Source organism: Sphingobium herbicidovorans, assembly GCF_002080435.1.
GTDB lineage: Bacteria > Pseudomonadota > Alphaproteobacteria > Sphingomonadales > Sphingomonadaceae > Sphingobium > Sphingobium herbicidovorans.
Window position 1 is genome coordinate 1,761,501 of sequence record NZ_CP020538.1, and the last position, 54,678, is coordinate 1,816,178.

Annotated in this window: 59 protein-coding genes and 2 pseudogenes (2 of these 61 running past the window's edge); 33 read left to right on the forward strand and 28 right to left on the reverse strand. The window is 63.6% G+C overall.

Annotated features, from left to right (window positions below; genetic code table 11):
- Nucleotides 1-153 carry the 5' end (the start) of an ABC transporter ATP-binding protein gene (locus B6S01_RS08495; protein WP_037469139.1) on the reverse strand. Its footprint begins 810 nt before the window's first position, so 153 of the gene's 963 nt are visible here — the first part of the coding sequence; it begins with the start codon at nucleotides 151-153; its stop codon lies off the left edge, out of view.
- Between the two features lie 22 nt (nucleotides 154-175).
- On the opposite strand from B6S01_RS08495, the gene queG reads away from it, so the two are divergent.
- Nucleotides 176-1,234, forward strand: coding sequence for a tRNA epoxyqueuosine(34) reductase QueG (gene queG, locus B6S01_RS08500; protein WP_037468805.1), 1,059 nt, complete (start codon nucleotides 176-178; stop codon nucleotides 1,232-1,234).
- Here the strand turns inward: queG and B6S01_RS08505 are convergent.
- Both B6S01_RS08505 and B6S01_RS08510 read right to left on the reverse strand, forming a co-directional pair.
- On the reverse strand, nucleotides 1,227-1,595 hold the full coding sequence (locus B6S01_RS08505; protein ID WP_037468807.1) for a hypothetical protein: 369 nt from the start codon (nucleotides 1,593-1,595) through the stop codon (nucleotides 1,227-1,229). The genes queG and B6S01_RS08505 overlap by 8 nt on opposite strands.
- Nucleotides 1,592-2,260, reverse strand: coding sequence for an EI24 domain-containing protein (locus B6S01_RS08510; RefSeq protein ID WP_037468809.1), 669 nt, complete (start codon nucleotides 2,258-2,260; stop codon nucleotides 1,592-1,594). The genes B6S01_RS08505 and B6S01_RS08510 overlap by 4 nt, the downstream gene beginning before the upstream one ends.
- 116 nt (nucleotides 2,261-2,376) lie before the next feature.
- Between B6S01_RS08510 and B6S01_RS08515 the strand changes: the two genes are divergently transcribed.
- Nucleotides 2,377-3,378, forward strand: coding sequence for an adenosine kinase (locus B6S01_RS08515; RefSeq protein ID WP_037468811.1), 1,002 nt, complete (start codon nucleotides 2,377-2,379; stop codon nucleotides 3,376-3,378).
- A 47-nt stretch (nucleotides 3,379-3,425) separates the two neighbouring features.
- Here the strand turns inward: B6S01_RS08515 and B6S01_RS08520 are convergent, their stop codons facing one another.
- The 3 genes from B6S01_RS08520 to tsaD are packed head-to-tail and all read right to left on the reverse strand — an operon-like array spanning nucleotide 3,426 to nucleotide 7,017.
- The gene (locus B6S01_RS08520) at nucleotides 3,426-4,949 is read right to left on the reverse strand and encodes a lipopolysaccharide biosynthesis protein (protein WP_051908589.1); all 1,524 of its coding nucleotides are present in this window, start codon (nucleotides 4,947-4,949) and stop codon (nucleotides 3,426-3,428) included.
- 48 nt (nucleotides 4,950-4,997) lie between these two features.
- Complete coding sequence (locus tag B6S01_RS08525) at nucleotides 4,998-5,969, reverse strand: NAD(P)H-dependent glycerol-3-phosphate dehydrogenase (RefSeq protein ID WP_037468814.1); 972 nt, start codon at nucleotides 5,967-5,969, stop codon at nucleotides 4,998-5,000.
- A gap of 13 nt (nucleotides 5,970-5,982) precedes the next feature.
- Nucleotides 5,983-7,017, reverse strand: coding sequence for a tRNA (adenosine(37)-N6)-threonylcarbamoyltransferase complex transferase subunit TsaD (gene tsaD / locus B6S01_RS08530; RefSeq protein ID WP_037469145.1), 1,035 nt, complete (start codon nucleotides 7,015-7,017; stop codon nucleotides 5,983-5,985).
- A gap of 125 nt (nucleotides 7,018-7,142) precedes the next feature.
- Here tsaD and hemC point away from each other — a divergent pair, with 125 nt between their 5' ends.
- The 4 genes from hemC to B6S01_RS08550 all read left to right on the forward strand — a co-directional run bounded on the left by hemC (nucleotide 7,143) and on the right by B6S01_RS08550 (nucleotide 10,426).
- Entirely contained in the window at nucleotides 7,143-8,000 is an 858-nt protein-coding gene (gene hemC / locus B6S01_RS08535; protein WP_231568083.1) for a hydroxymethylbilane synthase, read from the forward strand.
- Nucleotides 7,997-8,665 (forward strand): uroporphyrinogen-III synthase, encoded by a 669-nt coding sequence (locus B6S01_RS08540; RefSeq protein WP_037468816.1) that lies wholly within the window; start codon nucleotides 7,997-7,999, stop codon nucleotides 8,663-8,665. Before hemC ends, B6S01_RS08540 begins: the two co-directional genes overlap by 4 nt.
- 9 nt (nucleotides 8,666-8,674) lie before the next feature.
- Entirely contained in the window at nucleotides 8,675-9,562 is an 888-nt protein-coding gene (locus tag B6S01_RS08545; protein WP_037468818.1) for an MICOS complex subunit MIC60, read from the forward strand.
- Nucleotides 9,563-9,676: 114 nt separating this feature from the next.
- Nucleotides 9,677-10,426, forward strand: coding sequence for an esterase/lipase family protein (locus B6S01_RS08550; RefSeq protein WP_037468820.1), 750 nt, complete (start codon nucleotides 9,677-9,679; stop codon nucleotides 10,424-10,426).
- Nucleotides 10,427-10,461: 35 nt separating this feature from the next.
- On the opposite strand, the gene gltX is transcribed toward B6S01_RS08550, so the two are convergent.
- Both gltX and B6S01_RS08560 read right to left on the reverse strand, forming a co-directional pair.
- Nucleotides 10,462-11,787: a glutamate--tRNA ligase gene (gltX, locus tag B6S01_RS08555; RefSeq protein ID WP_037468821.1), complete on the reverse strand. Its 1,326-nt coding sequence runs from the start codon at nucleotides 11,785-11,787 to the stop codon at nucleotides 10,462-10,464.
- Nucleotide 11,788: 1 nt separating this feature from the next.
- Nucleotides 11,789-13,450 carry an NAD+ synthase gene (locus B6S01_RS08560; RefSeq protein ID WP_037468822.1) on the reverse strand — a complete coding sequence of 554 codons (1,662 nt, stop codon included), beginning with the start codon at nucleotides 13,448-13,450 and terminating at the stop codon, nucleotides 11,789-11,791.
- A 119-nt stretch (nucleotides 13,451-13,569) separates the two neighbouring features.
- Between B6S01_RS08560 and B6S01_RS08565 the strand changes: the two genes are divergently transcribed.
- Nucleotides 13,570-14,505, forward strand: a complete 936-nt coding sequence (locus tag B6S01_RS08565; protein ID WP_037468824.1) for a ribose-phosphate pyrophosphokinase — start codon at nucleotides 13,570-13,572, stop codon at nucleotides 14,503-14,505.
- A 25-nt stretch (nucleotides 14,506-14,530) separates the two neighbouring features.
- On the opposite strand, the gene B6S01_RS08570 is transcribed toward B6S01_RS08565, so the two are convergent.
- Complete coding sequence (locus B6S01_RS08570; protein WP_037468826.1) at nucleotides 14,531-14,764, reverse strand: hypothetical protein; 234 nt, start codon at nucleotides 14,762-14,764, stop codon at nucleotides 14,531-14,533.
- A 52-nt stretch (nucleotides 14,765-14,816) separates the two neighbouring features.
- A complete protein-coding gene (locus B6S01_RS08575; RefSeq protein WP_037468840.1) occupies nucleotides 14,817-15,245 on the reverse strand; it encodes a VOC family protein in 429 nt (142 codons plus the stop codon).
- Nucleotides 15,246-15,322: 77 nt separating this feature from the next.
- On the opposite strand from B6S01_RS08575, the gene hisN reads away from it, so the two are divergent.
- A complete protein-coding gene (gene hisN / locus B6S01_RS08580) occupies nucleotides 15,323-16,108 on the forward strand; it encodes a histidinol-phosphatase (RefSeq protein WP_037468843.1) in 786 nt (261 codons plus the stop codon).
- 18 nt (nucleotides 16,109-16,126) lie between these two features.
- Here the strand turns inward: hisN and B6S01_RS08585 are convergent, their stop codons facing one another.
- Nucleotides 16,127-18,307: an AsmA family protein gene (locus B6S01_RS08585; RefSeq protein WP_037468847.1), complete on the reverse strand. Its 2,181-nt coding sequence runs from the start codon at nucleotides 18,305-18,307 to the stop codon at nucleotides 16,127-16,129.
- A gap of 157 nt (nucleotides 18,308-18,464) precedes the next feature.
- Between B6S01_RS08585 and rpmI the strand changes: the two genes are divergently transcribed.
- From rpmI to B6S01_RS08625, 8 genes are all read left to right on the forward strand, one after another.
- On the forward strand, nucleotides 18,465-18,668 hold the full coding sequence (gene rpmI / locus B6S01_RS08590; protein WP_037468852.1) for a 50S ribosomal protein L35: 204 nt from the start codon (nucleotides 18,465-18,467) through the stop codon (nucleotides 18,666-18,668).
- Nucleotides 18,669-18,681: 13 nt separating this feature from the next.
- Complete coding sequence (gene rplT, locus B6S01_RS08595) at nucleotides 18,682-19,044, forward strand: 50S ribosomal protein L20 (protein WP_037468856.1); 363 nt, start codon at nucleotides 18,682-18,684, stop codon at nucleotides 19,042-19,044.
- Nucleotides 19,045-19,149: 105 nt separating this feature from the next.
- Nucleotides 19,150-19,770 carry a LysE family translocator gene (locus tag B6S01_RS08600; protein WP_037469150.1) on the forward strand — a complete coding sequence of 207 codons (621 nt, stop codon included), beginning with the start codon at nucleotides 19,150-19,152 and terminating at the stop codon, nucleotides 19,768-19,770.
- Nucleotides 19,771-19,840: 70 nt separating this feature from the next.
- Nucleotides 19,841-20,932 (forward strand): phenylalanine--tRNA ligase subunit alpha, encoded by a 1,092-nt coding sequence (gene pheS / locus B6S01_RS08605; RefSeq protein ID WP_037468860.1) that lies wholly within the window; start codon nucleotides 19,841-19,843, stop codon nucleotides 20,930-20,932.
- Nucleotides 20,929-23,343: a phenylalanine--tRNA ligase subunit beta gene (gene pheT / locus B6S01_RS08610; protein WP_037468864.1), complete on the forward strand. Its 2,415-nt coding sequence runs from the start codon at nucleotides 20,929-20,931 to the stop codon at nucleotides 23,341-23,343. The genes pheS and pheT overlap by 4 nt, the downstream gene beginning before the upstream one ends.
- A 30-nt stretch (nucleotides 23,344-23,373) precedes the next feature.
- Nucleotides 23,374-24,255 (forward strand): aldose 1-epimerase family protein, encoded by an 882-nt coding sequence (locus B6S01_RS08615; RefSeq protein ID WP_407695224.1) that lies wholly within the window; start codon nucleotides 23,374-23,376, stop codon nucleotides 24,253-24,255.
- 103 nt (nucleotides 24,256-24,358) lie between these two features.
- Nucleotides 24,359-25,924 (forward strand): peptide chain release factor 3, encoded by a 1,566-nt coding sequence (locus tag B6S01_RS08620; protein ID WP_037468874.1) that lies wholly within the window; start codon nucleotides 24,359-24,361, stop codon nucleotides 25,922-25,924.
- Nucleotides 25,925-25,942: 18 nt separating this feature from the next.
- The gene (locus B6S01_RS08625; RefSeq protein WP_037468877.1) at nucleotides 25,943-26,560 is read left to right on the forward strand and encodes a glutathione S-transferase; all 618 of its coding nucleotides are present in this window, start codon (nucleotides 25,943-25,945) and stop codon (nucleotides 26,558-26,560) included.
- Nucleotides 26,561-26,571: 11 nt separating this feature from the next.
- Here the strand turns inward: B6S01_RS08625 and metW are convergent, their stop codons facing one another.
- Entirely contained in the window at nucleotides 26,572-27,165 is a 594-nt protein-coding gene (gene metW, locus B6S01_RS08630) for a methionine biosynthesis protein MetW (RefSeq protein WP_037468879.1), read from the reverse strand.
- Entirely contained in the window at nucleotides 27,162-28,298 is a 1,137-nt protein-coding gene (metX, locus tag B6S01_RS08635) for a homoserine O-acetyltransferase MetX (RefSeq protein ID WP_037468881.1), read from the reverse strand. Before metX ends, metW begins: the two co-directional genes overlap by 4 nt.
- 201 nt (nucleotides 28,299-28,499) lie before the next feature.
- Between metX and hisC the strand changes: the two genes are divergently transcribed.
- Together hisC and B6S01_RS08645 are read left to right on the forward strand one after the other, a co-directional pair.
- Nucleotides 28,500-29,597, forward strand: coding sequence for a histidinol-phosphate transaminase (gene hisC, locus B6S01_RS08640; protein WP_062793026.1), 1,098 nt, complete (start codon nucleotides 28,500-28,502; stop codon nucleotides 29,595-29,597).
- Between the two features lie 3 nt (nucleotides 29,598-29,600).
- Nucleotides 29,601-30,505 (forward strand): annotated as a pseudogene (locus B6S01_RS08645) (prephenate/arogenate dehydrogenase family protein).
- 76 nt (nucleotides 30,506-30,581) lie between these two features.
- Here B6S01_RS08645 and B6S01_RS08650 read toward each other — a convergent pair.
- From B6S01_RS08650 to ftsE, 4 genes and pseudogenes are all read right to left on the reverse strand, one after another.
- On the reverse strand, nucleotides 30,582-31,319 hold the full coding sequence (locus B6S01_RS08650; protein WP_037469156.1) for a lysophospholipid acyltransferase family protein: 738 nt from the start codon (nucleotides 31,317-31,319) through the stop codon (nucleotides 30,582-30,584).
- A gap of 8 nt (nucleotides 31,320-31,327) precedes the next feature.
- A complete protein-coding gene (locus B6S01_RS08655; RefSeq protein ID WP_037468887.1) occupies nucleotides 31,328-31,858 on the reverse strand; it encodes a YdcF family protein in 531 nt (176 codons plus the stop codon).
- Nucleotides 31,855-32,757 (reverse strand): cell division protein FtsX, encoded by a 903-nt coding sequence (locus B6S01_RS08660; RefSeq protein ID WP_037468889.1) that lies wholly within the window; start codon nucleotides 32,755-32,757, stop codon nucleotides 31,855-31,857. The genes B6S01_RS08655 and B6S01_RS08660 overlap by 4 nt, the downstream gene beginning before the upstream one ends.
- A 22-nt stretch (nucleotides 32,758-32,779) precedes the next feature.
- A pseudogene (gene ftsE / locus B6S01_RS08665) lies at nucleotides 32,780-33,469 on the reverse strand (cell division ATP-binding protein FtsE); the annotation flags it as partial.
- A 170-nt stretch (nucleotides 33,470-33,639) separates the two neighbouring features.
- Between ftsE and B6S01_RS08670 the strand changes: the two are divergent.
- Nucleotides 33,640-34,485 (forward strand): MJ0042-type zinc finger domain-containing protein, encoded by an 846-nt coding sequence (locus B6S01_RS08670; protein ID WP_037468892.1) that lies wholly within the window; start codon nucleotides 33,640-33,642, stop codon nucleotides 34,483-34,485.
- A 104-nt stretch (nucleotides 34,486-34,589) separates the two neighbouring features.
- Here B6S01_RS08670 and B6S01_RS08675 read toward each other — a convergent pair whose 3' ends face one another.
- Both B6S01_RS08675 and B6S01_RS08680 read right to left on the reverse strand, forming a co-directional pair.
- Entirely contained in the window at nucleotides 34,590-35,495 is a 906-nt protein-coding gene (locus tag B6S01_RS08675) for a pirin family protein (protein ID WP_037469159.1), read from the reverse strand.
- An 11-nt stretch (nucleotides 35,496-35,506) separates the two neighbouring features.
- Nucleotides 35,507-35,791 carry a BolA family protein gene (locus tag B6S01_RS08680; protein ID WP_037468895.1) on the reverse strand — a complete coding sequence of 95 codons (285 nt, stop codon included), beginning with the start codon at nucleotides 35,789-35,791 and terminating at the stop codon, nucleotides 35,507-35,509.
- 44 nt (nucleotides 35,792-35,835) lie between these two features.
- On the opposite strand from B6S01_RS08680, the gene B6S01_RS08685 reads away from it, so the two are divergent.
- The 6 genes from B6S01_RS08685 (at nucleotide 35,836) to B6S01_RS08710 (ending at nucleotide 41,128) form a co-directional block, all read left to right on the forward strand.
- Nucleotides 35,836-36,453: a J domain-containing protein gene (locus B6S01_RS08685; RefSeq protein WP_037468898.1), complete on the forward strand. Its 618-nt coding sequence runs from the start codon at nucleotides 35,836-35,838 to the stop codon at nucleotides 36,451-36,453.
- A 118-nt stretch (nucleotides 36,454-36,571) separates the two neighbouring features.
- Nucleotides 36,572-37,579, forward strand: a complete 1,008-nt coding sequence (gene cobS / locus B6S01_RS08690) for a cobaltochelatase subunit CobS (protein WP_037468901.1) — start codon at nucleotides 36,572-36,574, stop codon at nucleotides 37,577-37,579.
- 5 nt (nucleotides 37,580-37,584) lie between these two features.
- Nucleotides 37,585-38,004 carry an OsmC family protein gene (locus B6S01_RS08695; protein ID WP_037469161.1) on the forward strand — a complete coding sequence of 140 codons (420 nt, stop codon included), beginning with the start codon at nucleotides 37,585-37,587 and terminating at the stop codon, nucleotides 38,002-38,004.
- On the forward strand, nucleotides 38,001-38,783 hold the full coding sequence (locus B6S01_RS08700) for a tyrosine-protein phosphatase (RefSeq protein WP_051908581.1): 783 nt from the start codon (nucleotides 38,001-38,003) through the stop codon (nucleotides 38,781-38,783). The genes B6S01_RS08695 and B6S01_RS08700 overlap by 4 nt, the downstream gene beginning before the upstream one ends.
- On the forward strand, nucleotides 38,783-40,606 hold the full coding sequence (cobT, locus tag B6S01_RS08705) for a cobaltochelatase subunit CobT (RefSeq protein WP_037468903.1): 1,824 nt from the start codon (nucleotides 38,783-38,785) through the stop codon (nucleotides 40,604-40,606). The genes B6S01_RS08700 and cobT overlap by 1 nt, the downstream gene beginning before the upstream one ends.
- Nucleotides 40,607-40,657: 51 nt before the next feature.
- Nucleotides 40,658-41,128: a GreA/GreB family elongation factor gene (locus B6S01_RS08710; protein WP_037468906.1), complete on the forward strand. Its 471-nt coding sequence runs from the start codon at nucleotides 40,658-40,660 to the stop codon at nucleotides 41,126-41,128.
- Between the two features lie 62 nt (nucleotides 41,129-41,190).
- On the opposite strand, the gene B6S01_RS08715 is transcribed toward B6S01_RS08710, so the two are convergent.
- The 3 genes from B6S01_RS08715 to B6S01_RS08725 all read right to left on the reverse strand — a co-directional run bounded on the left by B6S01_RS08715 (nucleotide 41,191) and on the right by B6S01_RS08725 (nucleotide 42,720).
- Nucleotides 41,191-41,682, reverse strand: coding sequence for a Dps family protein (locus tag B6S01_RS08715; protein ID WP_037469167.1), 492 nt, complete (start codon nucleotides 41,680-41,682; stop codon nucleotides 41,191-41,193).
- Between the two features lie 120 nt (nucleotides 41,683-41,802).
- Nucleotides 41,803-42,369: a TMEM165/GDT1 family protein gene (locus tag B6S01_RS08720; protein ID WP_037468909.1), complete on the reverse strand. Its 567-nt coding sequence runs from the start codon at nucleotides 42,367-42,369 to the stop codon at nucleotides 41,803-41,805.
- An 18-nt stretch (nucleotides 42,370-42,387) separates the two neighbouring features.
- Nucleotides 42,388-42,720: a hypothetical protein gene (locus tag B6S01_RS08725; protein WP_037468913.1), complete on the reverse strand. Its 333-nt coding sequence runs from the start codon at nucleotides 42,718-42,720 to the stop codon at nucleotides 42,388-42,390.
- A gap of 219 nt (nucleotides 42,721-42,939) precedes the next feature.
- Here B6S01_RS08725 and rpmG point away from each other — a divergent pair, with 219 nt between their 5' ends.
- Entirely contained in the window at nucleotides 42,940-43,107 is a 168-nt protein-coding gene (gene rpmG / locus B6S01_RS08730; protein ID WP_007687342.1) for a 50S ribosomal protein L33, read from the forward strand.
- A 176-nt stretch (nucleotides 43,108-43,283) separates the two neighbouring features.
- Here the strand turns inward: rpmG and B6S01_RS08735 are convergent, their stop codons facing one another.
- Nucleotides 43,284-45,152, reverse strand: a complete 1,869-nt coding sequence (locus B6S01_RS08735; RefSeq protein ID WP_037468921.1) for a PhoX family protein — start codon at nucleotides 45,150-45,152, stop codon at nucleotides 43,284-43,286.
- 148 nt (nucleotides 45,153-45,300) lie between these two features.
- Nucleotides 45,301-45,663, reverse strand: coding sequence for a response regulator (locus B6S01_RS08740; RefSeq protein WP_174525916.1), 363 nt, complete (start codon nucleotides 45,661-45,663; stop codon nucleotides 45,301-45,303).
- 70 nt (nucleotides 45,664-45,733) lie between these two features.
- Here B6S01_RS08740 and B6S01_RS08745 point away from each other — a divergent pair, with 70 nt between their 5' ends.
- From B6S01_RS08745 to B6S01_RS08765, 5 genes are all read left to right on the forward strand, one after another.
- Entirely contained in the window at nucleotides 45,734-46,030 is a 297-nt protein-coding gene (locus B6S01_RS08745; RefSeq protein WP_037468923.1) for a DUF3572 domain-containing protein, read from the forward strand.
- Nucleotides 46,027-46,659 (forward strand): hypothetical protein, encoded by a 633-nt coding sequence (locus tag B6S01_RS08750; RefSeq protein WP_037468924.1) that lies wholly within the window; start codon nucleotides 46,027-46,029, stop codon nucleotides 46,657-46,659. Before B6S01_RS08745 ends, B6S01_RS08750 begins: the two co-directional genes overlap by 4 nt.
- Nucleotides 46,660-46,680: 21 nt before the next feature.
- Entirely contained in the window at nucleotides 46,681-47,145 is a 465-nt protein-coding gene (locus B6S01_RS08755; protein ID WP_037468925.1) for a RidA family protein, read from the forward strand.
- Between the two features lie 70 nt (nucleotides 47,146-47,215).
- On the forward strand, nucleotides 47,216-47,851 hold the full coding sequence (locus B6S01_RS08760) for a glycerophosphodiester phosphodiesterase family protein (protein ID WP_081570449.1): 636 nt from the start codon (nucleotides 47,216-47,218) through the stop codon (nucleotides 47,849-47,851).
- A complete protein-coding gene (locus B6S01_RS08765; protein ID WP_037468927.1) occupies nucleotides 47,844-48,977 on the forward strand; it encodes a GNAT family N-acetyltransferase in 1,134 nt (377 codons plus the stop codon). Before B6S01_RS08760 ends, B6S01_RS08765 begins: the two co-directional genes overlap by 8 nt.
- Nucleotides 48,978-48,981: 4 nt before the next feature.
- Here B6S01_RS08765 and B6S01_RS08770 read toward each other — a convergent pair whose 3' ends face one another.
- Entirely contained in the window at nucleotides 48,982-49,278 is a 297-nt protein-coding gene (locus B6S01_RS08770) for an SEL1-like repeat protein (protein WP_037469171.1), read from the reverse strand.
- A gap of 198 nt (nucleotides 49,279-49,476) precedes the next feature.
- On the opposite strand from B6S01_RS08770, the gene B6S01_RS08775 reads away from it, so the two are divergent.
- Nucleotides 49,477-50,754 (forward strand): multidrug effflux MFS transporter, encoded by a 1,278-nt coding sequence (locus B6S01_RS08775; protein WP_037468928.1) that lies wholly within the window; start codon nucleotides 49,477-49,479, stop codon nucleotides 50,752-50,754.
- Nucleotides 50,755-50,793: 39 nt separating this feature from the next.
- On the opposite strand, the gene B6S01_RS08780 is transcribed toward B6S01_RS08775, so the two are convergent.
- On the reverse strand, nucleotides 50,794-52,410 hold the full coding sequence (locus B6S01_RS08780; RefSeq protein ID WP_037468933.1) for an amino acid permease: 1,617 nt from the start codon (nucleotides 52,408-52,410) through the stop codon (nucleotides 50,794-50,796).
- Nucleotides 52,411-52,555: 145 nt separating this feature from the next.
- On the opposite strand from B6S01_RS08780, the gene pgeF reads away from it, so the two are divergent.
- The gene (pgeF, locus tag B6S01_RS08785) at nucleotides 52,556-53,314 is read left to right on the forward strand and encodes a peptidoglycan editing factor PgeF (protein ID WP_037468934.1); all 759 of its coding nucleotides are present in this window, start codon (nucleotides 52,556-52,558) and stop codon (nucleotides 53,312-53,314) included.
- Nucleotides 53,315-53,377: 63 nt separating this feature from the next.
- Here pgeF and B6S01_RS08790 read toward each other — a convergent pair whose 3' ends face one another.
- Nucleotides 53,378-54,289 carry an oxidoreductase gene (locus B6S01_RS08790; protein ID WP_037469174.1) on the reverse strand — a complete coding sequence of 304 codons (912 nt, stop codon included), beginning with the start codon at nucleotides 54,287-54,289 and terminating at the stop codon, nucleotides 53,378-53,380.
- Nucleotides 54,290-54,599: 310 nt separating this feature from the next.
- Nucleotides 54,600-54,678: the end of a transposase gene (locus tag B6S01_RS21025; RefSeq protein ID WP_157704814.1), read on the reverse strand. The gene runs 92 nt beyond the window's last position; the window shows 79 of its 171 coding nt (coding positions 93-171); its start codon lies off the right edge, out of view; it ends in the stop codon at nucleotides 54,600-54,602.

The following is a 54,678-nucleotide window of genomic DNA, read 5'->3' on the forward strand; positions in this document are numbered from 1 at the left end:
GCCCGCGCCATTGGGACCCAGAATGCCATAGATCGACCCCGCAGGCACCGCGATATCGATACCATCGACCGCCCGGAAATTGCCGAATGTCTTGACAAGACCATGGCCTTCGACGGCATAGGTCGGGGAAGGAGCCGGAGCACTACCGATCATCCGCCCCTGATAGTCGCACACCATGCCAACGCAAACTGAAACCTTGGAACAACGCCTGAAGGCGCAGGCGCAGCGGCTGGGCTTTGCCGCTTGCGCCATTGCGCGCGCCGACGCGGCGCCAGAGGCGGGGCAAAGGCTGCGGCAGTGGCTGGATGCGGGCCGCCATGGCGACATGCTGTGGATGGAGGACCGAGCCGAACAGCGCGCTTCGCCCAGGGGGCTGTGGCCCGATGTGCGCAGCGTCATCATGCTGGGTATGAGCTATGCGCCCGGCCGCGATCCACTGAAGCTGGCGGATGTGAGCGATCGGGGGCGGATTTCGGTCTATGCGCAGGGGCGCGACTATCATGACGTCGTCAAGAAGGGCCTGAAGATTCTGGCGCGCTGGCTTGTGGAGCAGCAGGAAAGCGCACTCAAGGTTTTCGTCGATACAGCGCCAGTGATGGAAAAGCCGCTTGCCGCGGCGGCTGGCCTCGGCTGGCAGGGCAAGCATAGCAATCTGGTCAGCCGCGATCATGGCAGTTGGCTGTTTCTGGGGGCCATTTACAGCGAGATCGCGCTGGAGCCGGACGCGCCGGCAGTGGACCATTGCGGCAGTTGCAATGCCTGCCAGACGGCTTGCCCCACCGACGCCTTTCCCGCCCCCTATGTGGTCGATGCACGGCGGTGCATTTCCTACCTTACCATCGAGCATAAGGGGCCGATACCGGAGGAGTTTAGGGTAGGAATCGGCAACCGCATCTATGGCTGCGACGATTGCCTGGCGGTCTGCCCCTGGAACAAGTTTGCCGATGCGGCAGCAGCCAACAAGGCGTTCATTGGGCGGGCAGAGCTGGCCGCGCCGGAACTGGACGACCTGCTTGCGCTGGATGATGCGGGGTTTCGCGAGATTTTCTCAGGCTCTCCGATCAAGCGGATCGGACGGGACCGCATGGTGCGCAACGCGGCGATCGCTGCCGGAAATAGCGGGGAACCGAGGCTGATCGCGCGGTTGCAGCCCTTGCTGGCCGACGGCGACACGGTCGTCGCGGAAGCAGCGGCCTGGGCGATCGGAAAGCTGTCCGCTAAGGAAGCTATTTAGCGTGCAGATTAGCGGCGCAGGCGCCGGGATCCAGATCCGTTCCCGCAGGCGTGCGTGCATCGACATGAGTGACGACCGGTTCCTTGCCCCGGCCAGGCGCATACAGATAGGCGTCCAGCACGCAGCGGCCGTTGGCGAATTGAAGCTTGCGCATCGTACTTTCGCGAATGTCGAGACGCGGCGTGCCGAACTGCTGAATGAGATGGCGAGCATCCATGCCCATCAGCGGGCCGGAGCGCATGAAGGCGCTGGCGGGGGGACCGGCGGCGGGGCGGCCGATAGACGCGGGCGGCACGACCGAACCACAGGCTGCCAGCGGGCCTGCGAGGGCGATTCCGATGATCAGGCGGACAGGGTTCATCGTGACTTGCTTTTGGCGCCGTGCAGCATGTGCACCGCCATAGCCGCGCTCCAGATCGGCGCAAGCAGGTTGATGAAGGGTATCAGGAACAGAAACGTCGAGACGAGGCCCATGAGCCACCGGCGGAGGGGAGCTATCGGCGGCAGACCGGCATGGCGCGGCTCCACCATGTCGGCAAGGTCGCGGCCCAACAGATAGGCGTTAAGCGCCAGGAACAGCCCGATCGTGCCGACTCCGGTAACGAGCAGGAGCAGATAGGCTGGCAAGGCAAGCAGGTTCCAGCCAACCGTGCGGACGACCGATGCGAGCGCAAGCCGCACGCTGGCCCCCACGCCCAGGGAATGCGCGATTGCCGCTGCGTCGGGATAGCTGGCCCGTTCAACCGCGACGATGATGTCGTCGGCAAACAGGTTCATGGCCGCCATGGCGATGGTGCGAAAGAGCAGCCAGGCGAAGGCAACCACAGCGATAACCGTGGCCGCCGCTTCGGCGAAACCGCCTCCACCCCAGCCGAAATACAGGCGAACGCCATGCACGGCCGTCCAGACGCCAAGCCCCGCCATGGCGAAAACCAGCAGCGTCAGCAGCAATGTCTTGCCCAGCAGGCGCAGGGCTGCAGGATGGAAGATTGCTGGAAATGCGCGAAGGACGGCTGAGATCCCCATGGAGGTTGCTATCCCGCGCCCGGATGACTGCGTCAATCAGCGCCGTTGCGCGGGACGATCCGGATCGGTAGACACGGCGCGATTTCCTGGCCCTTTCTTCAATCGAAGGATATTGCGTGACCGCTGCTGCTCCCTCGTTAGATGTTGTCGCGATCGGCAACGCCATCGTCGATGTGCTCGCGCCGAGCGATGATGCGTTTCTGGCCGAACACGCGCTGACCAAGGGCGGCATGCAGTTGATCGACGCCGAAACCGCCGAGAGCCTTTATGCCGACATGGCCGCTGGCAAGGAAGTCAGCGGCGGATCGGCGGCCAATACCCTTGCCGGGCTGGCGGCATTTGGAAAGCGCTGCGGCTTCATCGGCCAGGTGTGCGACGATCAGTTGGGCGAGGTATTCGCCCATGATGTGCGGGCGCTGGGCATCCGCTATGACACGCCAGCGGCGAAGGGGGATATACCCACCGCACGCTGCCTGATCCTGGTGACGCCGGACGCGCAGCGGACGATGAACACGTTTCTTGGCGCGTCGCAGTTCCTTCCCGAAACCGCGCTGGACCTGGAGCTGATCCGGTCAGCTTCGATCCTCTATCTTGAAGGCTATCTGTGGGACCCCGAACAGCCGCGCGCGGCGATGCGCGCCGCTATCGACGCGGCACGCGGGGCTGGCCGCAAAGTCGCCTTCACCCTGTCGGATGGGTTTGTGATCGAACGGCATCGGGCCGATTTCGTCGAGCTGATCGAACAGGGACAGATCGACATCCTCTTTTCCAATGAGCATGAAATCCAGGCGCTGGCGCAGGTCGATGATTTTGATCGGGCAGTCGCAACCTTCTCGGGCAAGGTGCCGGTGCTGGTCTCGACGCGCAGCGAAAAGGGCGCGATCGCGGTGGTGGACGGCCTTCGCTACGAAGTAACCGCGGCCCCGGTCGCGCAGATCGTCGATACGACCGGTGCGGGAGACCTGTTCGCAGCCGGGTTCCTGGCCGGGCATCTCGAAGGGCTGGACGTGCATCATTGTCTGGAACTGGGGGCAGCCGCAGCGGCCGAAGTGATTTCCCACTGGGGCGCACGGCCTGAGCAGGATCTGCAGGCGCTTCGAGCCAAATTGTTCGGCTGATCCGTTGCCTTCGGTCGTCGTGAGCGAAGTTGCGGCAACAACTTCGTTCAGGCCACCGCCTTCTGTCGCCGGAATAGCGCGCGGTCTTCCGGCCCGAAGCCCCAGCGCCAGATGACAAAGCCATAAACGCCCAGGATCGTGGCGACGCCAAAGACCAGTTCGACCCATTCATATTCGCGGGGCAAGGCGACGAAGGCCGCTCCAACGATACAGGCGACGCCGCAGGCGCTGAGCAGCGGCCAGCGCCAGGCATTCACCTTCGCGCCCAGCAGATGGGAGAGAAGCCGCGCCTTGACCAGCGCGCCCGCGCCCAGCGCAATGCTGAGCGCCAGCGCGGGGGCCGCCGCAATCGCCATCGGCGACAGGCCGAAACGGCGCGCCAGCATGATAAGTCCGAAGCTGAGCGCCGCCTGCAGACCGATCATGCACAGAGAGATCATGAGATTGCGGTGGCGCGCGATGTAGACGAGCGCGGATTCGCTGACGACCGCCGTGGCCGCGACGACTTCAGCCAGCAAAAGGAAGGCCAGCGCTCCAGTGCCGCCGACAAAATGGGGGCCGACCAGACCCATGACCGCTTCGCCGGGGATGCCGAGCGCCAAGGCGATGCCGGCCTGCGCGGCGATGATCCAGAAGCCGACCTGGCTGACCTGCTTCGCAATCGCCGTCAGATTGCCTTCCGCAAGGTTGCGCGTGATGACCGGGCCAAGGATGGGGTCGAAACTGGTTTTGAGCTTTTGCGGCAGAGAGGCGACCTGCTGCGCAACATAATATATGCCCACCACCGCCGGGCTGACAAACAGGCCGAGTATCGCGAGATCAAGTCGGCGCGATCCCCATTCAACGCCATCGGCTGCTGCAAGCGGCAGGTTGCGGCGAGCAAGGCGCCAGAGCCTGCCGCCGTCGGGCCGCCAGCCATAGGGTATGCCATAGTGCCGGGTCATGGGGATGATCGAGGCGACCAGGGCCGCGACCATGGACAGGACATAGGACAGGATCAGCCCGTCTCGCGTCGAATAAAATGAAAAGGCAAAGGCGCCGATGCTGATGGCCCAAGGCTCTATGATCGACCGTGCACGGACCGTCGCGCCGATATCGAAACGGTAGGCGCAGGCAGCCAAGGCTACGTCGGAGCCCGCAACCGCAATGACGATCAGTGCGAGCAGCCGATCAAGGCCGTTGATGCCACTGTTGGGAAACATCGCCTGCGGAAAGGCGACCAGCAGGGCGCTACCGAAAAGCGCGGCTATCATGGTGACCAGCATCGCATCGGTTACGACATGGTTATGCGGCCGTTCCGTCTGCGCAAGCGCCCCGGCAAGGCCACGTTTCAGCCCTAATGTCGCCAGTTGCGCGACGAATTCGACCACCAGAACGGCATAGGCAAAGCGGCCCAGCGCGTCCGCCCCATACCAGCGGCCGGCGATGAACAGGAACGGCAATCGCGCGGCAAGGCGCAGGAGGAAACCAAACACATTGGTCCGCCCGCCCTTGGCCAGGGCGGCGATATCGTCCTGTTGCGAGGAGGAAGCCTGCTCAGCCGGCAAAGTATCTGGGTCCCCCTGTCGCATCATCTTTCCGCCGAATGGTAAACAATAAAGGATGCAAGGGCGACGGAATTATTCCGGCCGCAACGGGCGGGCGAGCAGAGCGTCGATGACATGGCCAAGCGGCGCTGCATCTTCGAGCAGGGCGCAGACAGCTTCAACCACGGGCATTTCGACCATGGCGGCGCGCGCCGCATCACGCAGGACCGGGGCGGTGAAAGCGCCTTCGGCCACGGTGCGGCGGTTGGCGAGCAGTTCGGCGGACGGACGCCCCTCCCCCAGCCCCTTGCCGAGCGAGAAGTTGCGCGAATTGGTCGAGGAACAGGTAAGAACGAGGTCGCCGAGGCCCGAAAGCCCCGACAGCGTTTCCGCGCGCGCGCCCCGCGCGAGACCAAAACGCGTCATTTCGGCAAAGCCCCGGCTGATGAGCGAGGCACGGGCGTTGAGGCCAAGGCCGGCCCCTTCCGCGACGCCGCAGGCGATCGCCAGGACATTCTTCACCGCGCCGCCAATTTCCGCGCCGACCACATCGTCGGACAGATAAGGACGAAAGGCGGGCCGGGCGATGCGCGCCGCGATCTGGCGTCCAAGGTCGGCGTCTGCACAGGCGAGGGTGATGGCGGTCGGCAGGCCCCTTGCCACTTCATGCGCGAAAGTGGGGCCTGACAGCACCGCGATGGGGGATTTGGGCTGCGCCTGCTGCGCCACTTCCGACATGAGCAGGCTTGTCCCGGCCTCTATCCCCTTGGAGCAGAGGATCAGCGGAAGGCCCGAGGGGAGTCCCGCCACGACAGCCCGCAAATGCTGGGCGGGGCTGACGATCAGCAGCAGGTCGCGGTCTTCCATTTCCGCCATGTCGCCGGTGGCGCGCACGGCAGGGCCTAGCGGGATGCCGGGAAGGTAAAGGGGGTTGAGGCGATCGCGATTGACCGCGTCCACCACTTCGGGCTCGAGCGCCCACAGGAGGACATCGTCGCCCTGCGACGAAAGGGTTTGCGCCAGCGCGGTTCCCCATGCGCCAGCACCGATCACGCCCGCCTTCATGCCTTTACACTCTTCATGCCTTGACCCCGGCGCCGCGCGCCTTTTCCGCGTCCGGATCGAGCGGCCAGCGTGGCCGGGCCGGAACCGTCAGATCGTCCACCAGTCCTGCCGCATATCGCTCCGCCCCCGCCCAGGCGATCATGGCCGCATTGTCGGTGCAAAGCCAGAGCGGCGGCGCGACGAAGGGCAGGTCATATCTGGCGGCCAGCGCCTGAAGCGCGGCGCGGATGGACTGGTTCGCGGCCACGCCGCCAGCGACGACCAGCGCCGTCACCCCATCATGGATGGCAAGCTGCTTTTCCGTGCGGTCGATCAGGCAGTCGATGACGGCCTGCTGAAAACTGGCGGCGATATCTTCGGCCGAATATTGGCCGGACTGCGCCGCACGCATGACGGCGCTCTTGAGCCCCGCGAAGGAAAAATGGGGTTCCGCCGTGCCGACCAGAGGCCGGGGCAAGGGCACCGCCTTCGCATCGCCCTTCGCCGCTGCCTGCTCCACGGCGGGCCCGCCGGGATAGCCCAGGCCGAGCAGCTTCGCCGTCTTATCGAACGCTTCGCCGGATGCATCGTCTATGGTGGTGGCGAGACGGGCGTAGTCGCCCGGGCCACGGACATGCAGCAACTGGCAATGACCGCCCGAAACCAGCAGCAGCAAATAGGGAAATTGCAGCGACGGATCTGCGAGGCGCGGCGAGAGCGCGTGGCCTTCAAGATGATTGACGGCAATCAGCGGCTTGTTGGCGGCATGGGCCAACGCCTTGCCGGTTACGAGGCCAACCATCACGCCGCCGATCAGCCCCGGACCCGCCGTGGCGGCGATCACATCGACCTGATCCAGCGTCAGATTGGCGTCGGCCAGCACCGCTTCGACCAGCGGAGCAAGCGCCTCCACATGGGCGCGGGCGGCGATTTCGGGAACGACGCCGCCGTAGGGGCGATGCGCTTCCTCCTGCGTGGCGAGGCGGTGCGCAAGGATCTTGCCCTCCGCCGTCACGAGCGCCGCTGCGGTTTCGTCGCAGCTCGATTCCAGGCCGAGGATGATCGTCATTGTTGCTTCCATCTAATGCCCACGGCCATTAGAGCAAGCGGCATATGATGACGCCTTCCTCCCTGCCCGGTCGCCCGCTCCGCCTAGGTACGCGGGGATCGCCCCTTGCCCTTGCCCAGGCGCGCATGACGGCGGACGCACTATGCGCGCGCCACGGATGGCATGCGGATGCGATCCAGACGGTGATCGTGCAGACCAGCGGCGACCGCATCCAGGACCGCGCGCTTGCCGAGATTGGCGGCAAGGCGCTGTGGACCAAGGAGCTTGATCGCGCATTGCTGGCTGGCGAAATCGACTTCGCCGTCCATAGCATGAAGGATGTGGAGACCATCAGGCCAAAGGAAATCCGGATCGCTGCGATGTTGCCGCGGGCGGATGTTCGGGACCGGCTGGTGGGCGCGGACAGCTTTGCTGCATTACCGGCCAGTCCGGTGGTGGGATCAAGCTCCCCGCGCCGCGCTGCGCAAGTGAAGCGATTGCGCCCAGACGCCCAGGTGGTGCTGTTCAGGGGCAATGTCGCGACTCGGCTGGCCAAGCTGGCGGCGGGGGAAGTCCATGCGACCTTGCTGGCGGCGGCGGGCCTCGACCGGCTGGGTCAGGGCGAGGTGGGGACCAGCATCCCGCTCGACGTCATGCTGCCGGCGCCCTCGCAAGGGGCCGTGGGGATCGAGGCGCTGGCGAGCAATGCGCCGATGCTGGCGACGCTGGCGGCAATCAATGACCCCGACACATTCGATTGCGTGATGGCGGAGCGCGCTGTGCTCAAGGGATTAGGCGGCACGTGCCATTCGCCGATTGCGGCGCTGGGGCGGCTGGAGGGCGGGACGATCCGCCTTTCGGCCGAGATATTGAGTGCTGATGGACAGGAACGGGTCAGCGATGTGCGAGACATCGCCCGCAGGGACACCGAAGCGGCCGAAGCGATGGGTCGTGCGTTGCTGGATAGCGCCAGTGCGGAGCTGCGCGCGCTGTTCGAGGCGTGACGCCGGTCATCATCCTGCGGCCTGAGCCGGGGGCAAGCGAAAGCGCGGCGCGTGCAAGGCGGCTGGGCTTGGCGCCCCGCCTCTGCTCTCTGTTCGAAGCGCGTCCGATCGCCTGGGAAGCACCACCGCGCGAGGATTTCGACGCGCTGTTGATGACCAGCGCACAGGCAGCACGGCTGGGAGGCGCGCAACTCGCCCGCTATCACGGCCTGCCCGCTTATGCGGTCGGAAGCGCCACGGCGCGGGCGATGGCGGAGGAGGGTTTCCAGAACATCGTGCATGGCGATCTGGATGGCAGCGCAATTGCTGCCCGGATCACGGCGGATGGGCGCCACCGGCTGCTGCATCTGGGCGGCACGACCGTGGCGCCGATCGCGCCAGGCCCCCTCAACATCCAGCGGGTGCCGGTTTATACAATCGGCGAGAAGCCGGAGGCTGGGCTGCATGCGCTTCTGGAACCGGACGCGGTGCTGCTGGTCCATTCGCCACGGGCCGGGAGCAGGCTGGCTGCGCTCGTCGACCCGCTTCAACGGCGCGACCTTCACATCATCGCCATCAGCCCGGCTGCGCTTGAAGCCTGCGGGCAGGGATGGGCAAGCGGCGAAGCGCCCGGCCAGCCCGATGATGAGAGGATGCTGGCCCTCGCCGTCCGATTGTGCGAATGATCCGCCAAGATGGAAGAAAAGTCTCCGATGAGCGAAGAAGGCGGCGCGACAGGCGTAACGGCAATGCCGCCTGCATCCCCCCGTGGACGAGGCCCATGGCTGATGCCTGTCCTTCTCCTGCTCGCTTTCGCCATCGGCGTCGTGCTGACGATATTGGCGGTGCCCTATGTGCAGGGACGGTGGAACAGCAACGCGCGTCAGTCGGTGGTAACGGCCGATCCTTATTTGCGGCCTGGCGTCGCCATGAGGCCGCTGGCTACCGACACGGCAAAGATGCTGGATGACCGCGTAGTTCAGCTGGAGCAAAGGCTTAACCGCATCACCGTGGAAGCGCAGGCAGCGTCCGGCAACGCCGCGCGGGCGGAAAGCCTGCTGGTGGCGTTCGCCGCGCGCCGCGCGCTCGATAGCGGCGCGCCGCTCGGCTATGTCGAGGGGCAATTGCGGCTGCGTTTTGGCCAGGCACAACCGCGTGCGGTCGCGACGATCATCAATGCCGCAAGGGAACCCGTGACGCTGGCCGACCTGCGTGGCGGACTTGCCAGCATCGCCGACCAGTTGACGACCCCCGGCCCGCAAACCGGCTGGTGGGAGGCCTTTGAACATGAAGCTCGCGAGCTATTGACGATTCGTCGCGGATCGACGCCTTCGCCCCGGCCACAGGTGGCGATGGATCGCGCGCTCCGTTATATCGATGGAGGCCGGGTAAGCGCAGCGCTGACCGAAGTCGAGCAGATGCCGGGGCGGGCAGCCGCCGACCGATGGATGCAATATGCCCGCCGCTATCTGGAGGCGCGCCGCGCGTTGGACCTAATCGAGACGGCCGCGATACTGGAACCGCGTCAGTTGCGCGCCGTCGATGGTGCTGCCGTGAGCCAGACGTCCCCTCTGGCGCCCTGAAAACTGTCATAATCGACCAATGGTTGGCTCAGATGAGCGAAACCATTGGACGCGTTGAGCATTTGTCATGAGAATGTCATCTTTCGCCCATTGGGCCAGGGAGACTTATTTCTCGTGCCGCCATATGCCGAATCGATCACCAGCTTCTGGAAAGGACGCCTAGCCGCAGGGCCGCGCGCGCCTGAACTACCGCCGGTGAAGCATTTGTTGGCCAATGCCTCCATGCCCTTCGACCTGGCGCGCAGCCGGGCGCAGGCCGCTTCGCTGGCGAGAGCGATTCGCGGTGATGGCCGGCAAGTTCTGCTGATCCCCGGTCTTCTGGCGTCAGAACAGCGGATGGAGCCTTTGCGCGCCATATTGCAGGCAGCGGGCTTTGAAGCGCATGGCTGGGGAATGGGCCGCAATCTGGGGCCTCGTGCCGACAGCCTTGAAAAGATCGACCGGCGCGTGGATGAAATCCGGCGCGGCAGCGGCAAGCCAGTGACATTGGTCGGCTGGAGCCTGGGCGGCCTGTTCGCGAGAGAATATGCCAAGATCGCGACCAACAAGGTCGGCGGCGTTGTCACCATGGGGACGCCCTTTTCCGGGGACGTGCGCGCCAATCATGCCTGGCGGCTTTACCAGCTGGTGGCGGGTCACCCGGTTGATTGCCCGCCCTTCGCCTGTGACCGCGCGGTCAAGCCGCCCGTGCCGACCATCGCGCTCTGGTCGCGGCGCGACGGCGTGATCTTGCCAGCATGCGCCAAGGGGCGCGCGGGCGAGCGCGACAGGGCGATGGAGGTCGATTGCACCCATATGGGCTTCGCCGTTGCGCCGGAAGGCATATTGGCTGTGGGCAAGGCGCTGGAGCGGTTGCGGGACTGACTACCCGGCCATGCGCGCGATAGTTTTATCCTCGGTCAGGCGAGGCGCCCAAGCGCTTCCTCCCTGCCGATCAGGGGCAGCAGCTGGCTCATGTCGGGGCCGTGATCTAGTCCAGTAAGCGCGCGCCTCAGCGGAAGGAAGAGTTGCTTGCCCTTGCGTCCGGTCCGGTCCTTCAGTGCGCCGGTCAGCGTTCGCCAAATGTCGGCGTCGAACGAAAGGTCCAGCAGGATTTCGCGCGCGGTGGCGAGGAAGTCGCAATCCTCTTCCTCCGGTGCGGGCGCTTCAATCGGACCAGTGACAATGCGCCACCAGTCTGCCGCCTGCGCCACCGTCTCCAGATTCGGACGAATCGCCTCCCATCCCGCCTCATCCATTCCCTCAGGGAGGCGGTCGGACACCGCGCCATAAGGCAGCATATGGACGATTTTCTGGTTCAGCGCTGCAAGCTCTGCTTCATCGAAGCGGGCGGGCGCGCGTCCGAAATGCGCGAAATCGAAACTGTCGATAAGCGGCTGCAGTTCGGTGACGGGTTCGATCGGCATTGATGTGCCCAGGCGGGCAAGCAAAGCGAGAAGAGCGATCGGCTCCAGACCGATTTCACGGAAATGCGCCACACCCAGCGAACCCAGGCGCTTTGACAGCTTTCCTTCGCTGCCCGTCAGCAGGGCCTCATGGGCGAAGTGAGGCAGGGGCGCACCGAGGGCAGCGAACATCTGGATCTGGGTCGCGGTGTTGGACACATGATCCTCGCCGCGCAGAACATGGGTTACCGCCATGTCGATATCGTCGATCACCGAGGGGAGCATATAGAGCCAGCTGCCGTCGGCGCGGCGGATCACCGGGTCGGACAACAGCTTCGGATCGAAACGCTGATCGCCGCGAATGAGATCGGTCCAGGCTATCGGTTGGCCATGGTCGAGCTTGAAACGCCAGTGGGGCTTGCGGCCTTGGGTTTCATAAGCAGCGATCTGGTCCGGCGTCAGGGACAGTGCAGCGCGATCATAGACGGGCGGCAGGCCACGGCCGAGAAGGACCTTGCGCCGCAAATCCAGTTCCTGGCTGGTTTCGTAGGCTGGGTAGACACGGCCAGAGGCTTTGAGGTGCTCAAATTTCTCCTCGTAAAGGGCAAAGCGGCCGGACTGCTTCTCTTCACCGTCCCAGTGAATGCCCAGCCAGCCAAGGTCCGCCTTGATCGCGTCGGCATATTCGGGACGCGACCGTTCAAGGTCCGTGTCGTCGAGCCGCAGAAGGAACCGGCCGCCGCTTTTTCGTGCCCACAGCCAGTTATGAAGCGCGGCGCGGATATTGCCGACGTGCAGATTGCCGGTAGGCGACGGAGCAAAGCGGGTGATGACGGTCATTTTACAGCGTTCTGAAAGCGTTTGTGATCGGGTAACGGCGGTCGCGTCCGAAATTGCGGATGCCGAGCTTCACGCCGGGGGGCGACTGGCGGCGTTTATACTCCGCGACGTAGAGCAGGCGCTCGATCCGGGCGACGGTATCGCGGTCGAAGCCGCGGGCAACGAGTTGCTCGACGGAAAGCTCTTCCTCGACCAGGCCGTACAGGATGGGGTCCAGCACCTCATAGGGGGGCAGGCTGTCCTCATCCTTCTGGTCGTCGCGCAGCTCGGCGCTTGGCGGCTTGGTGATTACCCGATCCGGCATCACCGGCCCAGTAGGGCCGAACGCCTCGCCCAGTGAGGGGACATTCTCATTACGCCAGCGGCTGAGATCAAAGACCGTGGTCTTGTAGGCATCCTTCAACACGGAATAGCCGCCCGCCATGTCGCCATAAATGGTGGCATAGCCAACCGACATCTCGCTCTTGTTGCCGGTCGTCAGCAGCATGTGGCCGAATTTGTTGGAAAGACCCATCAACGTGACGCCCCGGATGCGAGACTGAAGATTTTCCTCGGTCAGGTCCCGCTGACGCCCTTCAAAGGCTGAGCCAAGCATTGCGTCGAAGGCGGCGACGGCGGGCTCGATCGGGATGGTGTCATAGCGAACGCCCAGCAGCCTGGCGCACTCCACCGCGTCGTCCAGGCTTTCCTGACTGGTGAAGCGGGACGGCATCATGACGCACCAGACGCGATCCGCGCCCAGCGCATCGACGGCGACGGCCGCCGAAAGGGCAGAATCAATGCCGCCCGACAGGCCCAGCACCACGCCGGGGAAGCCGTTGCGGTTCACATAATCGCGAAGGCCCAGCACCATGGCGTTATAGATGTCGGCCGGGCGTGCGTCGAGCATGTGCTGGTCACCCGGGATGCATACCCATTGGCCGTCCCATTTTTCCCATTGGGTGAGGACGAGCGCCTCCTCCCAATCGGGCAGCTGGTGGGCGATGCCGCGGTCGGCGCCCATGACAAAAGAAGCGCCGTCGAACACCAGCTCATCCTGGCCGCCAACTCGGTTGAGATAAACGAGCGGCAGGCCGGTTTCGCGCACGCGGGTGCCGGCGACTGCGTTGATCCGGCGGTCATCCTTGTCGATTTCGAACGGGCTGCCGTTGGGGCTGATGAGGATTTCCGCGCCTTCGACCCGCAGATGAGCGGTAACGAAGGGGAACCAGATATCCTCGCAGATGGGGACGCCGATCTTCACGCCCCGGAAGTCGATCGGCGCGGGCAGCGGGCCGGGCGCGAAGAGGCGCTTTTCGTCGAACGTCCCATAATTGGGCAGCTCGCGCTTCTGACGGATGGCCGTTACCGCGCCATTGTCCAGCAGGGCGACGACGTTGAACAGGACACCCTGCGACGCGACGACCGTGCCGACCAGCATTGCGGGGCCGCCGTCGGCCGTCGCCTGGGCAAGCCGAACGAGTTCGTAATTGGCGCGATCGACCAGTGCGGGCTTCAGCACCAGATCCTCAGGCGGATAGCCGATCAGCTGCAATTCGGGATAGACGATAAGGTCCGCGCCAGCAGCCCTGCTCCGCCATTCCAGCATCGCATCGGCATTGGCGGCAAGGTCGCCCACCGATTGCGTCATCTGGGCAAGGGCGATCACGAGTTTGTCGTTCATGGGCAGGCGCCCTAGAGCATTTTGCCGCAGGGAGCAAAAGCGCCTTTCCACGAAGGACATGCGCCGCTAAAGGGGCCGCGTTTCACACAGCGTCATCAATTCGTCACGGGGGTTTGGCCATGAAACTCATGACCGGCAATTCCAACAAGCCGCTTGCGGCCGCGATTGCAGACTATATCGAGATCCCCCTGACCGATGCGAGCGTCCGCCGCTTCGCGGATGAGGAAGTTTTCGTTGAAATTCACGAGAATGTCCGGGGCGAGGACGTGTTCGTGATCCAGTCCACGGCCTATCCCACCAACGACAATCTGATGGAATTGCTGATCATGATCGATGCGCTCAAGCGCGCGTCGGCCAAGCGAATCACCGCGGTCGTTCCCTATTTCGGCTATGCGCGCCAAGACCGGAAACCCGGCCCCCGCACGCCGATCTCGGCCAAGCTGGTGGCCAACCTCATCACCACGGCGGGCGCCAACCGCGTGCTGTCGGTCGATCTGCATGCCGGGCAGATCCAGGGCTTTTTCGACATTCCAACCGATAATCTATTCGGCGCGCCGGTGATGTCGGCGGATATCCAGGCGCGCTTTGGCGACCGCAACCTGATGGTTATATCGCCAGACGTCGGCGGCGTGGTACGCGCCCGTGCGCTGGCCAAGCGGCTGGACAACGCTCCCCTCGCGATCGTCGACAAGCGCCGTGAGCGGGCGGGCGAATCGGAAGTCATGAACATCATCGGCGATGTGAAGGGCCGATTCTGCGTGCTGATCGACGACATCGTCGATTCGGCGGGCACACTCTGCAACGCAGCCAGTGCGCTGAAAGCGGCAGGCGCGGAGGAAGTCGTCGCTTATGTCAGCCATGGCGTGCTGTCCGGCGGGGCCGTTGCACGCGTCGAGGCGTCTGAGCTGAAGGAACTGGTCATCACCGACTCGATCCAGGGCACCGACGCGGTATGCAACGCCAAGAGCATCCGCCACCTGCCGATCGCGCCGCTGTTGGGCGAGGCGATCAAGCGTATTGCTGACGAAAGCTCGGTTTCCAGCCTATTCGACTGAATGGCAAGTTGCGCCGCGCGACTTTTTAGGAAGCAACTGGCAGCAGCGGCAGACAGAATAACAGAATCAGCGCGCCCACGACGCGGTGGCCGCGGGATATGCCGAGCGGTTTGTCCCGCCAGAGCATCGGGCAGGATAGCAGCGCGAGCAGGAACAGCATGTTCGACAGGCTGAACGATCCAGACATGGGCATGTCCTGCCGCAGCGCCAGAGCGCCCAGCAAAGCAACGAAACTCAATATCCAGCCGATCAGCGTCACACCATGCCCCCTTGGATGAACGGAAGGCTAACGGCATGATCTTGCGGAAAACTTAAACGCTGCCCGTCCAGGGATCGTAAGTGCCAAAGCTCCAGACATTGCCTTCCGGATCAAGCGCTTCATATCCCCGGCCGGGATAGCCCTGATTATCATGCGGCTCGCTCACCACCACCGCCCCTGCATTGCGAGCGTGGAGGCAGTGGGCGTCGGCATCCGGGACAACGACATAGATGCAGGTCGTGACGCCGCCCAGTTCGCGCGGAGTCGTCCAGCTGTACAGAGATTCTTCTTCGCCATCCCGGGCGCTGCCCAGCATCACCATGCCGTCCCCCAGCGCCAGTTCGGCATGATGGATGATGCGCGGGTCGGCATCATCCTCATAGGATGCCCGGACTTCGAAACCGAAGGCGTCGCACAAAAAGCGTATGGCGGCAGGCGCATCGTCATAGCGCAGGCCGGGGATCACAGGCGAACCGGGCATCTTTCCCTCCTTCAGGCACGAGGAATCGGCGGGGCACAGCCTAGCGCGAGAGGCGCTTTACCGCTAGGCGGGGAGCCATGACGACACGCGACGACCTGACCCTTGCCCATCGCCTCGCCGACGCAGCAGCAACGGCGATCCGGCCCTTTTTCCGCGCGCGCTACGACATGGAGTTCAAGTCGGACAAATCGCCGGTAACGGAGGCCGACCGCGCCGCCGAAGCGGCAATCCGGGCGATATTGGAGAAAGAGCGCCCGCAGGACGGGATTATCGGCGAGGAATATGGCGCGACGCGCGAGGATGCGGAGCGCGTGTGGATCCTGGATCCGATTGATGGCACGCGCAGCTTCATTGCAGGGCGGCCGATCTTTGGCACGCTGATCGCGCTGACTGAGGCAGGGTGGCCCACGATCGGCATCATCGACCAGCCGATTGCGAAGGAACGCTGGGCAGGGATGATGGGCCAACCGACGACCTTTAACGGGCAGCCAGTGACGACCCGCGCCTGCCGGTCGCTGGAGGAGGCGATCGTCGCGAGTACCGGGCCGCAATATTTTCCCGGTTGTACCGGTGAGCATTTCTCCCGGCTTGCGGGGCAGTGCCGCGACACGGTGTGGGGGGGCGACTGCTATAATTACGGACTAATCGCATCGGGCCATGTCGATATCGTGATCGAGGCAGGGCTGAAGCTGCATGACATCGCCGCGCTGGCGCCCGTGGTCGAAGGCGCAGGCGGACGCATGTGCGACTGGGCGGGCGACCCGATCACCGCCGACAGCGACGGACGCGTGATCGCGCTGGGCGATCCGGCGCGGCTGGAAGATGTGCTCGAGGCCCTTGCCGACGAACATCATGACCACTGAGGTGATCGCCCGGACAGATTAGAAAATTCCAAGAAACTTCTTCTTCTGCGCCTTCTTCTCCGTGGCGTTCGACTTTCCTGATTCGTCCTTCGCCGTGGTGCCACGTCCTACGTCATCCCGAGGCTCGCCACCTTTGGTACGTTGGGCAGCAGCCGTGGCGCCAGCGAGGACCGGCCCACAGGCGGCGCTTTTGGCATCACCTACATCCACGAAGGCAAGCACCGCAGCCAGCGGGCTGGCGGCAATGCCCAACGCAGCCGCCGCGCCGCCCCTCGCCATCAATTCGGGACTGATGACGTCGATGCTCGGGCGGGCGAAATAGCCCTTGATCCCGACCGGCGACTGCCCCGAGAAAAGGCTGAACTTCTTGCCATCGGCGCGGAAGGCCAAATCCAGGCTTTCGTTGCGGAATGAAAAGCCGCCCCGGCCCAGCATCACATTCTTCCTGGTGTCGATAATGATGGGGTCGGCAGCCGCGATCCCGTTTCGGACCGTGAAGGCGATGAGGCCGCAATTGATCTGGACGGGCTCTTTCAGCTTCTTTTCGAACATCTTCGTGATGAAGGTGCCGATATCAAGTTCGGATAGCTGCACATTGCGCGCCCACATGGCGCCAGCGGGCAGGATGACGGCGATGCGTCCGTCGGATGTGGCGAGCGAATCATGAACCGTGTCACCCAGTCCGGTCAGCTGGGCACGGGCCTTGATAATGCCGGTCGTCCCCGATTGCTCCACGCCCCAGCGGCCCAGCAGCGTGCCCATGGGCGTCGGCGAAAGACGGATATCATAGCGCGTCCGCACCGGGCTGGTCCGCGCATTGATTTCTATGTCGGAACTCACATGCCCCCCCGACATGTCGAAGGTGAGAGGAGACAGCGACAGCAGGCTCCGTTCGAGCGCGACGGTCAGCCCGACATTGGAAATCGGAACATTGGGCGCGCGAATGCGGCGCACATCATAGCGGACACTGGCATCGAAATTCCGCAGCGCGTCCGCGCGCAGCTTTGCGTCAGGCAGGATGCGTGGAGCGCCACCCACATTTTCTATCGCGCCGTCCGCTCCCTGCGCCTTCAGACGTTCCGGATCATAACCGATAAAAGGCCCCACATCGACGATGTCCAGCGTCCGGGTGGTAAGGTCCGCCTTTATATGCAGGCGATTTTCGGGCCGCGATACGATCATGCGACCCGCCAGATCGCTGTCGCCGAACCGGCCCTTCAAATGGGTAAAGCGCCAAGCGTCCTCCTGCCTGGCAAGCGCGGAGGTGAAGCGATACGCGCGGGTTTCGGGAATAGCGACACCCAGAAAGTCGAAAAGCAGCGCAAGATTGGGACCATGGGTCAAAAGGCGCAGGTCGGCTCCCTCTATCTCCGTAGCACCGGGCAGCGTCCCGCTGACCTCCAGCACGGTTGCGCCCGATTGCGCATGGAGAGCGAGGCTGTTCTTTCCCCCGGTCACGGTTTCATTAGGCGACAGAAGGCCGCCGCGCAGGGTGAAGCGACGATCGCGCATCGTCCCATCGCCTGAAAAGCGGATATCGCTGGCAAAGCGCGTGTCCTGCGCCTTCACCGTTTCAAAGCGTATGTCGGTGGCGAGCAGCATGCGCGGGTCGCGATAGCGTATCGTAGTTCCGGCAAGCAGAGCACGGCGCACCAGCGGCAGATCGAGCGGCTCGCCTTTCTTCCCCGGATCGCCAAAGGTCCAGCTGTTGCTCTTGCCATCGCGCGACCATTCAAGGTCAGCCGCTGCATTGCGCAGTTCGAGCCAGCCGATGCGATATTTGTCGCCGAAGACAAGACTAAGGGGAGCAATGCGCGCATCGATCAGGTCGGCGCGAAAGAAGTCCGGTCGGCTGGCCCATGGCGTGTTGGCTATCGCCATCTTTTCCGCGCGGAACTTGACGGCGAGGGGCGCGAAGTAGAGCTGAAAGTCACCCTCAACCTCGACCGTTCGTTCAAGCCTGCTGGTAAGGAAGCGTTCGAACGGATGTTTCAGGAACCGGCCCTTGGTGATGAAGAGAGTCAGCCAGAGGAGAAAGAGGACAGCGATGATATAGCCGATAATGCGCACCGGCAGCGGGACCTTGCGCCAGCGCGCACGCACGCGCGACCAGTAATGGCCCAAACCTCCCGCCGGGCTGGGTGGCGGTGGAGCCTCTGGGTCGGGTTTGCCCAGCCGGGGGGGATCGGCGTCGGCCATGGCGCAACAACGCCGTCCCGCACTTTTGGGTCCGAATCGCTTGCCTTGGGCGTCACATCCGATTATGGGCGCCCCTTCGCGATATTTGGAAGGACCGCCCGGCTAACTAGGGCTGCCGGGGCTGTCCGTAATCGTCGCGCTGAAAAAGGAGACGAAAATGCCCAAGCTCAAGACCAAGAGCGGTGTGAAGAAGCGCTTCAAGTTCACCGCTTCCGGCAAGGTCAAGCACGGCGTCGCTGGCAAGCGTCACCGCCTGATCAGCCATAACTCAAAGTATATCCGCCAGAACCGCGGCACTTCCGTGCTGTCGGATTCCGATGTCGCTCACGTGCGCCTCTGGGCGCCCTACGGCCTGAAGTAAGGAGTAGAGGCACATGGCACGCGTAAAACGTGGTACGACCACCAAGGCGAAGCATAAGCGGCTTCTGGAACAGGCGAAGGGCTATTATGGCCGTCGCAAGAATACGATCCGCATCGCTCGCCAGGCCGTCGAAAAGGCCGGGCAGTACGCTTATCGCGATCGCAAGGTCAAGAAGCGGTCCTTCCGCGGTCTGTGGATCCAGCGCATCAACGCTGGCGTGCGCGCCGAGGGCTTGACCTATTCGCAGTTCATGCACGGCCTGAAGCTGGCCGGCGTCGATCTGGACCGCAAGGTTCTGGCCGACATCGCAATGCATGAAGGCGAAGCGTTCAGCGCCATCATCGCCCAGGCGAAGGCCGCGCTGCCCGCGGCCTGAGCAGGACCGGTCGCAAGATCGTCCAAAAGGGCGCCGAGGCAGATGCCTTCGGCGCCCTTTTTGTTTGCAGGCAACGCCCCTGCCACTCGCGAAAGGAGCAAGCCCATGTCGCTGCACATCTGGTGGCTCTATGCCACCGCGGTATTGCTGATCTCGGCCACGCCTGGCCCGAACATGCTGCACGTCATGGCGCAGAGCATCGCCCATGGCCCTCGCAAGGCGCTGGTGACCATGGCGGGGCTTATGAGCGCGGTGCTGCTTTGCCTTGTCGCGTCGGCCCTGGGCCTGGGTGCGCTGCTGAAGACATCGCCTCTGCTGTTTGACGGCTTGCGCTATGCAGGCGTCGCTTATCTCATCTGGTTGGGCGTCAAGGCCTGGCGCTTGCCGGTGGCGCAGGGCGCAGATAGTGGAGCAGCCCCTTCCCTGCGGGCCAGCAAGCTCTATGGAACGGCGCTGCTGACAGGGCTTTCCAATCCCAAGCTGATCATCTTCGCTGCGGCGCTGTTCCCCCAGTTTATCGACACCGCGCGGCCTTTCGGTATCCAGTTGGCGATACTGGTGGCGACCTTTGTCGTGATCGAAAGCTTCTGGTACGGTGCCTATGCGCTGGGCGGTTTGAAGCTCAAGCGCTGGCTGGAGCCTGCGAACCGGCAAAGGCTGTTCAACCGCGGCACCGGCATCCTGTTCGTCGGTTTTGGAGGCGCGCTGCTGGGCGCGCGCGCCTGACCCTTTCCTTGCGCGGCCTGCCCCGCTAAGGCGCGCAGACATTGCGCCTTCGCGGGAATGACGAAGAATCATGAATGAAATCGCCAATCTGAAAGCCGGCCTGATCGCCGACATCGCCGCCGCCCATACGCTTGATGCGGTGGAGGCTCTGCGCGTCGGCGCGCTGGGCAAAAATGGGGTGGTCACGGGGTTGCTGAAAACCCTTGGCCCGATGAGCCCCGATGAGCGCCTGGAAAAAGGCCCGCCGATCCAGGATCTGCGTGAAAGCGTAACGGCAGCGCTGGCGGAAAAGAAGGCGGCGCTCGAACAGGCGGCACTCGACGCCAGACTGGCGGCAGAGAAGATCGACATGACACTGCCCGCCGACGTCGGTCCGCAGGGGTCTGTTCATCCTGTTTCCCAAGTGATGGACGAATTGGCGGAGATTTTCGCGGATCTCGGTTTCTCTGTCGCGACTGGGCCGGAGATCGAGGACGACTGGCACAATTTCACCGCGCTCAACATTCCCGAAACGCATCCCGCGCGGGCGATGCACGACACTTTCTATTTCCCCGATGGCGAAGACGGGAAAAAGATGCTGCTGCGCACCCATACCTCGCCCGTACAGATCCGCACCATGATGAATGGTGAGCCGCCGATCCGCATCATTGCGCCTGGGCGGGTTTACCGGTCGGATTCCGACGCGACCCACACGCCCATGTTCCACCAGATCGAAGGGCTGGTGATCGACAAGGGCATCACGCTGGGCCACCTCAAATGGACGCTGGAAACCTTCCTCAAGGCTTTCTTCGAACGGGACGATATCGTGTTGCGCCTGCGGCCCAGCTATTTCCCCTTCACCGAACCGTCGGTTGAAGTCGATGTCGGCTATACATTGACCAACGGCCAGCGCGTGATCGGCGGCGATGGCGATGCGCCGGGCGGCGGCTGGCTGGAAGTGCTGGGCAGTGGCATGGTCAATCGCCGCGTGATCGAGGCGTGCGGGCTGGACCCCGACGAGTGGCAGGGCTTTGCCTTCGGCACCGGCGTCGATCGCCTCGCCATGCTGAAATATGGGATGAACGACTTGCGCGCATTCTTCGACGGCGACCTGCGCTGGCTTAAACATTATGGCTTCTCTGCGCTCGATGTCCCCACTTTAAGCGGAGGAGTGGGCGCATGAAATTCACGCTGAGCTGGCTCAAGACGCATCTCACCACCGATGCGGATCTGCCGACCATCCTCAAAGGGCTGACCAACATCGGCCTGGAAGTCGAGGGTGTGGAAAATCCGGCGGAAAAGCTGGCCCCTTTCCGCATAGCAAAGGTGCTGACGGCCGATCCGCACCCGCAAGCGGACAAGTTGCAGGTGTTGACCGTGGATGCGGGCGACGGCGCGCTTCAGGTCGTGTGCGGCGCCCCTAATGCTCGCGCGGGGCTGGTGGGCGTGTTCGGGACTGAAGGCGCGGTGGTGCCGGTCAACGGCATGGTCCTCAAGAAGACGGCCATCAGGGGCGTCGAATCCAATGGCATGATGTGTTCGTTCCGCGAGCTGGAACTGGGCGAGGATCATGACGGGATCATCGAACTGACTGCCGACGCACCGGTGGGACAGGTCTATGCTGTCTGGGCCGGGCTGGACGATCCGGTCATCGACGTGTCGATCACCCCGAACCGGCAGGACTGCATGGGCGTGCGGGGGATCGCGCGGGATCTGGCGGCGGCTGGGTTGGGGACTCTCAATCCTATCATCGTCCCCGAGATCATTGGCGTCGGCGTGGGTCCCGACATCCGGATCGAGGACGCAGATGGCTGCCCCGCTTTCTTTGCCCGGACCGTCAAGGGCGTGAAGAACGGCGCATCGCCGGAATGGATGGCGAAGCGTCTGAAAGCCATTGGGCAAAAGCCCATCAGCACGCTGGTCGATATCACCAATTATATCATGATCGATCTGGGCAGGCCGCTGCATGTCTATGATCTGGCCACGCTGAAAGGCCCCCTGACCGCGCGCCGGGGAAAGCCTGGCGAAGAAGTGCTGGCGCTGAACGGCAAAACCTACACCGTTGACGAGACGATGACCGTGATCGCCGATGATGAGGCGGTACACGATATTGGCGGAATCATGGGCGGCGAACATTCAGGCGCCACGGAATGCACCACTGATGTGCTGATCGAATGCGCCTATTTCACACCGGAACGGATCGCGGTCACCGGACAGAAGCTGGCGCTGACCAGCGATGCGCGCGGCCGCTTCGAGCGGGGTGTGGATCCGGCTTTCCTGGATGATGGCCTGTCTATCGCCACCTATCTGGTGACGGAATTGTGCGGCGGCACGCCCAGCGAGGCTACGCGGGCAGGTACGCCGCCCGTCGCCGACAAGATCGTGACCTATGAACCGAGCCAGTGCTTCGCGCTGGCGGGCGTCGATGTCGCGGAAGATGAGCAGCGCCAGATTCTGGAAAGCCTGGGTTTCGGCGTCGAAGGCAATGACGCAACCTTCAGCTATGAAGATGGCATGCCGGTGACCACGCCGGCCAACTGGACGGTGAAAGTGCCAAGCTGGCGTCGCGATGTCGACGGCTGGCCCGACCTGGTCGAGGAGGTGGTGCGCATCGTCGGGCTGGATCAGGTGCCTTCCACCCCCCTGCCTCGCGCACCCGGCGTCGCGAAGGCGACGGCCACGAGCGAACAGCTGGTCGAGCGCCGGGTACGGCGAACGGCGGCGGCCCGGGGTCTGGCCGAGGCGATCAACTGGTCCTTCATTTCCGAAAAGGAAGCGGCTGCGGTCGGCGGTGGCGAGTGGACGCTGGCGAATCCCATTTCCGAAGAACTGAAGGTCATGCGGCCATCGCTGCTGCCCGGCCTGTTGTCAGCGGCGCGGCGGAACATGGACCGGGGAGCGGCTTCGGTAAGATTGTTCGAACTGGGACGGCGTTACTTCACCGGCAAGGAGCGGGCGACCGCAAGCTTTGTGCTGGCGGGCGAAAAGGTGGCGCGGGGCTGGCAGACGGGCAAGGCCCAGCCCTTCACCGCCTATGACGCAAAGGCCGAAGTGATTGCCCTGCTGGCAGCTGCGGGCGCGCCCGTGGCAAACCTGCAAAGCTTTGGCGAGGCGTCCGCCGCTTATCATCCGGGGCAGTCGGGGACGTTGCGGCTGGGGCCAAAGACGGTGCTTGCCGAATTCGGCCTGTTGCATCCTTCGCTGGCTAAGCAATTCGGCCTGACCGGCCCGGTGGTTGCGGGCGAAATCTTTCTTGACGCGATCCCGGCAAAGCGGGCCAGCGGCTTCATGCGCGCGCCCTATGCGCCGCCCGCACTACAGCCCGTAAAGCGTGATTTCGCCTTCGTCGTGGACGAAGCGGTGGAAGCGGACGCCCTGGTGCGCGCCGTCAGGAACGCGGACAAGAAGGCGATTGTGGACGCACGACTGTTCGACGTCTTTGCTGGACCTGGCGTGGACGAAGGCAGCAAGAGCCTGGCAGTCGAGGTCACGTTGCAGCCGGGCGAGAAGAGCTTCAGCCAGGAAGAGCTGGACGCGATCAGCGCGAGCATCGTGAAGGCGGCTGAAAAGCTCGGCGGAACGCTGCGGGCGTAAATCCTTCCAGTGATGCAAAGGGAAGCCCGAGTGGACGAGTTTGTAACCATCGCTTCGGACGGGTTGACCGCCAGCATCAGTCCGCTGGGCGCGGAATTATGGTCGCTCAAGGACGCGCAGGGCCGCCAGCTCATGACCGACGCCGACCCTCGCTGGTGGACCGGGCATGCGCCTTTGCTCTTCCCCTTCGTCGGGCGGTCGCGCGGCGACATGTATCGGCTCGACGGGCATGAGTATCCGATGCCGCAGCACGGCTTTGCGCGCCGCATGGCCTTTGCGCAGATCGAACATCTCCCCGAATCCGCGATCTTCCGGCTGGAAGCCGATGCGGCGACGCGGGCCGTCTATCCCTTCGACTTCCGGCTGGACATGCAGTTTGCGGTTGCCGGTAGCACATTGATGATGACGGCGACTGTCATGAACCGGGGCGAGGCGGACATGCCCTTTTCCTTCGGCTACCACCCCGCCTTCGCCTGGCCGCTGCCCTATGGCGGCAACGTCGAGGCGCATCGGGTTGCGTTCGAGAAGGCGGAGCCCGCGCCGATCCGCAGGGTCGGGGAAGAAGCCGGGCTGATCGCGCGGGATAGCGTGGCTTCACCGGTTGATGGCAATTTGCTCACGCCGACCCATGCGATGTTCGAAGACGACGCGCTGATATGGGACACGCTGGAAAGTCACAGCCTGCTGTGGGGCGTGCCGGGGCGAACGCGGTTGAAGATCGACTTTCCCGACACGCCCTGGCTGGGCCTGTGGCAAAAGCCGGGCGCGCGCTATCTATGCGTCGAGCCTTGGGCGGGCATGGCGGACCTTGTCGGCTTTGAGGGCGATGTGTGGGAGAAGCAGGGCATCATGCGATTGCTGCCTGGGGATGAACGGCGGTTCCGCATGGACGTGACGCTGGTGGACGTGTAACGGCGGCCAATGATTCCGTTCGGGCTGAGCCTGTCGAAGCTCGCGCGCGCCCTTCGACAAGCTCCGGGCGAACGGAGGTTTTCGCCACATATTAGAAGCTGCCATGACCATCCCATCCCGCCGTACCTTCGCGATCATTTCCCATCCTGACGCCGGCAAGACCACGCTGACCGAAAAGCTCCTTTTGGAAGGCGGCGCGATCCACCTCGCTGGCGAGGTGAAAGCGCGTGGAGCGAACCGGCGCGCGCGGTCGGACTGGATGAAGATCGAACAGCAGCGCGGCATTTCCGTGACCAGCTCGGTCATGACCTTCGAGCGAGACGGCATTACCTTCAACCTGCTCGATACGCCGGGGCACGAGGATTTTTCGGAAGACACCTATCGCACGCTGACGGCGGTCGATTCGGCGGTCATGGTGATCGATGCCGCCAAGGGCATCGAACCGCAGACGCGCAAGCTGTTCGAAGTCTGCCGTCTGCGCAACGTGCCGATCATCACCTTCATCAACAAGGTCGACCGGGAAGGGCGCGATACCTTTGCCCTGCTGGACGAGGTCGCCGACGCGTTGGCGCTGGATGTGTGCCCGATGAGCTGGCCGGTGGGCATGGGCGGGACGTTCGAGGGGATTTACGACTTCGCCAGGAACCGGCTGCGCCAGCCTTCGGGTGCGAGCAAGGAGTTTGAGGGCAAGGAAGTCTTCGTCGAAAATATCCATGACGACAGGCTGGCGGAGCATATCTCAGCCCAAGGGCTTGAGAAATTGCGGGAAGAGGCGGAGCTTGCCGTTGGCGGCTATGCGGATTTCGACCTGACGGCCTATCGGCACGGTGACCTGACCCCGGTCTATTTCGGGTCGGCGCTCAAGCTGTTTGGCGTCACCGAGCTGATCGACGCGCTCGCCGCCCATGCGCCGCCGCCCCGCGCGCAGCCAGCCGAGCCCGCTCCGATCGAGCCTGAGAATAGCGAAGTCACCGGTTTCATCTTCAAGGTGCAGGCGAACATGGACCCGCAGCATCGCGACCGTATCGCCTTCATGCGCCTGTGTTCGGGCAAGTTCAGGCGCGGCATGAAGCTGACGCCCTCGGGCAGCGGCAAGCCGATCGCCGTGCATTCGCCGATCCTGTTCTTCGCGCAGGATCGTGAGATTGCGGACGAGGCGTTTCCGGGCGACATCATCGGCATTCCCAATCACGGGACGCTGCGCGTAGGCGATACGCTGTCCGAAAAGGCCGGCGTGCGCTTTACCGGCCTGCCGAACTTCGCGCCGGAAATCCTGCGACGGGTTGCGCTGAAAGACCCGACCAAGACCAAGCAACTGCGCAAGGCGCTGGACGATCTGTCGGAAGAAGGCGTGATTCAGGTCTTTTATCCCGAGATCGGCAGCAGCTGGGTGGTCGGCGTCGTCGGGCAGTTGCAGCTGGACGTTCTTATTTCGCGCCTTGAGGCGGAATATAAGGTGGCAGCGGGGCTGGAGGCTTCACCCTTCGATACTGCGCGCTGGGTTTCGGGGGATGACGCGGCGGTCAAGGAGCTGGTGTCATTCAACGGCGCCAACATGGCCAAGGACCGCGACGGCAACCTTGTCTTCATGGCCAAGAGCGCCTGGGACGTGACCTATCAGCAAGAGCGGCATCCGAAGGTCAAGTTCAGCGCCACCAGAGAGCGTTGAGGCATTAGCGGCCGTAAGATGACCGCCATCCTCTATAGCTTTCGCCGCTGCCCCTATGCCATGCGGGCGCGAATGGCGCTGATCGTCAGCGGGCAGCAGGTCGAGTTGCGCGAGATCCTGTTGCGCGACAAGCCTGATTCGATGCTCGCCTTGTCCCCCAAGGGCACTGTGCCGGTGCTGGCGCTGCCCGGCGGAGAAGTGATCGACGAGAGCCTGGACATCATGCGCTGGGCGCTTCGCCTGCATGATCCCGAGGGCTGGCTGGAGGGGGATGATGCCGCGCTGATCGCGGCCAATGATGGGTCGTTCAAACAGCATCTCGACCGTTACAAATATGCGGCGCGCTATGGGTCCGACCCGCTGGAACATCGCGCGGCCGGGATGGCGTGGCTAGGCGAACTGGAAGCCCACTTGAAGAGCCGTGCGTTTCTGTGTGGTGGGCGCAGGACTTTGGCGGACATGGCGATCTTCCCCTTTGTCCGGCAGTTTGCGGCCGCCGACCAGGCGTGGTTTGACGCACAAGCCGTGCCACGGGTGCAGACCTGGCTGCGGGGACTGATCGGGTCGGCGCTGTTCGATCGGGCCATGACGCGCAGGGCTGCATGGCAATCCGGCGATGCGGCGGTCTTTTTGTAGGGGATCCTCGCCTAACGGCGCAGGAGGAACACGGCATGCTCGGCGAACAGGTTCGCGTTGGCGTGGGTGGTTTCCTTGTCGCCCTTCAGGAACCACTGGCCATCAATCGTCCAGCCGCGCTCCTTCACCAGGGCGCGGAAATCATCGACGGTCACATGATGGATGTTGAGCGTGTCATACCATGTGTCGGGGAGCAACCGCGTCACCGGCATGCGGCCACCCCAGAGCAAAGACAGCCGACCGCGCCAATGGGCGAAATTAGGGAAGGATACGAACGCCTGGCGCCCGATCCGCAGCAGTTCGTCCACGACCAGATCGGGGCGACGCGTGGTCTGTAGCGTCTGGCTGAGGATCGCATAGTCGAAACTGGCGTCGGGATAATAGGCCAGGTCGGTGTCGGCGTCGCCCTGCACCACGGACAGGCCGCGTCCCACGGCGGCGGCGACATTATCGCCGTCGATCTCCAACCCGCGCGCATCGACCTGCTTGGCGTCACGCAGCGCCGCCATCAGTGCGCCGTCGCCACAGCCTACGTCGAGCACGCGTGCGCCTGGCGTGACGGTGCGGGCGATCAGCGCCAGATCGGGACGCAGCGCCTCGCTCATGCGCGACCGCCTTTCAGGAAGCCGTCAACGACGCGGTTGAGCTCCGGGCATTCCAGCAGGAAGGCGTCGTGGCCGAAGGGGCTGGACAGTTCGACAAAGCTCGCCTGCGCCCCGCTGGCGTTCAGCGCATGCACGATAATCCGCGATTCCGCCGTGGGATAGAGCCAGTCGGTGTCGAAGCTGACCAGGCAGAAACGCGCCCTGGACGGTGCGAACGCGGTGGCGAGGCTGCCGCCATGGTCCTCCGCAATGTCATAATAGTCCATGGCGCGGGTGATGTAGAGATAGGAATTGGCGTCGAACCGCTCGACAAAACTCAGACCCTGATGGCGCAGATAGCTTTCCACCTGAAAATCGGCGTCGAAACCGAAGGTCTTTGCGTCCCGCCCCTGAAGGCGGCGGCCGAATTTTTCGGTAAGGCCAGCCTCCGACAGATAGGTGATGTGCGCGGCCATGCGCGCGACGGCCAGACCCGCGCTCGGCACCTGCGCGTCGGCATAGTAATCGCCGCCGCGCCAGTTGGGATCTGCCATGATCGCCTGCCGCCCGACTTCATGAAAAGCGATGTTTTGTGCGCTGTGACGAGCCGTGGATGCGATGACGATGCAGCTTTCCACGCGATCGGGAAAGATGGTCGGCCAGCTCAACGCCTGCATCCCGCCCATGGAGCCGCCAATGACGGCGGCCAGACGATCGACGCCCAGATAGTCGAGCAGCAGCGCCTGAGCGCGCACCATGTCCGCGATGGTCAGCACCGGAAAACGCATTGCATAGGGTTCGCCCGTTGCCGGATCCGGGCTGGCGGGTCCGCTAGACCCCATGCAGCTGCCGATGACATTGGCGCAGATGATGAAGTGCCGCGCGGGATCGACGGGCTTGCCATCCCCCACCATGCGCCACCACCAGCCGGGCTTGCCGGTGACCGGATGATCGGACGCCACATATTGGTCGCCCGTCAGCGCGTGGCAGATGAGGATGACGTTGCTCTTGTCCTCATTCATCCGGCCATAGGTTTCATAGGCGATATCCACCGGCACAAGAGCCGCGCCGCTGTCCAGACGCAGGGGGCCGGTCAGGCGGACCTGACGGCGGAGGCCGAAACGGCTGTCATCGGATAGCGGGGCGCTGGCCATGGTGGATGGGGGCTAGGACCGTGGACGAAGGCTGTCAATCGGTGGAGGGTCGGCTGAAACGGCGCGATGGCCCTGAACAGGTCCGTTCGGGTGACGTTATGGGCCGCCTCTCCCCGACATCCAGTGCGCAGGCGAGCGGCCGGCGCGCCCCGCATGCAGCGGCGCTTTGCCTTTGGCGCGGATGGCGCTAAAGCCCGGCCCATGACGAAACCTGCTCCCAAGGAATGGATCCTCGGCATTTCGCCCTATGTGCCTGGCAAGGCGGCGGCCGATGACGGTCGCCCGCTGGTCAAGCTCAGCGCCAATGAAAATCCCCTTGGCACGAGCGAGGCTGCGCGCGCGGCGCTGGTCGCGGCCACCGCGGACCTTGCCACCTATCCCGATCCGGGCGCGGCGAAGATGCGCGAGGCGATTGCAGCATTGCATGGGCTGGACCCGGCGCGGGTGATCTACGGCACCGGTTCGGATGAACTGCTTCACATCGCCGCGAGCGCCTATGCCGGGCCGGGGGACGAAGTTCTATACGTCCATTACGGCTTTTCGGTCTATGACATCGCCACGCGGCGCGTGGGCGCGACGCCGGTGATCGCGCCGGACAGGGACTACGCAACCGATGTGGATGCACTGCTCGCCTGCGTGACGGACAGGACGAAGGTCGTCTTCCTCGCCAATCCCAACAATCCCACCGGAACGATGACACCGCGCGAAGATATTGCGCGGCTGCATGCCGCGCTGCGGCCCGACATTCTGTTCGTGCTGGATCAGGCCTATGCCGAATATCTGGACCGGCAGGAGGATGATGGCGGACTGGAGCTGGCGAAGACTGCCTCCAACGTGCTGGTCACCCGGACCTTTTCAAAGATATACGGGCTTGCAGCGGAACGGATCGGCTGGGGCTATGCCAGTGCGGGGATTATCGACGCGCTGCACCGCATCCGCGCGCCGTTCAACGTCACCACGGCGGGACAGGCGGCGGCGATCGCGGCGGTGAAGGACCAGGCATGGGTAGAGGCCAGCCGGACGCACAACCGCCAGTGGCGGCAATGGCTGGCTGATGAGGTGGCTTCGCTGTCCAACCATGGGCTTCGCGCAGTGCCCAGCAAGGCGAACTTCATTCTCATTCTGTTCGATGGAAAGCTGTCGGCCGAAGCGGCGATGAAGGGATTGTGGGACGAAGGATTCGCAACGCGCTGGCTGCCGGGCCAAGGCCTGCCCAACGGCCTGCGTATCACCATCGGTACGGAGGATCAGGTGCGCGCGGTGGCAGCGAAGCTCCGCGCAATGGCGGAGGCGGCCTGAACCATGCTGCCTTTTTCCCGCGTCACCATCATCGGCCTTGGACTGATCGGATCTTCGCTGGCGAGGGCTATCCGCGAATATATGCCGACCGTGCGGGTGACGGGGCATGATGCCGACCCCAACGTGCGGCAGATCGCGCGGGCGATCGACCTGTGCGACGATGTGACCGACACAGCCGGGGCCAGCGTGACAGACGCCGATCTGGTAGTGCTGTGCGTGCCAGTGCGGGCGATGGGCGCGGCGGCGGCAGAGATTGCCGACGACCTGCCAGCCGAGGCTATCGTGAGCGATGTGGGATCCTGCAAGGCCGATGTGCTCGCGCAATTAACAGCGGCATTGCCGGGCCGGGCGATCATCCCCGCGCATCCGGTCGCCGGCACGGAAAATAGCGGGCCGGAGGCTGGCTTCGCCAGCCTGTTCCAAGGGCGCTGGTGCATCGTCACCCCCCCGCCGATGCTGATCCGGCTGCGGTCGCGCGGGTTTCGGAACTCTGGCACCGGGTCGGTGCGGATGTGGAAATCATGGACCCGCAGCATCACGATCTGGTGCTCGCGGTGACGAGTCACTTGCCACACCTGATCGCCTACACCATCGTCGGCACGGCGAGCGATCTGGAAGATGTAACCCAGTCGGAGGTCATCAAATATTCAGCAGGCGGTTTCCGCGACTTCACCCGCATCGCCGCGTCGGACCCCACCATGTGGCGCGACGTCTTCCTGGCGAACAAGGACGCGGTGCTGGAAATGCTGCAACGCTTTTCGGAAGATTTGTCCGCGTTGCAACGGGCGATCCGCTGGAATGATGGCGACGCGCTGTTCAACCTGTTTACCCGGACCCGTGCTATCCGCCGGTCGATCATCGAACAGGGGCAGGATGATCCAAAGCCGGACTTCGGGCGGAGCCATTGATTTTTCGCGCGGTGGCGCGGCGGGCAAGGTCCAGCCTATCAAGGCCCGGCGCGAAATTGCTTGGCGCGTACCGAACTCACGCATCCGCCCCTTCGGGTCCCGGCTTGAATATTTCCGAAGGAACCGCCGCATTGAGCGCGTTGATCGCCGCATGGACGCGCGCTTCGGCCTCCCGGCGGTCCAGGCCGGTAGGGACGATTTCGCCAACCTTGTAGGTGATGGTGCCTGGCCGCTTCATGAACTTGCCGCGCGGCGACAGGCGGCCACTGTCGATCGCGATCGGCACCACAGGCATGCCGAGCAGCGAATATAGGCCTGCAAAGCCCGCGCGCAGCGGCGGCGCTTCACCGTGCGGGACGCGCGTGCCTTCAGGGAAAAGGCAGACAGCCCGCCCCTGATCGGTAGCCGCCCGCGCGGCGGCGCGCAGCGTGCGCATGGCGCTCGCCCCGGCGCTGCGCTCAATCGGGATCAGGCCGTAAAGGCGCGCGATCCGTCCCCAGGCAGGCATGTCGAGCAATTCGCGCTTGGCGGCAATGACCGGGCGATCGAACAGGCAGAGCAGATCGATCGTTTCGAACATCGATTCATGCTTGACGATATAAAGATAGCGACCCTGCGGCAGTTCACCCTCGATCCGCACCTTCTGACCCAGCAGCCAACGCGCGCAGAGGCGGTGAAAACGGCTCCATACGGTCGCAATGTGGGGCACTGCGGAAGGCAAGGGCCAAGCGGCAAGGAGCGCGCTGAACACCAGCAGCGCCGATCCGCTGTAGAAAGCCAGCATGAAGGCGAGCGAACGCAGGGCGGTAATCATGTTGTTCATCAGATCCCGACCAGCGCCGCCGCACGGCGGAGCAGATATTTGTTATATTCGCGCATCAACATGGTGAGGCTGGGACGGCTGGGCACGGCGTCATAGATGATGGTGAGGCTGCCGGGCACCGCCTGGCGCAGTTCCAGCGCCGCGCGGCGCATGTGCCAGTCCGTGGTGATCAGGCGGACAGTCTTGAAATGCCGGCGCTCCAGCCAGCGGGACGTTTCGATGGCGTTGGACCGCGTGTCGATCGCTTCGCGGCCAAGGGTGATGCAGCAGGAGAAAAGCCGCTCCGGCGCGTCATATTGGGCGGCGAGTTCAGACGGACGGACAGAACGATCGACGCCGGAAATCAGCATCCGCTTGGCCGCGCCCTCCTGAAGCAGCACAAGCCCCCGATCAATGCGGCCCGCGCCGCCGGTCAGAACGACGATGGCGTCTGTCGGGCGGCCGTCGAGCGGCTGGGGCAGGAAGATGGCGAACCAGGCAAAGCCCAGCATCCAAGCGAGCAGCGTCACGGCGATGAGGCGTACAATCACAGCAGTTGGCCCAGGGACCGCAGCACGGTCCAGCGCGCGGCCAGCGTCGAGAGCAACACGCCCCCGACGGGCAGGGCGGCGAGGACCAGCCAACTGCTCCACGGCAGGCTGATCGCCGCCAGCAGGTCTGAACCAGTGGCGGCAAGGCGCGTGCCGAGCAGGATGATGACGAGCAGGGCCGTGACGAACCCCAAAAGCCCGCCGAACAGCGCATCAAGGCCGATGCGACGCTGGAACAGGCGCGCGATCTGCACATCGGTTGCCCCCATCAGGTGCAGCACGTCGATCGTCCCGCGATGGCTATCATGCGCGGCGCGCGCCGCCAGCACGACGATCGCGGCGGTGGCGAGCGCCATCAGCAGCACTATGCCCACTGCGAGCCCGCCGAGCGCCGCCAGCAGGCGGGCAAGCGGTCGAAGAAAGGATGCATGGTGTTCTACACGGATCTGGGGCGAAAGGGCGGCAAGGGCGCGGCCAATCCGCTGAACCTGAACATCGGTGGCTCCCGGCTTCAATTCGACGTCGATCAAAGCGGGAATTGGCAAATCGCCACTGGCGGCGTCCTGACCCAGCCAGGGACGAATCTGCTCCGCGAGAGCAGTGGGATCGACGGGACTGACGCTCTGCACATCGGGTGATTTGCGCAGCAATCGCGCCGCCTCTCCGCTCAGTGCCTCGCGCCGGTCGGCATTCGCTTCGACGATCTGCACGGTCGCTCGCCCGGCAAGGTCTGCGCCGACCGATTGCACGGCAGCGCCAAGGCCGAGTCCGGCGGCAGCGGCAAGAACCGTCAGGAACATCATGATCGCTATGACCCAGGGCATGGGTCCGGCAACGCGGCCTTCGGGCAGCAGACGGTTGCGCGCAGCAGCGGCGGCGCGGCGGTCTGCGCCGGTCATGACGCCGCCATGCCCTGAGGACGGGGGGATAGCGCAGCGATCCGGTGGGATCGGAAAGCCGCCCCTTGTCCAGCCGCATCATCTGCGCACCCTCCACCTGACCGATCAGCGGCAGATCGTGCGTGGCGACGACGATGGTCGTGCCCAGGCGGTTGAGCGCCTCGAACAGGGTCAGCAGGCGGCGGGCCATGTCCGCATCGACGTTACCCGTGGGCTCGTCGGCGACGAGGATTTCGGGCCGGGCGATGACGGCACGGGCGATGGCCACGCGCTGCTGCTCACCGCCCGACAGCGTTGCCGGGCGCGCCTGGCCACGATCGCCCAGGCCCACCCAGTTGAGCATTTCCGAAACCGATGCGTCGATCTCGCTTTCGGCCATGCCTGCGACGCGCAACGGCAGCGCGATATTGTCGTAGGCGGACAGGTGCGAGACCAGCCGGAAATCCTGGAATACGACGCCGATGCGACGGCGGAAGCCCGGCAGGCGCTTGCGGGGAAGCGTCACCACATCCTCGCCGAACAGGCGGATGACGCCCCGGCTGGGACGTTGGGCAAGATACAGCAGCTTGAGCAGCGAGGTTTTGCCAGCCCCCGACGCGCCGGTCAGGAAATAGAAACCGCCGCCATGCAGGGAGAAGCTGACGTCGGACAGCGTCTCGCTGTCCAGACCATAGCGCAGGCCGACATTTTCGAACTGTACGATTGCCGACATGCCTCAATGAATGCGCCTGCGCGCTCCCTTTTGCCCCCGTAGCGATAGCCATGGCACAGCGGGCAGGCAGGCGTAAAGCCCAAGCGGCGGAAACCGCCGAGTCGCGGCATCTCTGCACTGCCCCTTCAATGCCGCTTGCCCTCGAGTCCAAGCCGTGCCTATGAAGCGTCATGATCCTGGTGTGTCCCAATTGCGCCACGCGCTATATTGTGCCGGACAGCGCCGTCGGCCCCAATGGCCGCCAGGTTCGCTGCGCCTCGTGTAAACATAGCTGGTTCCAGGAGGGGTCGGCGCTTGCGCCTCGCGAAGAAGCCGTGGCTCTTGCCGAGGCGCCAGCCGAAACGGTGGCGCCAACCCCGCCGCCCTCGCCTGTCGTGACTCCATCTCCGCAAGCTGCTCCGTCGCCAGTGCCCGCGCCGGTGATGCCCGATCCTGTCGCAGCAGAGCCTGTGGCCGAACCGGTCATGGCAGCCCCGATCAAGCCGGTTCAATCAGCGCCGGCATCGCCGCCCCAAAGCGACTATCGTTATGATGACGTTTATGGGCGCGGGCGGGACGATGTCGAGGAAAGCAGTGCTGCCCCCGTCAAGCCGAGGCGCAATCGCCTGAAGCTGTGGACCTATGCCGCCATCCTCTTCTGCCTGGTGATCGGGGGCGTCGGCGGCGCGCTCTGGTATTTCGGGACGCCCAGCTGGGCCATCAATCTGGGCCTGGTCGCTGACGAAGGCGATCCCGACCTGCTATTCTACCTGTCGAAGCCCGCCGAACGGCGCAAGCTGCCCACTGGCGAGGAATATTTCGCCTTTGGCGCGCGGATCGTGAACAGCGGCAAGCAGACCCTGCCGGTGCCGCCCGTGCTGGTGCAACTGCGCGACCAGCAGAACCGTCTGGTGTTCAGCTGGACGACGAAGGCGGACCGCAACAGCCTGAAACCCGGCGAGGAAGCGTCGATCAATGAAAGCCGGATCGACATTCCGAAAAATGCCGAGAATCTTTCGCTGACTTTTGTTCAGTAACGCCCGGCCCCAATCTCCGTTCGCCCTGAGCCTGTCGAGCCGCAGGCGACCGCAGGTCAACGGCGCGCGTGGGCTTCGACAGGCTCAGCCCGAACGGATGTTATTTACGGATAGCTGACCGTCTTCGGTCGGCCCTGCGGGATGGGGATGAATTCCTGATCGTCGCCCGGGATCAGCGGAAAGCGCATAGCTTCCCAATCCTCGCGCGCCTGAAACAGGCGGTCCTTGCTGGACGACACGAAATTCCACCAGACATGGCGCGGCGTCCTGAAGGCTTCGCCGCCACAATAGATCACGCGGCCGCCATCGACGCTCATCAGCGTGGCGCGGGTGCCGGGGCGCAGCACATAGAGGGTCTGCGGCAGCAAGGCGACGCCATCGAGCGCCGCGTCGCCGCCCGCCACATAGATGGCCCGCTCGTCGGCATCCCTATCGATCGGCACACTGCCGCCGGGCGACAGCTGGATGTCGGCATAGATGGTGTCGGCATAGGTGGTGACGGGAGAGGTCGCGCCCCACAGGCTGCCCATGATGACGCGGGCGCTGGCGCGGCCGCAGTCGATGACGGGCAATCCGCCTTCGCTGACATGTTCAAAGGCCGGGGCCACTTCCTCCACTCCATCCGGCAGCGCGAGCCAGGTCTGGATGGCGGACAGCTTGCTTTCCTTCGCCCGGTCGCCGTCGGGCGACCGTTCGGAATGGACGATGCCGCTGCCCGCCGTCATCAGGTTGACCGCTCCCGGCTCGATCAGTTGCTCCGTACCCAGCGAATCCCGATGCAGGAATGCGCCTTCGAACATATAGGTGACGGTCGCGAGATTGATGTGCGGATGCGGGCGCACGTCGATGCCCTGCCCCGCGCCGATTTTTGCAGGTCCGGCCTGATCGAAAAATATGAACGGTCCCACCATCGTCCGGCCGGGGGCAGGAAGCGAGCGGTGGACGCGAAAATCACCCAGGTCGTGGGTCGTAGGCGTAATGGTCTGGATAACGAGATCGTCTAGGATCATGGGGATTCCCTTCATTCGCCGGGGGCACGCGCCTTGATGGCAAGGGCATGCACTTTTTCGCGCAGCAGATCGGCGAGCGCCGTGTTCACAAGGCGCTGGCGCGCAACGCGGTTCTTGCCCGTGAAATCGGCCGAAACGATCTCCACCGTGAAGTGGCTTTCGCCCGATCCGTCATGTCCCGCATGACCGCGATGCTTTTCGCTGTCGTCGATCACGGCGAGATGCTCTGGCGACAAGGCGGCGCGCAGCCGATCCTCGATCTCTGTGGCCACCGGGCCTTTCAGTTGAGTGCTCATAACTCCTATATAGGACCTTTCTTCCACCTTGCATCAGGGCAATCTTGTCTACCGACCCCTTCTCGACCCGCCGTTTCAACCGTTTTCACGGCCGCGTGGAAAGCGACCGCTCCTGCGCTGTCGATGGCTGCGTCGAGCCGGGCGAGTTCCGCGCACCGCCGCTGGAAGGCTCGCGGTCAAACCATGAGGGCCCGCAGTGGCGCTGGCTGTGCCTTGATCATGTGCGCCAGTTCAACCAGGGCTATAATTTCTTCACCGGCATGAGCCCGGACGAGATCGCGGCCGCTCAACGCCCCTATGCGGGATGGGAGCGCGAGACCCGCGCCTTTGCCGCCAACGGGGCCAGCCCGCCGCCGCGCTGGTCCGATTTCCAGGACCCGCTCGACGCTATTGGTGCGAAGTTCAAGGAGCGGATGGCAAAGGCCCGCAGCGACAACCAGATGCGACAGGACGGCAAGTTCCTGTCTAACGAGGATCGCAAGGCGCTTGCCATCATGGGCCTTGGCATCGACGCGGATCGCAAGGCGTTGCGCCAGCGTTACACTGAACTGCTACGCCGCTATCATCCCGACCATAATGGCGGTGATCGCAGTCATGAAAGCGCCTTGCTGGGGGTCATCGAAGCCTATGGCCTTCTGCGCAAGGCGCCTGCCTTCGCCTGAACAGGCCAATCCATGCAAAGGGGCCGCTTGATCGGCGGAGAAGGAGGCCCCACTCTATCGACATGCCCTTCCCCGATCGTTTAGGGGCTGGAAGCGACATGACCAGAAAGATCAGGAAATGACCGACATTCCCAACGTCCAGCCCGATACCCGTGCCGAAACGCTGCTTGCCGCGCCCGACCGCGAAGTGGATGCGCGCGAAATGTTCGGCGTGGACGTCGATCTCAAGATCCCGGCCTTTTCCGAAGCCGACGAGCGGGTGCCAGACCTTGACCCCGCCTATGTGTTCGACCCGGATACGACGCTGGCGATCCTGGCGGGCTTTGCCTTCAACCGGCGCGTCCTGGTGCAGGGCTATCACGGCACCGGCAAGTCCAGCCATATCGAACAGATCGCCGCGCGGCTGCGCTGGCCCTGCATCCGAATCAATCTGGACGCGCATATCAGCCGTATCGACTTGGTCGGCCGCGACGCCATCGTGCTGAAGGATGGCCAGCAGGTGACAGAATTCCGCGAAGGGCTGCTGCCTTGGGCGTTGCAGCGGCCGGTCGCGTTGGTATTCGACGAATATGATGCGGGCCGTCCGGACGTGATGTTCGTGATTCAGCGCGTGCTGGAAGCCGATGGCAAGATGACTCTGCTCGACCAGAACCGGGTCATCCGCCCGAACCCATGGTTCCGCCTGTTCGCGACCGCCAATACGGTTGGCCTGGGCGATACGACCGGCCTTTATCACGGCACGCAGCAGATCAACCAGGGCCAGATGGACCGCTGGAACCTGGTGGTCACGCTGAACTATCTGCCCGCCGCGACCGAGGCTCAGATCGTCCTCGCCAAATCGGGCGAATATGATCATGAGGGCGGGCGCAAGGAAGTCGAGAACATGATCAAGGTGGCGGAACTGACCCGCCAGGGCTTTATCAATGGCGACATCTCAACCGTCATGAGCCCGCGCACCGTCATCAGCTGGGCGCAGAATGCGCTTATCTTCAAGAATGTCGGCTTCGCCTTCCGCCTGTCCTTCCTCAACAAGTGCGATGAGGCAGAGCGGGCGCTGGTGGCGGAATATTATCAGCGCGTGTTCGGCAAGGATCTGCCGGAGAGCGTCGCGCACCGGGCGGCGTGACGGCCATGATCGTCGTCGAACGCATCGCACCTGATGGCAGCGCGCACCGGATCAGCATCCGTGGACACGAGCTGATCGCCGACATGACCGCGCCGGACGGGCTTGATGAAGGGCCTGATCCGCACGACCTGTATGATTCGGCGCTGGGCGCGTGCAAGGCGATGACGATGCTCTGGTATGCACAGCGCAAGGGCATCCCGGTCGAAGGCATTCATGTCGGCGTGATCCGTGACGCAAGTCAGGAACGGGACGGCATATACAAGCTGACCACGCGCATCGCGCTGAGCGGTCCGATGACCGATGAACAGCATGATATGCTGATCGGCGTGGCGGCGCGCTGCCCGGTCCACAAGCTGATGAGCGAAGTGGAGACGCAGATCGAAACCATCGCCGTCCCGCGCGTGGGCGAAGGCGAACGGCCGTGAACGGCGCGACCACCGACATATCCGACAGCCGCTACCTCGGGCTGGCAAGCGCATTCAACCTGCGCGACTTTGGCGGCTATGCGACGGCGGATGGAAGGAGCGTCCGGCGCGGAATGCTTTACCGATCAGGGACGATGGCGCTTCTGAACGATGCGGACGCGCAGCATCTGCGCTCGCTCGGTATCCAGGCGATCTGCGATTTCCGGCGCGGAAATGAACGGAGCGCCGAACCGACCGTCTGGCACGGCCCGCATGTCGATTATTTCTGCCGCGATTATGACGAAAGCAGCGGCATCCTTGGCGAAATGCTGAAACGTAGGGATGCGACGCCAGAGGATATGCGGCAGGCGATGCTGGCTCTTTATCGCGCCATTCCGCTCGACCATGCCGACTCCTATCGCGCGATGTTCGCGCAGATCGCGGGCGGCAGGGTGCCGATCCTGATCAATTGTTCGGCGGGCAAGGATCGAACCGGCGTCGGCGCGGCGCTGATCCTGGCGGCGCTTGGCGTTCCGCGTGAAACAATCCTGGCGGATTATCTGCTCACCAACGAGCATGCGGACTGGGACTGGCTGCTGAGCCAGCGCGACACGCTGGTGGCTCGCGCCCGCCGCGTCCGTGGCGATGTGCTGGCGCCGCTGTTAACCGTGGACGTCGATTATCTCGACTGCATGTTTGCCGCCTTGGACAAGCAACATGGCGGCACCACGGGCTATCTGACGAGCCTGGGGATCGATCCGGCCGCGCGCGAAGCTCTGCGTAACAGATTGCTCGACTAATGGCTGAACGGTCTCCCCTCGACGCCTTCAAGGATGTGTTGTCCGGCGCGGCGCGCTCGATCGCGCGCGATGCGGAGGTGGAGGTCGGCTTTACGGCTGACGCGCCGCATATGGCTGGCAAAGCGATCAAGGTGCCAACGCCGGGCCGCAACCTGCCCGCCGATCAGGTGGCGCTCGCCCGTGGGTTTGCGGACGCCAATGCGTTGCGCCTGCGGCATCATAATCTGCGCATGCATAATGCGGCAGCGCCTGCCGACGCCACCGCCCGCGCCGTCTATGACGCGGTCGAACAGGCGCGGGTCGAGGCGATCGGCGCGCGGGCGATGGAGGGCGTGCGCGCCAACCTCAATCACGCGCTGGAACTGCGGCTGCGGTCGGACCCGCTGCGGCGGGCACGTTCAGCCGACGAAGTGCCACTGTCCACCGCGCTGGCGCTGAAGGTACGCGAGCGGCTGACCGGGCAGGAAATACCCAAGGACGCGGCCGGCGGCATGGCGATGGTGGACGCGTGGATCGAGGAAAAGGCGGGCGCCGACCTTGACGCCCTGGCCATGGCGATCGACGACCAGCGCACGTTCCAGAAGCTTGCCCAGGCGATGCTGGAGCATCTGCAGCTGGTCGAAAGCGACGTACCGCCCGAAACGGAAGAGGAGGACCCGCAAGAAGGCGAGGACGAGGAAGAGCAGCAGGAAGAAGGCGACTCCGGCGAAGAGGAGTCAGGCGACAGCGATATGAACGCCGAGGCCCGCGCCGAAGACAAGGGCGGCGACACCGAGGACGGCGAAACCGAATATAGCGACGATTTCGACGCCGACAGCGATGAAGGCGCCGACGATATGGGCGATGAAGGCATGATGCCGGTCCGCCCGAACCGGCCGCTGTCCGACCTGCCGCCCGGTTTCGACTACAAGCCCTATACGACCCGGCATGACGAGGTGGTGACCGCTGACGACCTGTGTGACGAGGATGAGCTCAATCGCCTGCGCGGGTTTCTCGACCAACAGCTTGTCAGCTTGCAGGGCGCGGTAACAAAGCTGGCAAACCGGCTGCAACGGCGGTTGATGGCGCAGCAGTCCCGCTCCTGGGATTTCGACCAGGAAGAGGGCTTGCTCGACGCAGCGCGCCTGGCGCGAATCGTGATCGATCCGACGCGCTCCCTGTCTTACAAGGTTGAGCGGGACACCGAATTTCGCGACACGGTGGTCACGCTGCTGATCGACAATTCGGGATCCATGCGGGGGCGGCCGATTTCAATCGCAGCGATCAGTGCCGACATCATGGCGCGTACGCTGGAACGCTGCGGGGTCAAGACCGAGATATTGGGCTTTACCACCCGCGCCTGGAAAGGGGGCCAGAGCCGCGAGGACTGGCTGGCTGCCGGGCGGCCGCCAATGCCGGGGCGGCTGAACGACCTGCGGCATATCATCTACAAAAAAGCCGATGAGCCGTGGCGTCGGGCGCGCAGGAATCTGGGCCTGATGATGCGCGAGGGGCTGCTGAAGGAAAATATCGACGGTGAGGCGCTGCTTTGGGCGCATAGCCGATTGATCGCCCGCAACGAAGAACGCCGCATCCTGATGGTGATTTCCGACGGTGCGCCGGTCGATGATTCGACGCTGTCGGTCAACAGCGGCACCTATCTGGAGCGGCACTTGCGGCAGGTGATCGAGTGGATCGAGAATCGGTCGCCCGTCCAGCTCGTGGCTATCGGCATCGGTCATGACGTCACCCGCTATTACAGGCGCGCCGTCACGATCATGGATGCCGAGCAGTTGGGCGGCACGATGGTCGAACAGCTCGCTGGACTGTTCGACGAGGATTGAAAGCCCGCCTGGGGCACCCAATCTCGAACAGATATTCTTCAGGAGATTTTTATGAGCGTCGCCTTTCGCCGCGAAAGCGATGAGGAGCATCTGGAGCCCACCTTCGAAATCCCGCTGCCGCCCGGTCCCAATTGGGTTACGCAGCGCGGGCTTCGCCTGACGCGCGAAAAGGTCGAGGCGCTGGAAGCCGCCGAGACCGCCGACATGACGGAGGATGAGGCGAAGAAGCTGAAGCGCGAGTTGCGTTACTGGCGCACCCGGCTGGCGACGGCGGAACTGCGTCCGGTGCCGGATGGAGAAGCCGTGGCCTTTGGGACGCGCGTGGCCTACCGCCTCAATGGCCAGGCGAAGACCATATATATTGTCGGCGATGATGAAGCGGATCCCAATGATGGGCGTATCAGCTTCTCTTCACCCCTCGCCCGCGTAATGATGGATGCCGAAGCCGGCGAACAGCTGGATTTCGGAGGGACAGAGAACTCCGTCGAGATATTGTCGATCAGCCCTATCGAGGAGGCCTGATCGCTTTCATGCGCGCGGAGGGAGCCGGGCTCTATCCCGGGCCCTCCGCGTCAAACTGCTGATCAGGCGTTCCGGCCTGCTTCGAAAAGGAACCAGGCCCGCTCTTCGGCCTGGTCCGTCCAGTCGTCGATGACGCCTTCGGTCGCATTATCGCCTGCCTCGGTGGCCGCGCTCTTGGCGGCGCGCAGGGATTCCACGAGCCGCAGATTATCCTCGCGCAGTTCGTTCAACATATCGCCGGCGCTGACATAGTCCGCGTCATTATCCGCGATCGATTGGTGTCGGCCAATATCACCCACGGAACGCAACGTCGTATTCCCGGTCTTGCGCACACGCTCGGCGATCGCGTCGGTCGTGGCCAGTATCTGCGTCGCCTGCTCGTCGAACATCAGATGATAATCCCGGAAATGCGGGCCGGACACATGCCAGTGGAAATTCTTGGTCTTGAAATACAGCGCATAGCTGTCCGCCAGCACGCCGTTAAGCGCCTGAGCCACTGATTTGGTGGCGTTGCTGCGCAGGTCCGTGGGGGTTTTGAGGTCGGGGGCTGTCATGCTGTGCTCCTGGCTCATCAGATTGGTTTCGGGAGTATAATGATCTGATGCCGATATGGTGCCATGACCATCTGCGAATTTCCTGCTGAAATCCTCGTTCAGTCTGATGCAGCCCCTCGATCAGACCAGCCGCAGCGCAGTGACGGCGAGCGTAACCGCCAAAATCAGGGTCAGCGCACCGCCGCCATAACGAATGGCGCGAACAGGCAGGACTTTCAGCAGGCGATCCCGCAGCAGCACGGCCGGAACCAGCGCAGCCATCACGCCTATCGCGCCCCCAGTAGCGGCAAGGACAGGATCAGCGGTGCGCGTAGCTATCCCCAGAATCAGGAATTGCGATCCGTCGCCGAAACCGAGGATGAATAGACCCAGCGCACTCGTCAAAAACGGGCCGGTGGGCCATTGGTCCAGCGGATCGGGCTGCCTCACCCGCCAGAACAGGCCAAGGCCAAGGAAAAGCAGGGCGAGGGCGAGGAACAGCAGCCGGGCGTCGGCGCCCAGCATCGGCGCAAGGAAGGCGCCAGCGGCTGCGGCAATGGCGGCGTTCGCGACGACGGCCACCAGCACCCCCGCGATGATCGCGCCGTCCCGTCCAAAGCGGGCGGCAAGCGCCATGACCAGCAGCTGATTCCTGTCACCTATTTCCGCCAGGAAGCATCCGAGCAACGTGGTCAGCAATGCATCCATAAGCGCCGGTCGTGCGCGTCAGAGAGAAAGCGAGGATCCGGCCACTGCGGCCGGCTTGACCGCGATAGTCATGGGAATGACCTGCGCATCGGGCATCTCTGCGGCGATGGCGTCACGCATCAGGTCGAGATAGGACAGGATGACCGGCCCGGTTCCCTGAAGGGAAAGAGCGGACTGAAGCGTGTCGGCCAGACCTTCTACGCTGTCGATCTGATAGGCGCGGGCGACATGACGTATCTGGTCCACTTCATCTCGCAGCCGTACAAGACTGACATGCCCCCGCTCGCCGGCGAGGCCGTCTACACGGCGCAGCAAGTCTGCAAGAATGGCCAGCATCGGATCATGTCGCATGGGAAGTCTCCCCCTATCCTGTCGCTCCGATGGCATCATGCAACGGAACGGGTTAAGGCCACGTAAAGTCTAGCATGACGCGCCGGCCCTCCCCACGTGCGCCTTGACATTATCCCGAATCTCCCTCATGGGCGGCTGCTGAAACGGGGCGGCCCTTTTTCGAAAGAATTGGGGGGCCGCTTTTCTTTTTCACGATATTTACGACCAGGAACCAGGGCCATGGCCAAGCCAGCAACCGTCAAGATTCGCCTCGTCAGCTCGGCTGACACCGGCTTCTTCTATGTTACCAAGAAGAATCCGCGCACGAAGACCGAGAAGCTGAGCTTCCGCAAATATGACCCGGTCGTGCGCAAGCATGTCGAGTTCAAGGAAGCAAAGATCAAGTGATCTGACGGCGGGTTCGCCCGCCTCGGCGATTTGATCGGCTGAAAGAAGAGGCCCACCCAGTAAGGGAGCGGGCCTTTCCTTGTTGCGTGCGGCCTCTGTACCCTTGCGGTTCGGAACTTCCGGGAGCCCGATATGCGGGCTTCCCGGAACCGCCCGAACCGAAGGCGGGGCGACGATCAGTTGCCGACCGGCTGGTCGTCGGTCCGCGTAATCACGACGGTCGATGAACGCGCCACTTCTCCCGCGACAGGCCAGTTGCCCGTGGGATGCTGGATGTTGACGAAGAAGGTTTTGAGGTCGGGCGTATAAGCAAGGCCGGTGACCTCGCAGCCCAACGGACCCACCAGGAAGCGCTTGGACTGCTTGCTGGTCTGATCCACATAGAACATCGCATTGTGGCCAAAGGCCTGGTCGATGGTGGTCCCGGTCACGCCCGAATTACCGGGCACGCTGTGGTCGGTCTGGACCCAGAGGCGGCCCTGGGGATCGATACGGATGCCGTCGGGGCTGGAGAATGTATCGCCATTGATGTCGCCCACCAGGTTGGCGCCGCCCGAAGCGAGGCTGGGATCGCCCGCCAGCAGGAAAATCTCCCAGGTGAAGCTGGTCGCCAGGGGCGAATCATTCTGTTCCTTGAACTTGATGATGTGGCCATGAAGATTGCGGGTGCGCGGGTTGGCGGCGTCCGCGACCTGACGGCCGCTGTTGTTCGTAAGCGTGCAGTAGACCGCGCTGTTGTCCGGCGCGACCGTCAGCCATTCAGGGCGGTCCATGACGGTGCCGCCCGCAACGCGCGCAGCGGCTTTCGTGTTGATGAGCACATCCGCCTGGCTGTTGAAATCAACTATGACAGGCGTGGGAGGCGTCGTGCTCTGGCTGACATTGCCGGGGTCGGACGCGCCGGGAAGCAGGCCGTTTTGACCCTGCACCAGCGCACGCCATTCGCCCGTGCCGTCGGCGTTGAACCGCGCGACGTAGAGCGTGCCATAATCGAGCAGCTCGGTATTGGCCGCCCGGTTTGATGCGCTGTAGGCGCGATCGGGCACGAATTTGTAAATGCAGCCCGGCGTAGCGTCATCGCCCATGTAAAAGGCCGTACGACGGTCGCTGTCGGCCATGTACGCAGCATTTTCATGGGCGAATCGGCCCATGGCGGTGCGCTTGGTCGGCGCGGCCAATTCCTGATAGGGATCGATCTCGACAACCCAGCCGTAATTTTGCTCAGGCTGCGTCGGATCGAGGTAATTGTCGGTCGATTCCTCACAGGTCAGGTAGGTGTCCCAGGGCGTGCGGCCCGAGGCGCAGTTGTTCAGCATGCCCTTGATGGTGCCGGACAACTGGCCAGCGGCGGGGCCGCCCGCGCGATAGCTGCTGTTGCCGGTGTAGCGCTTGTTGAAGGTCGATCCGGCCTTGACCGCCCATTTCCCGTCAGAACCCTTGGCCACTTCGACGACCGAAATACCGACCGCCGAAAGCGCCAGCGCCTTCTGATCCGCCGTGGCGGTCGCGGCATCATAGCTGCCCGAAAACAGGATGTTGACGTCCGGATATTCATGGTTGATGGCCAGCAGGCCGCCGACATTGGCGTCCGTGCCCGACAGCGCAAAATATTCCATGCCGTCATGATTGCCGCCGGCCCATTTTTCGGCGTCTGCGGGTGTCGGGAAGCTGCCCGAATAGGCAGTGCCCGCCTCGACCGAATCACCAGCCTTCAGCAGCACATCGACGGTGTAGCCAGTGGGCACGGTGACCGTGTCATTCTGGTTCGCGGCGACCGGGGCGAAGGCGATGGCATAGCTGGGCGCGGGCGTCGGGGTCGGCGTGGGGCTGGGCGAGGGCGTCGGCGACGCAGAGGCGTCATCATCGTCACAGGCAGCCAACGCACCGAGCATCGGCAGCATGGAAAGGCCAAACAGGCCGTTCTTCAGGACGGAACGGCGACCGGGATTGGCGGCAACGATAGCCTCCAGGCAATTGTCGCCAGCGTCGATCTTGGGCTCGGCAGCGCGAAATGGCGCGCGCGCCTCGTCGGTGAGGTGAGACATGGATATACCCTTTTGCGGATCGGACTGGCGACGAGATGCCGCGCCCTTGCCACCGGACTTGGCAGGACTGCGTGAAATCACCGCTTCATTTGAAGGACATAGCCATGAAATGCCGATGACGGTCTTGTGACGACCATCGCCCCCCGCCCTATAGCAGGGCGTTCACCTGCTCGATAAAGCGAAGCACGGAGATAGGTTTCGATACATAGGCTTGCGCCCCTGCGCCGCGTATCCGGTCTTCGTCTCCTTTCCCGGCATAGGCGGTGACGGCCATGATGGGCACCGGGGCCAGCCGGGGATCTCGCTTCAACGATATGATGAGGTCAAGGCCGCTGACATGGGGCAGGTGGATGTCGGTGATCACAAGGTCGGGACGGAACTCCAGCGCCTGCGCCACGACGTCGCGGCCATCGCGCAGCGGCAACACATCATGGCCGTGCGCGCGCAGCAGATCGCAAAAAAGTTTGAGATTGAGTTCGTTGTCCTCGACAACGAGCACGCGCTTTGCCACCAGTCACCCGCGTTCAATGATGCGCATTTGAAAGCGCGCTGATACAACTGCCCCTTGCCGAGAATCAATCATGCGTCCCGAACATCCCGATGGCAAGCAGCAAGCCCCGGCCAATGGTGAAGAAGCCGGCACGCTGGCGCTGATGGCGCTGGCCTGGACCCTGAATGACGAACGGCGGGCAGAGCGGCTGCTGGCGCTGACGGGCCTGGACGCCGACGCGCTGCGGGCGGGGATCGGTAACCCGGCGACGCTGAGAGCGGTACTCGAATTTCTCGCGGACCACGAGCCGGACCTGATCGGCTGCGCCGATGCGCTGGGCATCGAGCCCACGGCCCTGGTCGCTGCCAGGTGGGAGTTGGGCCGATGAGCCGACCCTTGATCATCACCGATTGCGACGAAGTGCTGCTGCACATGGTCGTGCCCTTCCGCGAATGGCTGGACGAGCATCATGACGTCCATTTCGACATGCGCGAGCGCGGCTTTGCCGAGGCGCTGCGCCACAAGGACAGCGGCATCCCGCTGGAACGCGAGCTGGTATGGCAGCTGCTGGTGGGCTTTTTCGACACGGAGATGCACCGGCAAAAGCCGATATCGGGCGCAGTGGAGGCGATAGCCCGGCTGTCGCGCATCGCCGACGTCGTTGTACTCACCAATATAGGGCAAAGGCACCACGAGCAGCGCGTTGCGCAACTGGCGACGCATGGACTGGATTTCCCGGTTCACTGGAATCACGGACCGAAGGGACAGCCTCTCGCCGCGATCGTGCAGGAACGCCGTGCGCCTGTCGCCCTTTTCATCGACGATCTGGCCGAACATCATCAATCAGTCGCACAGCATGCGCCGGGCGTATGGCGCCTGCACATGGTCGGTGAGCCGGAGATCGCGGGAGAAATAGACGCTGCCCCGTTCGCCCATGCGCGTATCGATGATTGGGCATCCGCCGAAGCATGGATAGCCGCGCGCATGGGTGAAGGCCCCGCCCCTTTCAAACCTTGATCAATCCGATGGAGCCACTGCATGAGTATTGAAGCCCGCATCGCCGAACTCGGCATCACCCTTCCGCAAGCCGCCGCACCCGTCGCCGCCTATGTCGCGACGGTAGAGGCCAACGGCCTGCTGCATATCTCTGGCCAGATTTCGCTGTCCGACGGCCAGTTGATGACGGGCCGCCTTGGCGAAGATCGGGATCTGGACTTTGGCGTCAAGGCGGCACGTGCCTGCGGGCTCAATCTGGTCGCCCAGATGAAAGCCGCGCTCGGCAGTCTCGATCGGGTCGAGCGGATCGTTAAGCTGGGCGCCTTCATTTGCAGCGCGCCGAGCTTTACCGATCAGCCGAAGGTCGCCAACGGCGCGTCCGAATTGATGGTCGAGATTTTTGGAGAGGCAGGAAAGCACACGCGCAGCGCGGTCGGCGTCCCCGTACTGCCGCTTGGCGCAGCGGTCGAAATCGACGCGGTCGTCCTTGTCCGGCCCGCGGCCTGACCTTTCCTTCCTGACCGCCCGGCCCTTCGCCCACCGCGGGCTGCATGGGCCGGGGATCAGCGAAAATGGCATGGCCGCCTTTCGCGCCGCCGCCGCGCAAGGCTATGGTATCGAATGTGACGTTCGGCCCAGCCGGGACGGCGTAGCGATGGTCTTTCATGACGCGGGCCTGCTGCGGATGACCGGCGCTGACGGGCAGCTTTCTGATTTTTCGGCGGAAATGCTGGACCGGATACAGCTGAACGACGGCAGTTACATTCCCCGGCTGGATGCGTTGCTGCGATTGTGCGGATCAAGCCTACCGCTGCTGATTGAACTCAAGGTGATTGGTCGCCGCGTTGGACCGCTCTGCGCCGCCGTCGCCCGTGATCTGGCGCGCCATCCCACAGCCTTGGCGGCGGTCATGTCCTTCAACCCCGTCGCCATGCGCTGGTTCGCACGGCGCATGCCCCAAACCTTGCGAGGATTGGTCGTGACGGAACAGGGCGCACAGGGGTGGCGCGGCGCCGCTCGCCGTGGCCTTGCACTTTGGGTGGCGAAACCCGATTTTGTCGCTTGTGACATTCGCGACCTTCCTTCTCCCTTGGCAAACCAGGCTCGCAAACAAGGAATGGCCGTGCTGACATGGACCGTCCGTACGAAAGATGACCGGGCCACTGCGGCGGCGCACGCCGATCAAATCATATTCGAGGTTCCGCGTGACTGAATGCACGGCGCGCGTCGTCGGGGGCGTAGCGGATGTCCCCCGCGACCAGTGGGATGCCTGTGCCGGGACCCGCAATCCCTTCATGAGCTGGGATTTTCTGGCCGCGCTGGAACGATCAGGCAGCGTCGGCCCCGGCACCGGATGGCAGCCCTTGCCGCTGCTGATCGACGGCGCCGATGGACGGGTTGCAGCCGCCGCGCCGCTCTATGGCAAAACGCATAGCCATGGCGAATATGTGTTCGACCATGGCTGGGCCGACGCATGGGAACGGGCGGGCGGGCAATACTACCCCAAGATTCAGCTCGCCGCGCCCTTTTCGCCCGTTCCCGGCCCCCGACTGTTGCTGCGCGATCAGGCGCTCGCCCCGGCGCTGATCGCGGGCATAGAGACGCTCGTGGAGCGAAACCATTTGTCGTCCGCCCACGCAACCTTCATCGAACCGGATCAGGCGCCGCTTTTCGAGGCGGCGGGCTGGCTGATTCGCGAAGACAGCCAGTTTCACTGGGTCAATCGCGGCTATAAGGATTTCGACGATTTCCTCGCGACATTATCCAGCGCCAAGCGGAAAAATATTCGCAAGGAGCGGGCGAGGGCTGTCGAGGGGCTGGAAATCGTTCATCTGACTGGCAGCGATCTCGATGAAACGCACTGGGACGCCTTCTGGCAATTTTATCAGGATACCGGGGCTCGCAAGTGGGGACGGCCCTATCTCACCCGATCCTTTTTTTCGATGCTGGGCGAAAACATGGCCGATCGCGTGCTGCTGATGCTGGCGAACAGGCAGGGCAGGCCGATCGCCGGAGCGCTGAACCTGATCGGCGCGGATGCCCTCTATGGCCGCTATTGGGGCTGCGTTGAGGATGTGCCCAATCTGCATTTCGAGCTATGCTATTATCAGGCGATCGACGCCGCCATCGCGCGCGGCCTGTCGCGGGTAGAGGCTGGCGCGCAGGGCAGTCACAAGCTGGCGCGCGGTTATGGGCCTGAACCCACCTATTCCGCGCATTTCCTACCCAATCCATCGTTCCGACGGGCGGTGGCGGATTTTCTGGCGGCAGAACGAACGGGCGTTCAGCGCGACCGCATCTGGCTTTCCGAACGCGCGCCCTTTCGCAAGGACGGCTGACGTTTCAGGCGGCGCGCAACTGGGTCGATGCGATCCACGCGCGGGCCTGGCGCTGGGCTTCGGCAATTTCGCGCGCGGTCATCTCCTCGGCGATCTCAGCCCGCATCGCCTGTCCTTCCTCGCTGCCGCGCAGGGCCGCAAGGTTGAACCATTTGTGCGCTTCGATCAGATCAACCGGCTTCCCACCGGTGCCGCAGCTATAAGCGACGCCGAGGTCGAAACAGGCCTCCGCCGACTCCCAGCCGGTGCTCGACAGGCGGCTTTCCATCAGAAACTGTGCGCTCTTCAAACTGTTCGCCACGACCGAATCCCCTCTATGGACTTCGACATAATGGTTTTCGACAGGCGCCACGGTGCACCGGCAGGCGATAAAAAATGGTTAACGCATATTCGCCGTTGTGAAAGGCAGGCTGCATAAAAGCGCGGTCAGCACGGTTAATGCGACAGATCGTCGGATCTATGACTGGCATACGGAATGGATTCTCCCCATAGCCGCCCGATGACCAACCTTCCTTCCCCGGTCGCCCCTGCACAAACGGTAAACGACATCGGCTTCCGCGAGTTCGTGGTGTTGAGCGCCTGCCTGATGGCCATGAATGCGTTGTCCACCGACCCCATGCTGCCTGCGCTGCCGGACATTGGCCGCGACCTGGCGATCAGGGTCGCCAATGACCGGCAGCTCATCATAAGCATCTATTTCCTGGGTCTGGGCATCGGTTCCCTGCTGTTCGGGATCCTTTCTGACCGCTTCGGGCGCAAGCCGGTGTTGGGCAGCGCCCTTGCTCTGTTCATTGTGTCCACCATCGGCTGCGCAGCGGCGCAAAGCTTTCCCATGCTGCTGGCCGGCCGTTTCCTGGCGGGCTTTTTTGCAGGAGCAAGCCGGGTGATCGCCGTCGGGATCATCCGCGATCGGTTCAAGGGCGATGCGATGGCCAAGGTCATGTCGCTGATCCTCGCCGTTTTCATGCTGATCCCGGTGATGGCGCCCAGCTTTGGCCAGGTCATATTATGGTTCGCGCCATGGCGATGGATCTTCTGGATCCTGGCACTTCAGGCGGCTTTGATCCTGCTGTGGATGATCGTGCGCATGCCGGAAACATTGCGGCCGGAGAACCGGTTGCGGATGGACGCTTCGACCATTTTCCGCACCATGGGCGCGGTGATCACCCATCGCAGTGCAGCGAGCTATATGCTTGCCAGCGGCATGATGATGAGCGGTCTGATCGGTTTCATCCTATCGGTGCAGCAGATTTTCTTCGACATTTTCCATGAACAGACCATCTTTCCGATCGCCTTCGCGGTGATGGCCGGCAGCATGGGCATCGGCAGTCTGCTGAACAGCCGACTGGTGTCGCGCTTTGGCGCGCGGCGGCTGAGCCAAGGCGCCGTTCTCTCGATGATCCTGATCAGCTTCATCCACGTGGCCGTGATCGTCACCGGGAAGGAAACGATATTCACCTTCATGTTCTTTCAGTCAGCAACGATGATGGCGGTGGCCTTCACAGCCTCCAACTTCGGCGCAATCTCGATGGAGCCCTTCGCCAAGGGTGCGGGCGCGGCCTCGTCCTTTCAGGCCTTTTTGACAACGGCGGTTTCCAGCGCATTGGGCAGCGTTGTGGGGCGCGCGTTCGACGGCACTACCCTGCCTTTGGCCCTGGGCATGCTGATGTTCGGCAGCGCGGCGTTACTGATCGTCCTATTCGGCGAAAGGGGTAAGCTGTTCACCCGCCCCCGGCATGACGCCCTGCGGCAAGCGGAATTTGATACGCCCCATTGACGAAAAGGCGGTGGATCGCTCCACCGCCTTTCGTGATCGTCAGGCGTCGCGGCCACCCGGCGTGTGCGCACCGGGCATGGGCGGCACGGGCTGGGGCGGAATGCCGGGATCCTGTTCATGCGTTTCAACGACGCCACGCGCCACATGGCTCTTGTGATAGCCATAGAGGAAATAGAGCAGCAGCCCCACCCCGCCCCAAAGCGGAAGCACCATCTGCGCATCGACGGGCAGGTTGAAGAACAGAAACAGGCAGCCCAGGCCGGCCATCGGCGCAATAACCCAAACCATCGGGGTGCGGAAGGGGCGGGCCCGATGGGGATCGCGCACGCGTAATACCAGCACCGCGATCGACACCATGAAGAAAGCGAAAAGCGTGCCCGAATTGGAAATGTCCGCCAACTGTCCGACGGGGAGCAACGCGGCAGCGATCGCCACGAACACGCCCGTTACCATGGTCACGATGTGCGGCGTCTTGAAACGGGGGTGGATGCTGGCGAGCTTTTCCGGCAGCAGGCCGTCGCGCGCCATCACGAAGAAGATGCGGGTCTGACCGAACATCATCATCAGGATGACCGATGGCAGAGCCAGATTGGCGGCCAGACCCAGAGCATTGCCCACGACCGTCCAGTTGATCGCACGCAGAACATGGGCCAGCGCTTCGTTGGAGCAAACCAGATCTCCCGCATGAGCTGCGGTGGCGCAGGCATCGGCGAAGCCTTTTGATCCGGGTGCGACGACCGACCCGTCCAGCCCGAGCACTGGCTGCGCCCCGATCGCGCCAATAGCGCCGGCTGCGACCAGCAGGTAGAAAATGGTGCAGATCGCAAGGCTGCCGATCAGGCCGATCGGCACGTTGCGCTGCGGGTTCTTGGTTTCTTCCGCCGCCGTGGACACGGCATCGAAGCCGACATAGGCAAAAAAGATCGAAGCAGCAGCGCCAACCACGCCCATCCCGCTCGTGCCCTCCGGCCCGAACCAGCCATTGGGCGCAAAGGGCGAGAAATTGCCGGTGTCGAGCACGGGTAGTGTCAGGGCGATAAAGGCGGTAAGCGCGGCGACCTTGATCGCGACCAGTACGGCATTGACCCGCGCGCTTTCCGTCGTGCCCAGGACCAGTAGAGCGGTGACCGCCAACGCCACGAAAATTGCGGGAATATTGATGACGCCATGTGAAAAATCGGCGTGCGGGATAAAGCCGTTCATGGACCATGCCGGCCCGGCCGCCAACGCCTGTGGCAGTTCAAATCCAGTAAGGCTTTTCATCAGCCCCATGAAATAGCCGGACCACCCAACCGACACCGCACTGGCGGCGACGGCATATTCCAGGATCAGCGCCCAGCCCACCATCCATGCCAGCAGTTCGCCGACCACCGCATAGGTGTAGGTATAGGCAGAACCGGAAACCGGCACCATCGAGGCAATTTCGGAATAGCAGAGCGCGGCAAAGGCGCACACTGCGCCCGCAATCATAAAGCTCCACATCATACCCGGACCCGCCTTTTGCGCGGCGGCGGCGGTCAATACGAAAATGCCGGTGCCTATGATCGCCCCGACACCCAGCAAAGTCAGCTGAACTGGCCCCAATGTGCGGGCCAGCGATTTTTTCTCCGCCGTGGCCAATATGGCGTCCAAAGGCTTGATGCGCCCGAATATCATGCGTGGAGCCCTTTATCTTTGTTGTCTTTTGCCCGAACGACGCATTGGCCGTTCCCCATTATTATGGGAGTGGAGACTATCGCTTAATATGGCGCGCGCAAGTATGTTGCGTGATCATTGCCACACTTGCCCAAAGGAGCCCTTGATGGTCGAACTGTTGCGTGCCGCCAGCCTGCAGGAGGTGCCGCATGGTTTCGCGGGGCGCGGGGGCGGGGTATCTACGGGGGTGCATGCGGGGTTGAACGTAGGGCTGGGGTCTGAGGACGAACGCGACGCCATTCTGCGCAATCGCGACCTTGCGCGGGACGCGCTGCTTCCCGGCGCGACCCTGGTGACCGCGCGGCAGGTTCATTCGCCCGATGTGGTCACGGTTACCGGCCCCATCGCCGAAGCAGATCGCCCTGCCGCCGACGCAATGGTTACAGACCGGCCGGGCCTGGTCCTTGGCATTTTGACGGCTGACTGCGTTCCGATCCTCCTCGCGGATCGCGAAGCGGGTGTAGTGGGCGCCGCGCATGCCGGTTGGAAAGGGGCGATGGCCGGCGTGACGGACCGATCGGTCGCCGCGATGGAGAAACTGGGCGCCCGCCGCGATCGGATCGTCGCCGCAATCGGGCCTTGTATCGGCCGCGCTTCTTATGAAGTGACGCTGGATTTCGCGCGCAGCTTTGAAGAACAGGATGGAGAGAACAGCCGCTTTTTCACGGCAGGGCGAGAAGGCCATTGCCAGTTCGACATCGCTGCCTATGTGGCGGCCCGTATCGCTGGTGCGGGCGTCGAGCGTATCGAAATGCTCGATCAGGACACCTATAGCCAGCCAGAGCGCTTCTTCAGTTATCGCCGCGCCTGCCATCTTGGCGAGCCGAGCTATGGACGACAGATTTCCATGATCGCCGTCCGCTGATTGCGATCAGGGGAGGGAATTCCTCACGCATGCCTCCCCTTACCCGCTCTGGGGCATGACGGATCAGCTGGCAGGCAGGCCCGGATCGATCCCAGTGGCCTGAATGGAGAGATCCCAAAGCCGTCGGGCGGCTTGGACGTCGCGGGTATGATCCTGCACGAACGCTGGGCCGGATTGACCTCGCATCTCCCAGCGACCCTGCGGCCCAAAATATTCCCCGCCTTGCGCTGCTCGATCGGTGGCTGCCTGTAGCGCGGGCCAGGCGGCAGCCGCTACCGGGTTAAACAACGGGCGTACCAGCGGCATCAACGGCTGCGTCCATTTGGGAAGATGGCGCATCAGCTCAGTCAGCGCGACGCCGGGATGACATGCAATCGCGCTCACCGGCGAGCTAACCGCACGCAACCGGCGATCCAGTTCCAGGGCGAACATCAGGTTGGCCAGTTTGCTCTGGCTGTAATAGCGGTTCGGACTGTAGTTCTGTTCGGCGTTCCAGTCGCTCCACAATATTTCACCGCGGCGGTGCGCCAGGCTGGATGTGACCACGACACGCGCGCCCGCCGTTTCGGCGAGTTTGGGTAGCAGCAAGGCAGTCAGCGCAAAGGTGCCAAGATGATTGACGCCGAACTGCAGTTCGAATTTCTGCGCTGTCCGCGACAATGGGGGGATCATCACGCCAGCATTGTTCAACAACACATCCAGCCGCGGCTCATCGGCAATCCTGTCGGCAGCGGCGCGGACGCTTGCAAGGTCGGCCTGATCCAACAGGACGAGATCAAGATCGGCATCGGGAACGGCGGTTGCGATCTGTGCCATAGCGGCCTTGCCCCGATCGGCATCGCGACAGCCGAGCAAAACCCGCGCGCCTTTACCCGCCAGCGCCTTGGCCGCTTCAAAGCCAATGCCCGTGTTGGCGCCTGTCACCAACATCGTGCATCCGCGCTGATCAGGCATGTCGTCTGTCGTGAACCCCATGTCATCGCTCCCCATATCCTCGATATTCACTACTGGCGGTTTGCGGGGTCCAACACAATGCTAATGGCCGGGACATGCGCGGCCGGTCATCCGTGACGCTGCGGTCATCCCGGCGGCACGATGTTACCGAACTCATCGCTCGGAAATTTCACATCGTCATAGGTTCATAAAAGCGGTCGGACACGCCCTGATGCGGGCGGCCTTTGGCGTCGCACCGGGCGTGGAGTCTGGTGCTGAAGCCGCCACGCGATCGGCCAAGAGCTTCGATTTCCTCGGTCCCCTTTTTTGCCGACTGTTCCACTTGCCATATTCATTCGGCAGGTGTCGCCATTGCGAGCCTGTCCAGCCAATCCCCCTCGAAATACAGCCGGTTATCCTGCGCCGGACGG

What these genes read in the sequence shown, in the direction of transcription:
- B6S01_RS08545 (WP_037468818.1), top strand. Translation starts at nt 8,675, where the DNA reads ATGGAAGAAAAGTCTCCGATGAGCGAAGAAGGCGGCGCGACAGGCGTA.
- hisC (WP_062793026.1), top strand. Translation starts at nt 28,500, where the DNA reads ATGACGAAACCTGCTCCCAAGGAATGGATCCTCGGCATTTCGCCCTAT.
- B6S01_RS08790 (WP_037469174.1), bottom strand. Translation starts at nt 54,289, where the DNA reads ATGGGGTTCACGACAGACGACATGCCTGATCAGCGCGGATGCACGATG.
- B6S01_RS08755 (WP_037468925.1), top strand. Translation starts at nt 46,681, where the DNA reads ATGAGTATTGAAGCCCGCATCGCCGAACTCGGCATCACCCTTCCGCAA.
- B6S01_RS08585 (WP_037468847.1), bottom strand. Translation starts at nt 18,307, where the DNA reads ATGGCCGACGCCGATCCCCCCCGGCTGGGCAAACCCGACCCAGAGGCT.
- B6S01_RS08510 (WP_037468809.1), bottom strand. Translation starts at nt 2,260, where the DNA reads ATGGGGATCTCAGCCGTCCTTCGCGCATTTCCAGCAATCTTCCATCCT.
- B6S01_RS08625 (WP_037468877.1), top strand. Translation starts at nt 25,943, where the DNA reads ATGACCGCCATCCTCTATAGCTTTCGCCGCTGCCCCTATGCCATGCGG.
- B6S01_RS08735 (WP_037468921.1), bottom strand. Translation starts at nt 45,152, where the DNA reads ATGTCTCACCTCACCGACGAGGCGCGCGCGCCATTTCGCGCTGCCGAG.
- B6S01_RS08750 (WP_037468924.1), top strand. Translation starts at nt 46,027, where the DNA reads ATGAGCCGACCCTTGATCATCACCGATTGCGACGAAGTGCTGCTGCAC.
- B6S01_RS08670 (WP_037468892.1), top strand. Translation starts at nt 33,640, where the DNA reads ATGATCCTGGTGTGTCCCAATTGCGCCACGCGCTATATTGTGCCGGAC.
- hemC (WP_231568083.1), top strand. Translation starts at nt 7,143, where the DNA reads ATGACGGCGGACGCACTATGCGCGCGCCACGGATGGCATGCGGATGCG.
- cobS (WP_037468901.1), top strand. Translation starts at nt 36,572, where the DNA reads ATGACCGACATTCCCAACGTCCAGCCCGATACCCGTGCCGAAACGCTG.
- B6S01_RS08525 (WP_037468814.1), bottom strand. Translation starts at nt 5,969, where the DNA reads ATGAAGGCGGGCGTGATCGGTGCTGGCGCATGGGGAACCGCGCTGGCG.
- gltX (WP_037468821.1), bottom strand. Translation starts at nt 11,787, where the DNA reads ATGACCGTCATCACCCGCTTTGCTCCGTCGCCTACCGGCAATCTGCAC.
- B6S01_RS08780 (WP_037468933.1), bottom strand. Translation starts at nt 52,410, where the DNA reads ATGATATTCGGGCGCATCAAGCCTTTGGACGCCATATTGGCCACGGCG.
- B6S01_RS08600 (WP_037469150.1), top strand. Translation starts at nt 19,150, where the DNA reads ATGTCGCTGCACATCTGGTGGCTCTATGCCACCGCGGTATTGCTGATC.
- rpmI (WP_037468852.1), top strand. Translation starts at nt 18,465, where the DNA reads ATGCCCAAGCTCAAGACCAAGAGCGGTGTGAAGAAGCGCTTCAAGTTC.
- pheT (WP_037468864.1), top strand. Translation starts at nt 20,929, where the DNA reads ATGAAATTCACGCTGAGCTGGCTCAAGACGCATCTCACCACCGATGCG.
- B6S01_RS08650 (WP_037469156.1), bottom strand. Translation starts at nt 31,319, where the DNA reads ATGATTACCGCCCTGCGTTCGCTCGCCTTCATGCTGGCTTTCTACAGC.
- B6S01_RS08660 (WP_037468889.1), bottom strand. Translation starts at nt 32,757, where the DNA reads ATGACCGGCGCAGACCGCCGCGCCGCCGCTGCTGCGCGCAACCGTCTG.
- B6S01_RS08725 (WP_037468913.1), bottom strand. Translation starts at nt 42,720, where the DNA reads ATGCGACATGATCCGATGCTGGCCATTCTTGCAGACTTGCTGCGCCGT.
- rpmG (WP_007687342.1), top strand. Translation starts at nt 42,940, where the DNA reads ATGGCCAAGCCAGCAACCGTCAAGATTCGCCTCGTCAGCTCGGCTGAC.
- B6S01_RS08760 (WP_081570449.1), top strand. Translation starts at nt 47,216, where the DNA reads ATGGCCGCCTTTCGCGCCGCCGCCGCGCAAGGCTATGGTATCGAATGT.
- cobT (WP_037468903.1), top strand. Translation starts at nt 38,783, where the DNA reads ATGGCTGAACGGTCTCCCCTCGACGCCTTCAAGGATGTGTTGTCCGGC.
- B6S01_RS08775 (WP_037468928.1), top strand. Translation starts at nt 49,477, where the DNA reads ATGACCAACCTTCCTTCCCCGGTCGCCCCTGCACAAACGGTAAACGAC.
- pgeF (WP_037468934.1), top strand. Translation starts at nt 52,556, where the DNA reads ATGGTCGAACTGTTGCGTGCCGCCAGCCTGCAGGAGGTGCCGCATGGT.
- queG (WP_037468805.1), top strand. Translation starts at nt 176, where the DNA reads ATGCCAACGCAAACTGAAACCTTGGAACAACGCCTGAAGGCGCAGGCG.
- B6S01_RS08505 (WP_037468807.1), bottom strand. Translation starts at nt 1,595, where the DNA reads ATGAACCCTGTCCGCCTGATCATCGGAATCGCCCTCGCAGGCCCGCTG.
- B6S01_RS08715 (WP_037469167.1), bottom strand. Translation starts at nt 41,682, where the DNA reads ATGACAGCCCCCGACCTCAAAACCCCCACGGACCTGCGCAGCAACGCC.
- B6S01_RS08675 (WP_037469159.1), bottom strand. Translation starts at nt 35,495, where the DNA reads ATGATCCTAGACGATCTCGTTATCCAGACCATTACGCCTACGACCCAC.
- rplT (WP_037468856.1), top strand. Translation starts at nt 18,682, where the DNA reads ATGGCACGCGTAAAACGTGGTACGACCACCAAGGCGAAGCATAAGCGG.
- metW (WP_037468879.1), bottom strand. Translation starts at nt 27,165, where the DNA reads ATGAGCGAGGCGCTGCGTCCCGATCTGGCGCTGATCGCCCGCACCGTC.
- B6S01_RS08680 (WP_037468895.1), bottom strand. Translation starts at nt 35,791, where the DNA reads ATGAGCACTCAACTGAAAGGCCCGGTGGCCACAGAGATCGAGGATCGG.
- B6S01_RS08560 (WP_037468822.1), bottom strand. Translation starts at nt 13,450, where the DNA reads ATGAACGACAAACTCGTGATCGCCCTTGCCCAGATGACGCAATCGGTG.
- hisN (WP_037468843.1), top strand. Translation starts at nt 15,323, where the DNA reads ATGACGACACGCGACGACCTGACCCTTGCCCATCGCCTCGCCGACGCA.
- B6S01_RS08745 (WP_037468923.1), top strand. Translation starts at nt 45,734, where the DNA reads ATGCGTCCCGAACATCCCGATGGCAAGCAGCAAGCCCCGGCCAATGGT.
- B6S01_RS08720 (WP_037468909.1), bottom strand. Translation starts at nt 42,369, where the DNA reads ATGGATGCATTGCTGACCACGTTGCTCGGATGCTTCCTGGCGGAAATA.
- B6S01_RS08710 (WP_037468906.1), top strand. Translation starts at nt 40,658, where the DNA reads ATGAGCGTCGCCTTTCGCCGCGAAAGCGATGAGGAGCATCTGGAGCCC.
- metX (WP_037468881.1), bottom strand. Translation starts at nt 28,298, where the DNA reads ATGGCCAGCGCCCCGCTATCCGATGACAGCCGTTTCGGCCTCCGCCGT.
- B6S01_RS08520 (WP_051908589.1), bottom strand. Translation starts at nt 4,949, where the DNA reads ATGCGACAGGGGGACCCAGATACTTTGCCGGCTGAGCAGGCTTCCTCC.
- B6S01_RS08575 (WP_037468840.1), bottom strand. Translation starts at nt 15,245, where the DNA reads ATGCCCGGTTCGCCTGTGATCCCCGGCCTGCGCTATGACGATGCGCCT.
- tsaD (WP_037469145.1), bottom strand. Translation starts at nt 7,017, where the DNA reads ATGACGATCATCCTCGGCCTGGAATCGAGCTGCGACGAAACCGCAGCG.
- B6S01_RS08695 (WP_037469161.1), top strand. Translation starts at nt 37,585, where the DNA reads ATGATCGTCGTCGAACGCATCGCACCTGATGGCAGCGCGCACCGGATC.
- B6S01_RS08565 (WP_037468824.1), top strand. Translation starts at nt 13,570, where the DNA reads ATGAAACTCATGACCGGCAATTCCAACAAGCCGCTTGCGGCCGCGATT.
- B6S01_RS08620 (WP_037468874.1), top strand. Translation starts at nt 24,359, where the DNA reads ATGACCATCCCATCCCGCCGTACCTTCGCGATCATTTCCCATCCTGAC.
- pheS (WP_037468860.1), top strand. Translation starts at nt 19,841, where the DNA reads ATGAATGAAATCGCCAATCTGAAAGCCGGCCTGATCGCCGACATCGCC.